The organism is Streptomyces zhihengii, assembly GCF_016919245.1.
In the GTDB taxonomy this organism is placed as follows: domain Bacteria; phylum Actinomycetota; class Actinomycetes; order Streptomycetales; family Streptomycetaceae; genus Streptomyces; species Streptomyces zhihengii.
On record NZ_JAFEJA010000001.1, the window covers coordinates 2,287,984 to 2,345,654 of the forward strand.

Annotated in this window: 45 protein-coding genes (2 of these 45 only partly in view); 14 read left to right on the forward strand and 31 right to left on the reverse strand. The window is 73.3% G+C overall.

Annotated elements, in window-relative coordinates; all coding sequences use genetic code 11:
* Together JE024_RS09310 and JE024_RS09315 are read left to right on the forward strand one after the other, a co-directional pair.
* Positions 1 to 1,132, forward strand: the 3' portion of a protein-coding gene (locus JE024_RS09310; protein ID WP_205373130.1) for a sensor histidine kinase. 620 nt of this gene lie to the left of the window's left edge; the window shows 1,132 of its 1,752 coding nt (coding positions 621-1,752); the start codon falls outside the window, past its left edge; it ends in the stop codon at positions 1,130 to 1,132.
* On the forward strand, positions 1,129 to 1,809 hold the full coding sequence (locus JE024_RS09315; RefSeq protein WP_205373131.1) for a response regulator: 681 nt from the start codon (positions 1,129 to 1,131) through the stop codon (positions 1,807 to 1,809). The genes JE024_RS09310 and JE024_RS09315 overlap by 4 nt, the downstream gene beginning before the upstream one ends.
* Before the next feature lie 37 nt (positions 1,810 to 1,846).
* On the opposite strand, the gene JE024_RS09320 is transcribed toward JE024_RS09315, so the two are convergent.
* From JE024_RS09320 to JE024_RS09330, 3 genes are all read right to left on the reverse strand, one after another.
* On the reverse strand, positions 1,847 to 3,472 hold the full coding sequence (locus JE024_RS09320) for a monocarboxylic acid transporter (RefSeq protein WP_205373132.1): 1,626 nt from the start codon (positions 3,470 to 3,472) through the stop codon (positions 1,847 to 1,849).
* Positions 3,469 to 3,939, reverse strand: coding sequence for a DUF485 domain-containing protein (locus JE024_RS09325; RefSeq protein WP_244882727.1), 471 nt, complete (start codon positions 3,937 to 3,939; stop codon positions 3,469 to 3,471). The genes JE024_RS09320 and JE024_RS09325 overlap by 4 nt, the downstream gene beginning before the upstream one ends.
* A gap of 129 nt (positions 3,940 to 4,068) precedes the next feature.
* Complete coding sequence (locus JE024_RS09330) at positions 4,069 to 6,195, reverse strand: DNA gyrase/topoisomerase IV subunit B (RefSeq protein WP_205373133.1); 2,127 nt, start codon at positions 6,193 to 6,195, stop codon at positions 4,069 to 4,071.
* Between the two features lie 433 nt (positions 6,196 to 6,628).
* On the opposite strand from JE024_RS09330, the gene JE024_RS09335 reads away from it, so the two are divergent.
* Positions 6,629 to 6,859: a DUF7455 domain-containing protein gene (locus JE024_RS09335; protein WP_205373134.1), complete on the forward strand. Its 231-nt coding sequence runs from the start codon at positions 6,629 to 6,631 to the stop codon at positions 6,857 to 6,859.
* Between the two features lie 123 nt (positions 6,860 to 6,982).
* Here JE024_RS09335 and JE024_RS09340 read toward each other — a convergent pair whose 3' ends face one another.
* The 6 genes from JE024_RS09340 to JE024_RS09365 all read right to left on the reverse strand — a co-directional run bounded on the left by JE024_RS09340 (position 6,983) and on the right by JE024_RS09365 (position 15,728).
* Positions 6,983 to 7,828 carry a serine protease gene (locus JE024_RS09340; RefSeq protein WP_205373135.1) on the reverse strand — a complete coding sequence of 282 codons (846 nt, stop codon included), beginning with the start codon at positions 7,826 to 7,828 and terminating at the stop codon, positions 6,983 to 6,985.
* A 165-nt stretch (positions 7,829 to 7,993) separates the two neighbouring features.
* Positions 7,994 to 9,547, reverse strand: a complete 1,554-nt coding sequence (locus tag JE024_RS09345) for an RNA polymerase sigma factor (RefSeq protein WP_205373136.1) — start codon at positions 9,545 to 9,547, stop codon at positions 7,994 to 7,996.
* Between the two features lie 336 nt (positions 9,548 to 9,883).
* Positions 9,884 to 10,771, reverse strand: coding sequence for a FadR/GntR family transcriptional regulator (locus JE024_RS09350; protein ID WP_205373137.1), 888 nt, complete (start codon positions 10,769 to 10,771; stop codon positions 9,884 to 9,886).
* 159 nt (positions 10,772 to 10,930) lie between these two features.
* Positions 10,931 to 12,949 (reverse strand): ATP-binding cassette domain-containing protein, encoded by a 2,019-nt coding sequence (locus JE024_RS09355; protein WP_372449785.1) that lies wholly within the window; start codon positions 12,947 to 12,949, stop codon positions 10,931 to 10,933.
* A 133-nt stretch (positions 12,950 to 13,082) separates the two neighbouring features.
* Positions 13,083 to 13,844: an NUDIX hydrolase gene (locus JE024_RS09360; protein ID WP_205373138.1), complete on the reverse strand. Its 762-nt coding sequence runs from the start codon at positions 13,842 to 13,844 to the stop codon at positions 13,083 to 13,085.
* A gap of 285 nt (positions 13,845 to 14,129) precedes the next feature.
* A complete protein-coding gene (locus JE024_RS09365) occupies positions 14,130 to 15,728 on the reverse strand; it encodes a DUF4192 domain-containing protein (RefSeq protein ID WP_205373139.1) in 1,599 nt (532 codons plus the stop codon).
* A gap of 110 nt (positions 15,729 to 15,838) precedes the next feature.
* On the opposite strand from JE024_RS09365, the gene JE024_RS09370 reads away from it, so the two are divergent.
* Both JE024_RS09370 and JE024_RS09375 read left to right on the forward strand, forming a co-directional pair.
* Positions 15,839 to 18,010, forward strand: coding sequence for a RecQ family ATP-dependent DNA helicase (locus tag JE024_RS09370; protein WP_205373140.1), 2,172 nt, complete (start codon positions 15,839 to 15,841; stop codon positions 18,008 to 18,010).
* Positions 18,011 to 18,324: 314 nt separating this feature from the next.
* Entirely contained in the window at positions 18,325 to 18,954 is a 630-nt protein-coding gene (locus tag JE024_RS09375) for a hypothetical protein (protein WP_205373141.1), read from the forward strand.
* A gap of 212 nt (positions 18,955 to 19,166) precedes the next feature.
* Here the strand turns inward: JE024_RS09375 and JE024_RS09380 are convergent, their stop codons facing one another.
* From JE024_RS09380 to JE024_RS09390, 3 genes are all read right to left on the reverse strand, one after another.
* Entirely contained in the window at positions 19,167 to 19,793 is a 627-nt protein-coding gene (locus tag JE024_RS09380) for a hypothetical protein (protein WP_205373142.1), read from the reverse strand.
* 83 nt (positions 19,794 to 19,876) lie between these two features.
* Positions 19,877 to 20,578 (reverse strand): ribonuclease HII, encoded by a 702-nt coding sequence (rnhB, locus tag JE024_RS09385; protein WP_205373143.1) that lies wholly within the window; start codon positions 20,576 to 20,578, stop codon positions 19,877 to 19,879.
* Positions 20,579 to 20,686: 108 nt separating this feature from the next.
* On the reverse strand, positions 20,687 to 21,313 hold the full coding sequence (locus JE024_RS09390; protein ID WP_205373144.1) for a TetR/AcrR family transcriptional regulator: 627 nt from the start codon (positions 21,311 to 21,313) through the stop codon (positions 20,687 to 20,689).
* 124 nt (positions 21,314 to 21,437) lie between these two features.
* On the opposite strand from JE024_RS09390, the gene JE024_RS09395 reads away from it, so the two are divergent.
* The gene (locus JE024_RS09395) at positions 21,438 to 22,994 is read left to right on the forward strand and encodes an MFS transporter (protein WP_205373145.1); all 1,557 of its coding nucleotides are present in this window, start codon (positions 21,438 to 21,440) and stop codon (positions 22,992 to 22,994) included.
* A gap of 79 nt (positions 22,995 to 23,073) precedes the next feature.
* Here the strand turns inward: JE024_RS09395 and JE024_RS09400 are convergent, their stop codons facing one another.
* The 3 genes from JE024_RS09400 to JE024_RS09410 all read right to left on the reverse strand — a co-directional run bounded on the left by JE024_RS09400 (position 23,074) and on the right by JE024_RS09410 (position 25,344).
* Complete coding sequence (locus JE024_RS09400) at positions 23,074 to 23,982, reverse strand: ADP-ribosylglycohydrolase family protein (protein WP_205373146.1); 909 nt, start codon at positions 23,980 to 23,982, stop codon at positions 23,074 to 23,076.
* A 12-nt stretch (positions 23,983 to 23,994) separates the two neighbouring features.
* On the reverse strand, positions 23,995 to 24,654 hold the full coding sequence (locus JE024_RS09405) for a histidine phosphatase family protein (RefSeq protein WP_205373147.1): 660 nt from the start codon (positions 24,652 to 24,654) through the stop codon (positions 23,995 to 23,997).
* 84 nt (positions 24,655 to 24,738) lie between these two features.
* Complete coding sequence (locus JE024_RS09410) at positions 24,739 to 25,344, reverse strand: YdbC family protein (RefSeq protein ID WP_205373148.1); 606 nt, start codon at positions 25,342 to 25,344, stop codon at positions 24,739 to 24,741.
* Positions 25,345 to 25,540: 196 nt separating this feature from the next.
* Between JE024_RS09410 and JE024_RS09415 the strand changes: the two genes are divergently transcribed.
* Complete coding sequence (locus JE024_RS09415) at positions 25,541 to 26,500, forward strand: DUF1152 domain-containing protein (protein ID WP_205373149.1); 960 nt, start codon at positions 25,541 to 25,543, stop codon at positions 26,498 to 26,500.
* A 68-nt stretch (positions 26,501 to 26,568) separates the two neighbouring features.
* Entirely contained in the window at positions 26,569 to 27,093 is a 525-nt protein-coding gene (locus tag JE024_RS09420) for a TerD family protein (RefSeq protein WP_205373150.1), read from the forward strand.
* Between the two features lie 100 nt (positions 27,094 to 27,193).
* Here JE024_RS09420 and JE024_RS09425 read toward each other — a convergent pair whose 3' ends face one another.
* Positions 27,194 to 30,076 carry a vitamin B12-dependent ribonucleotide reductase gene (locus JE024_RS09425; protein WP_205373151.1) on the reverse strand — a complete coding sequence of 961 codons (2,883 nt, stop codon included), beginning with the start codon at positions 30,074 to 30,076 and terminating at the stop codon, positions 27,194 to 27,196.
* Positions 30,077 to 30,248: 172 nt separating this feature from the next.
* Positions 30,249 to 30,761, reverse strand: coding sequence for a transcriptional regulator NrdR (nrdR, locus tag JE024_RS09430; protein WP_205373152.1), 513 nt, complete (start codon positions 30,759 to 30,761; stop codon positions 30,249 to 30,251).
* Positions 30,762 to 31,312: 551 nt separating this feature from the next.
* Here nrdR and lexA point away from each other — a divergent pair.
* A complete protein-coding gene (lexA, locus tag JE024_RS09435; protein ID WP_205373153.1) occupies positions 31,313 to 32,098 on the forward strand; it encodes a transcriptional repressor LexA in 786 nt (261 codons plus the stop codon).
* A 392-nt stretch (positions 32,099 to 32,490) separates the two neighbouring features.
* Here lexA and JE024_RS09440 read toward each other — a convergent pair whose 3' ends face one another.
* The 5 genes from JE024_RS09440 to JE024_RS09460 form a co-directional block, all read right to left on the reverse strand.
* Positions 32,491 to 34,461: an ATP-dependent DNA helicase gene (locus JE024_RS09440; protein WP_205373154.1), complete on the reverse strand. Its 1,971-nt coding sequence runs from the start codon at positions 34,459 to 34,461 to the stop codon at positions 32,491 to 32,493.
* Positions 34,462 to 34,514: 53 nt separating this feature from the next.
* Positions 34,515 to 36,377, reverse strand: a complete 1,863-nt coding sequence (locus JE024_RS09445) for an IucA/IucC family protein (protein WP_372449786.1) — start codon at positions 36,375 to 36,377, stop codon at positions 34,515 to 34,517.
* Between the two features lie 59 nt (positions 36,378 to 36,436).
* Positions 36,437 to 37,174, reverse strand: coding sequence for a GNAT family N-acetyltransferase (locus tag JE024_RS09450; RefSeq protein WP_205373155.1), 738 nt, complete (start codon positions 37,172 to 37,174; stop codon positions 36,437 to 36,439).
* Between the two features lie 31 nt (positions 37,175 to 37,205).
* A complete protein-coding gene (locus JE024_RS09455; protein WP_205373156.1) occupies positions 37,206 to 39,266 on the reverse strand; it encodes an IucA/IucC family protein in 2,061 nt (686 codons plus the stop codon).
* Between the two features lie 64 nt (positions 39,267 to 39,330).
* Positions 39,331 to 40,704: a diaminobutyrate--2-oxoglutarate transaminase family protein gene (locus tag JE024_RS09460; protein WP_205373157.1), complete on the reverse strand. Its 1,374-nt coding sequence runs from the start codon at positions 40,702 to 40,704 to the stop codon at positions 39,331 to 39,333.
* A 315-nt stretch (positions 40,705 to 41,019) separates the two neighbouring features.
* Between JE024_RS09460 and JE024_RS09465 the strand changes: the two genes are divergently transcribed.
* Both JE024_RS09465 and JE024_RS09470 read left to right on the forward strand, forming a co-directional pair.
* The gene (locus JE024_RS09465) at positions 41,020 to 42,195 is read left to right on the forward strand and encodes a trypsin-like serine peptidase (RefSeq protein ID WP_205373158.1); all 1,176 of its coding nucleotides are present in this window, start codon (positions 41,020 to 41,022) and stop codon (positions 42,193 to 42,195) included.
* A 426-nt stretch (positions 42,196 to 42,621) separates the two neighbouring features.
* The gene (locus JE024_RS09470; RefSeq protein WP_205373159.1) at positions 42,622 to 43,797 is read left to right on the forward strand and encodes a trypsin-like serine peptidase; all 1,176 of its coding nucleotides are present in this window, start codon (positions 42,622 to 42,624) and stop codon (positions 43,795 to 43,797) included.
* A 73-nt stretch (positions 43,798 to 43,870) separates the two neighbouring features.
* Here JE024_RS09470 and hflX read toward each other — a convergent pair whose 3' ends face one another.
* The 6 genes from hflX to miaA all read right to left on the reverse strand — a co-directional run bounded on the left by hflX (position 43,871) and on the right by miaA (position 51,791).
* Positions 43,871 to 45,361 (reverse strand): GTPase HflX, encoded by a 1,491-nt coding sequence (gene hflX, locus JE024_RS09475; protein WP_205373160.1) that lies wholly within the window; start codon positions 45,359 to 45,361, stop codon positions 43,871 to 43,873.
* A gap of 178 nt (positions 45,362 to 45,539) precedes the next feature.
* On the reverse strand, positions 45,540 to 47,003 hold the full coding sequence (locus JE024_RS09480; RefSeq protein WP_205373161.1) for a M1 family metallopeptidase: 1,464 nt from the start codon (positions 47,001 to 47,003) through the stop codon (positions 45,540 to 45,542).
* Positions 47,004 to 47,078: 75 nt separating this feature from the next.
* Positions 47,079 to 49,163, reverse strand: a complete 2,085-nt coding sequence (locus JE024_RS09485; protein ID WP_205373162.1) for a RelA/SpoT family protein — start codon at positions 49,161 to 49,163, stop codon at positions 47,079 to 47,081.
* 194 nt (positions 49,164 to 49,357) lie between these two features.
* Positions 49,358 to 50,254 (reverse strand): diaminopimelate epimerase, encoded by an 897-nt coding sequence (gene dapF, locus JE024_RS09490; protein ID WP_205373163.1) that lies wholly within the window; start codon positions 50,252 to 50,254, stop codon positions 49,358 to 49,360.
* A 52-nt stretch (positions 50,255 to 50,306) separates the two neighbouring features.
* Positions 50,307 to 50,747 carry a hypothetical protein gene (locus tag JE024_RS09495; RefSeq protein ID WP_205376467.1) on the reverse strand — a complete coding sequence of 147 codons (441 nt, stop codon included), beginning with the start codon at positions 50,745 to 50,747 and terminating at the stop codon, positions 50,307 to 50,309.
* A 105-nt stretch (positions 50,748 to 50,852) separates the two neighbouring features.
* On the reverse strand, positions 50,853 to 51,791 hold the full coding sequence (miaA, locus tag JE024_RS09500) for a tRNA (adenosine(37)-N6)-dimethylallyltransferase MiaA (RefSeq protein WP_205373164.1): 939 nt from the start codon (positions 51,789 to 51,791) through the stop codon (positions 50,853 to 50,855).
* A gap of 182 nt (positions 51,792 to 51,973) precedes the next feature.
* Here miaA and JE024_RS09505 point away from each other — a divergent pair, with 182 nt between their 5' ends.
* Together JE024_RS09505 and JE024_RS09510 are read left to right on the forward strand one after the other, a co-directional pair.
* Complete coding sequence (locus JE024_RS09505) at positions 51,974 to 52,267, forward strand: hypothetical protein (RefSeq protein WP_205373165.1); 294 nt, start codon at positions 51,974 to 51,976, stop codon at positions 52,265 to 52,267.
* A 45-nt stretch (positions 52,268 to 52,312) separates the two neighbouring features.
* Positions 52,313 to 52,573, forward strand: coding sequence for an antitoxin (locus JE024_RS09510; RefSeq protein WP_205373166.1), 261 nt, complete (start codon positions 52,313 to 52,315; stop codon positions 52,571 to 52,573).
* Between the two features lie 472 nt (positions 52,574 to 53,045).
* Here JE024_RS09510 and JE024_RS09515 read toward each other — a convergent pair whose 3' ends face one another.
* Positions 53,046 to 53,750 (reverse strand): class III extradiol dioxygenase subunit B-like domain-containing protein, encoded by a 705-nt coding sequence (locus JE024_RS09515; protein ID WP_205373167.1) that lies wholly within the window; start codon positions 53,748 to 53,750, stop codon positions 53,046 to 53,048.
* Positions 53,751 to 53,803: 53 nt separating this feature from the next.
* Entirely contained in the window at positions 53,804 to 55,294 is a 1,491-nt protein-coding gene (miaB, locus tag JE024_RS09520; RefSeq protein ID WP_205373168.1) for a tRNA (N6-isopentenyl adenosine(37)-C2)-methylthiotransferase MiaB, read from the reverse strand.
* 127 nt (positions 55,295 to 55,421) lie between these two features.
* Between miaB and JE024_RS09525 the strand changes: the two genes are divergently transcribed.
* Positions 55,422 to 56,420 carry a TAXI family TRAP transporter solute-binding subunit gene (locus tag JE024_RS09525; RefSeq protein WP_205373169.1) on the forward strand — a complete coding sequence of 333 codons (999 nt, stop codon included), beginning with the start codon at positions 55,422 to 55,424 and terminating at the stop codon, positions 56,418 to 56,420.
* Between the two features lie 152 nt (positions 56,421 to 56,572).
* On the opposite strand, the gene JE024_RS09530 is transcribed toward JE024_RS09525, so the two are convergent.
* Positions 56,573 to 57,671, reverse strand: the 3' portion of a protein-coding gene (locus tag JE024_RS09530) for a sensor histidine kinase (protein WP_205373170.1). Its footprint extends 293 nt past the window's final position; 1,099 of the gene's 1,392 nt are visible here — the last part of the coding sequence; its start codon lies beyond the right edge, outside the window; the stop codon is at positions 56,573 to 56,575.

Here is a 57,671-nt window from a genome sequence, read left to right on the forward strand (position 1 = left end):
GCTCCAGCGCCAGACCCACGACCTGGCCTTCTCCGACATCTCCGCGCTGCTGGCCGAGCGGGAGGCCATGCTCCACGGCATCCGGGAGGGCGTGGTGGCCCTCGACCGGGGCGGCCGGGTCAGGCTCCTGAACGACGAGGCCCAGCGTCTGCTGGCGGTCGGAACCGATGCTGTGGGCCGTCCGTTGGAGGAGGCGATGGGACCGGGGCGGACCACGGACGTGCTGGCCGGCCGGGTCACCGGGGACGACCTGCTGACCGTACGGGGCAGCCGGGTCCTGATCGCCAACCGCATGCCCACGGACGACGGCGGCGCCGTGGTGACCTTGCGCGACCGCACCGAGCTGGAGCAGCTCGGCAGGGAGCTCGACTCCACCCGCGGTCTCATCGACGCCCTGCGTGCGCAGGACCACGAGCACGCCAACCGGATGCACACCCTGCTGGGCCTGCTGGAACTGGAGATGTACGAGGACGCGATGGAGTACGTCACCGAGGTGGTGGGCGTGCACCGGGCCACGGCGGAGCAGGTCACGGAGAAGGTCCACGACCCGTTGCTCGCCGCGCTGCTGGTGGGCAAGGCGGCGGTGGCGGCGGAGCGCGGTGTGTCGCTGCGCATGGCGCCCTCCTCGCTGCTCCCCGACCGGCTGGTCGACCCGAGGGGGCTGGTGACGGTCGTCGGGAACCTCGTGGACAACGCGCTGGACGCGGCCGCCGGCACGCCGCGGGCGGCGGTGGAGGTCGCGCTGCGGGCGGACGGACGCACGGTCCGCATCCGGATCACCGACAGCGGGCCCGGCGTGCCGGAGGAGCGGCGGGAGCTGATCTTCGCCGAGGGCTGGTCCACCAAGGAACTGCCCACCCACGGCAAGCGGGGCCTGGGTCTCGCGCTGGTGCGGCGGTTCGCCGAGCGCCAGGGCGGCGGCGCGGTGGTCCGGGAGGCCCCGGCGGGAGGCGCGGAGTTCACCGTGGTCCTGCCGGAGGCCCTGACGGAGACGGCCGCGGCACCGGAGCGGTCGGCGCTGCCGGCGACGGCCCGGACAACGTCATCGGTACCGGCACCGGCACCGGCACCGGCACCGGCACCGCAGGAGTCGCCCTCGCCGGCGGCCGAGGAGAGCGGGCGGGCACGATGATCGACGTACTGGTCGTGGACGACGACACCCGGGTCGCGGAGATCAACGCCGCCTACGTCGGCAAGCTCCCCGGCTTCCGGGTCGTGGCCCGGGCGCACTCGGCGGCCGAGGCCCTCGCCCAGGTCGCCGGGACACCCGTCGACCTGATCCTGCTGGACCACTACCTGCCCGACGAGAACGGCCTCGCCGTCGTCCGCGAACTGCGCCGCCTGGGACTCCACACCGACGTGATCATGGTGACCGCGGCACGCGACGTGGCCACCGTGCAGGCCGCGATGCGCCACGGCGCGCTCCAGTACCTCGTCAAGCCGTTCACCTTCGCCGGACTGCGCGCCAAGCTGGAGGCGTACGCGGCCCTGCGGCGGACCCTCGACGGCGGCGGCGAGGCCGAACAGGCCGACGTGGACCGCATCTTCGGCACCCTGGCCGCCGGGACGGCCGCGCCGGAGCTGCCGAAGGGGCATTCGCCCACCACGGCCGGCGTGGTCCGCCAGGTGCTCCTCGCGGCCGAGGCGCCGCTGTCGGCGCAGGAGATCGCCGAGCACGCGGGGATCAGCCGCCAGACGGCGCAGCGCTATCTGAAGCTGCTGGAGAAGGCCGGCCGCGTCCGCCTGAGCCTGCGGTACGGCGAGACGGGGCGGCCGGAGCACCAGTACCTGTGGACCAGAAGCGCCTGACCTCGCCCCGGTCGGCCCTCTCCCGCCGGGTGTGGTGCTACACCGCACCGGCTCCCGTGAGCGCGCGCACCTCCGTCTCGGCGTGCCGGGCGTCGTCGGGCGGCTCCGGGGACGTCACCGTGCCGATCCAGCCCGCCAGGAAGCCCAGCGGGATCGACACCAGCCCCGGATTCTCCAGCGGGAAGACCTGGAAGTCGACGCCCGGGAAGAGCGCCTGCTCGCTCCCCGACACCACCGGTGACAGCACCACCAGCAGCACGGCCGGCACCAGGCCGCCGTAGACCGACCAGAGCGCGCCGCGGGTGGTGAAGCCCCGCCAGAACAGCGAGTAGAGCAGCACCGGCAGGTTGGCGGAGGCGGCGACGGCGAACGCGAGTCCCACCAGGAAGGCCACGTTCAGGTCGCGGGCGAGCAGTCCGAGCCCGATGGCCACCGCGCCGATGCCGACGGCGGCGAGCCGCGCGACGGCGACCTCTCCCAGCCGGCGCCGGGGCGGGCGCCCGTCACGGGCCCGGTCACGGCCGGGACGCCGCCGCAGCGAGGCCACCAGGTCATGGGCGACGGACGCGGACGACGCCAGCGTGATGCCCGCGACGACGGCGAGGATCGTCGCGAAGGCGATCGCGGCGACGACCGCGAACAACACCGTGCCCCCGGTCGACCCGGCTCCGCCGCCGAGGTCGAGGGCGAGCAGGGGGACGGCCGTGTTGCCCGCCGCGTTGGACTCGCGGACCTCGGCCGTGCCGACGACGGCGGCGGCGCCGAAGCCGAGCACGATCGTCATCAGGTAGAAGCTGCCGATGAGTCCGATCGACCAGACGACCGAGCGGCGGGCGGCCCGCGCGGTCGGCACGGTGTAGAAGCGCGACAGGATGTGCGGCAGTCCCGCCGTGCCGAGCACCAGTGCCAGGCCGAGGCTGATGAAGTCCAGGCGGGAGGTCCAGTCCCCGCCGTACCTCAGCCCCGGGGCCAGGAAGTCGCTTCCGTGGCCGCTGCGCTCGGCCGCGGAGGTGAGGAGGTGTCCGACGTCCCCGCCGAAGCGCACCAGCACGAGCACGGTCATGGCGATCGCCCCGGCCATCAGCAGCACGGCCTTCACGATCTGGATCCAGGTGGTGGCCCGCATCCCTCCCATCGACACGTAGATCACCATCAGGGCACCGACGCCGACGACGGTCCACGAGCGCGCGGCTTCGCTCGAACCGCCCAGCAGCAGCGCGACGAGGGACCCGGCTCCCACCATCTGCGCCACCAGATACAGAACGGACACGGTGACCGAGGAAGTTCCCGAGGCGATCCGCACCTTGCGTGCGCTCATCCGGGAGGCGACCACGTCGGCGAGGGTGAACCGGCCGCAGTTGCGCACCAGTTCCGCGACGAGGAACAGCACCACCAGCCAGGCCACCAGGAATCCGACGGAGTAGAGCATCCCGTCGTAGCCGAACAGGGCGATCAGACCGGAGATGCCGAGGAAGGACGCGGCCGACATGTAGTCGCCGGCGATGGCGAAGCCGTTCTCCATCGGGGAGAACAGCCGCCCTCCGGCGTAGAACTCCTCGGCGGAGCCGCGGCGGTTGCGGCCGACCCAGGTGGTGATGCCGAGGGTGACCGCGACGAAGGCGCTGAACAGGACGAGGGCGAGTGCCTGGTGGTCGCCGCTCACCGGCCGGCTCCGCGTGTCATCTCCTGGGTGTCCCAGCGCAGTTCCAGGGCGGCGCTGTCCCGGCGCAGCCGCGCGTGCCGGGCGTAGGCCCAGGTCAGGACGAAGGTGGTGAGGAACTGCGCGAGCCCGGCCACCATGGCCACGTTCAGCGCGCCGGCGACCGGCCGGGCCATCAGCCCGGGTGCCGCCGTCGCCGCCACGACATAGGCCAGGTACCAGAGCAGGAAGGCGAGCGTGGCGGGCACGACGAAGCGGCGGTAGCGGCGGCGCACCTCCTGGAAGGCGGGGCTGCGCTGCACCTGGAGGTAGATGTCGGCGGCGCTGGGCGCCGCGTCCTGCTCGTCCGGACCGGCGGCCGGGGCCGGGACGTGCCTGCGGCCGGTGTCGCCCCAGCCGGTGGCGGGGACGTCGGCCCACGGGTCCTCGAGCCGCACACCGGCGGCGTCCCGCCCTTCCTGCTTCTCCACGCTCAACTCTCCTTGTCAGCGAACCGTTTCGGTACGCACGCACAAGGATGGACAGAGCGGGAGCATCCCGGACTCTCTCCCCGGGGCTCTTCACCCCATCAGGTGATGAAGGGCCCCGGGGAGGGACGGTCAGGCGTCGATGCGCGACCGGTCGAGCGTGGCCGCCGAGCTGGTGATGAACTCCTTGCGGGGGGCGACCTCGTTGCCCATCAGGAGGTCGAAGACCTGCTCGGAGGACTCCAGGTCGCCGATGTTGATCCGGCGCAGGGTGCGGTGGCGCGGGTCCATCGTGGTCTCCGCGAGCTGATCGGCGTCCATCTCGCCGAGACCCTTGTAGCGCTGGATCGAGTCCTTGAAGCGGACACCCTTGCGCTGGTACTCCAGCAGGGTCTGGCGCAGCTCGTTGTCGGAGTACGTGTACACGTACTTGTCCTGGCCCTTCTTGGGCTGGACGAGCTCGATCCGGTGCAGCGGCGGCACGGCGGCGAAGACCCGGCCGGCCTCGACCATCGGCCGCATGTAGCGCTGGAAGAGCGTGAGCAGCAGGGTGCGGATGTGGGATCCGTCGACATCGGCGTCGGTCATCATGATGACCTTGCCGTAGCGGGCCGCGTCGATGTCGAAGGTGCGGCCCGAGCCGGCTCCTATGACCTGGATGATGGCCCCGCACTCGGCGTTCTTCAGCATGTCGGAGACGGACGACTTCTGGACGTTGAGGATCTTGCCGCGGATCGGCAGCAGCGCCTGGAACTCGCTGTTGCGGGCCAGCTTGGCGGTGCCCAGCGCCGAGTCGCCCTCGACGATGAACAGCTCGCTGCGCTCCACGTCGTCGCTGCGGCAGTCGGCGAGCTTCGCGGGGAGCGAGGAGGACTCCAGGGCCGTCTTGCGGCGCTGGGCGTCCTTGTGCTGACGGGCCGCGATGCGGGTGCGCGCGGCGGCCACGGCCTTCTCCAGCACGGCCCTGGCCTGCGCCTTGGCGTCCCGCCGGGTGGAGGTCAGGAACGCCTTGAGCTCCTTGGCGACCACGTTCGCGACGATCCGGTTGGCCGCCGAGGTGCCGAGGACCTCCTTGGTCTGCCCCTCGAACTGCGGCTCGGCCAGCCGGACCGTGACGACCGCCGTCAGGCCCTCCAGGGCGTCGTCCTTGACGATGTCGTCCTCGGCCACGCGCAGCAGCTTGGCGGAGCGGAGCACCTCGTTCATCGTCTTGGTCACGGAGCGTTCGAAGCCGGTGACATGGGTGCCGCCCTTGGGGGTGGCGATGATGTTCACGAACGACCTGAGGGTGGTGTCGTAGCCCGTGCCCCAGCGCATGGCGATGTCGACGGCGAGTTCCCGGGTGACCTCGGTGGGCGTCATGTGGCCGCGGTCATCGAGGACGGGGACGGTCTCCTTGAAGGTGCCCTGTCCGCTCAGCCGCAGCACGTCGCAGACGGCCTTGTCCTGCGCGAGGTACTCGCAGAATTCGCTGATGCCGCCGTCGAAGTGGAACGTTTCGACGCTCTTGCCCTCGCCGTCGCCGCCGGCCGGTCCGCGCTCGTCCCGGACGACGATGGTCAGGCCGGGCACCAGGAAGGCCGTCTGGCGGGCCCGCTGGTGGAGCGTGTCCAGGGAGAGCCGGGCGTCCTTGAGGAAGATCTGGCGGTCGGCCCAGTACCGCACACGGGTACCGGTGCGCGCCTTGGGCACGCGCTTGCCCTTGAGCAGCCCGCCGGACGGGTCGAAGGGGGCGTCGGGGCCGGACTCGGTGAAGATGCCGGGGACGCCGCGGCGGAAGCTGATCATGTGGGTGGCCGCGCTGCGGTCCACCTCGACGTCCAGCCGGGCCGAGAGGGCGTTGACCACCGAGGCGCCGACGCCGTGGAGGCCGCCGGAGGCCGCGTAGGAGCCGCCGCCGAACTTTCCGCCGGCGTGCAGCTTGGTCATCACAACCTCGACGCCGGAGAGGCCGGTCTTCGGCTCGACGTCGACGGGGATGCCCCGCCCGTTGTCCCGGACCTCGACTGAGCCGTCCTCGTGGAGGAGGACCTCGATGTGGTCGCAGTGGCCGCCGAGGGCTTCGTCGACGGAGTTGTCGATGATCTCCCACAGGCAGTGCATCAGGCCGCGGCTGTCGGTGGACCCGATGTACATGCCGGGTCGCTTGCGGACCGCTTCGAGGCCTTCCAGGACGAGCAGATGCCGCGCGGTGTAGTTGGAGCCGTCACGGTCTGCGGTCAGCAGCGCCGTGGATGGCACGGACGTTTCGGCGGTCACGCGGTTCGCTCCTCGCTGAATTTCAGATGGGGCCAAGTGGGGTAAGGGCCCGGGCGTCGGTCGCCGCACAGAGCGTACCGAGGCCTGGTAGAGCCGATGTAACGCCACCCACATGATTTCTCATGCTAGTCCAGCATCGCATGCGTGTTCGATCCCTCGATGGGGTGACGTGAACATCACGTTCCCTTCGAGGCATGAACCATTTAGGCTCCGGGCACGTCCTCATCAACAACCGGCAACCCAGCCGGGAGGGCCAAACGAGACAAGCAACGCGAAATCCGTAGAGCGAAGCAATACGGCTCATTCGCCGCCAACCGGCAACAGACAGCCACCTCGGGAAAAGTTTCGAGGAAAAGCCACGAGCGGGAACGTTTTCGGGCTGGTTGGATGTTGACCCTGGTACGACAGCTCGTCGAGCTAGAGAAGAGGCGACGTGACTACTGTTCTGACCCCCGCGAGCCCGCTGACGGCCGCTGACCGCTGCGACCGCTGCGGCGCCCAGGCATACCTGCGCGTTGTTCTGATCAGCGGCGGCGAACTGCTCTTCTGCGCCCACCACGGGCGCAAGTTCGAGCCGGAACTCAAGAAGATCGCCGCTGAGATACAGGACGAGACGGACCGGCTGACGGTTGTGCCGACCGGCACCGGCGAAGAGGATCGCTGACCCTCACCCGCGACGAGCCAAGGCCGGTCCCGGGACCGGCGACGGGCGGCCGCCCCTGCACACCAGGAGCGGCCGCCCGTTCTCGTACCGTCACCGCCCCGTGGGGGCGGCCCGGATCCGCGTTCAGTCCCCGCCGCCGGGCAGTACGCCCGGCACCGACGGCAGCACGGCGGAGACCCGGGTGTAGACGCCCGGGCCGTCCGGGCGCCCGCAGCCGCTCCCCCAGGAGACCAGGCCGATGAGACGCCCCCCGGCCACGAGCGGCCCTCCGCTGTCGCCCTGGCAGGCGTCGTGCCCGCCCGCGGTGTCACCGGCGCAGAGCATCGTGGCCGGCGTGTACCGCCCGTCCGCGCCGCCCGGATAGGCCGTGGCGCAGTTCTCGTCCGGGAGCACCGACACCCGTGCCGCCCGGAGCTTCGAGGCGTAACCGCCGGCCCCCGTGGTGTCACCCCAGCCGTAGACGACGGCCTCCGTGCCGGGCGTGTACGCCTCGTCCCCCGCCCGGGCGACGGGCAGCACCCGGGACGCCGGCAGAGCCTGGGAGAGGGTGAGCAGGGCCATGTCGGGGCTGTTCGCTTCGGGGTCGTACTCCGGCGGGATCCAGCTCGACCGCACGGCGACCTCCTGGCCGCCCTCGGCCTCCAGGTCGGCTCGGCCCGACACCACCCGCAGATCCCGCACCAGCCGCACATCCTTGCCCAGCACCGCCGGGCTGAGACAGTGGGCCGCCGTCATCACCGTGGTGGGCGAGACCACCACACCCCCGCAGAACTGACCGGCACGCGCTGCGCCGAACCGGTCACGGCTGGACAGGGCCACCACCCACGGACTGCTCTCCGCACTCACCTCGTAACCGCCGATGACGACGCTGTCGGCCGCCGCGGGCGCCGCCACCACCAGTGGGGACGCGATCACGGCTGCGATCAGGGCCGACAGTCGGGCCGGGCCTCGGACGCTGGGACGACGCATACGCACTCCTGACTCTGCGTGACTCGGTTGCACTCAGCGTCGTGCAGCGGACCGGGGCCCGCACCCGCGCGGCCCTCCACGGCACGCCGAAGGGCCCGGCCCCCTCACGGGGTCCGGGCCCTTCGGTGTCGTCACGGCGCCCCTGCGGGCGCGGTGCGCGGCGGCCTAGTCGAGGTAGTCGCGCAGCACCTGGGAACGCGACGGGTGGCGCAGCTTGGACATCGTCTTCGACTCGATCTGACGGATGCGCTCACGCGTCACGCCGTAGACCTTGCCGATCTCGTCCAGCGTCTTCGGCTGGCCGTCGGTGAGACCGAAGCGCATGGAGACCACGCCCGCCTCACGCTCGGACAGGGTGTCGAGCACCGAGTGGAGCTGCTCCTGGAGCAGGGTGAAGCTGACCGCGTCGGCCGGCACGACCGCCTCGGAGTCCTCGATGAGGTCACCGAACTCGCTGTCGCCGTCCTCGCCGAGCGGGGTGTGCAGCGAGATGGGCTCGCGGCCGTACTTCTGGACCTCGATGACCTTCTCCGGGGTCATGTCGAGCTCCTTGGCCAGCTCCTCCGGGGTGGGTTCGCGGCCCAGGTCCTGGAGCATCTGGCGCTGCACACGCGCGAGCTTGTTGATGACCTCGACCATGTGCACCGGGATACGGATGGTGCGGGCCTGGTCGGCCATGGCGCGGGTGATCGCCTGACGGATCCACCAGGTGGCGTACGTGGAGAACTTGTAGCCCTTGGTGTAGTCGAACTTCTCGACCGCGCGGATCAGACCGAGGTTGCCCTCCTGAATCAGGTCCAGGAAGAGCATGCCGCGGCCGGTGTAGCGCTTGGCCAGCGAGACGACCAGCCGGAGGTTGGCCTCCAGCAGGTGGTTCTTGGCCCGGCGGCCGTCCTCGGCGATGATCTCCAGCTCGCGCTTGAGCTTCGGCGCCAGCTTGTCGGCGCTCGCCAGCTTGTCCTCGGCGAACAGACCGGCCTCGATGCGCTTGGCGAGCTCGACCTCCTGCTCGGCGTTGAGCAGGGGGACCTTGCCGATCTGCTTCAGGTAGTCCTTGACCGGGTCGGCGGTGGCACCGGCGACGGCGACCTGCTGCGCGGGCGCGTCGTCCTCGTCGTCGTCGGAGAGGACGAAGCCCTTGCTCTCGCCTTCGGTCTCCTCCTCCTCGCCCTTGCCGCCGGGCTGGACGTCGTCGAGCAGCTCTTCGCCCTCGGCGAGCTCGTCGTCCTTCTTGCCCGCGGTCTTCTTCGCGGCGGTCTTCTTGGCGACGGTCTTCTTGACCGCGGTCTTCTTGGCCGCCGTCTTCTTGGCGGCGGCCTTCTTGGCAGGAGCGGCGGCCGCCGAGTCGTCCGCCGTGGCCTCGACGGTCTCGGCGGACGGCGCCGCGGTGGCGGCAACGGTCTTCGCCGTGGTCGTCTTGGCGGCGACGGTCTTGGTGGCGGTGCGCTTTGCCGGGCTCTTCGCTGCGACGCTCTTGCGGGCGCGCTTCGGCGACTCCGCTGCACTGACCATCAGCGTCACACCCTCTTCCTCGAGGATCTGGTTGAGGCTGCGCAGAACATTCTTCCACTGGGTTGGCGGAATCTGGTCAGCCTCGAAGGCCCGACGCACGTCATCGCCGGCGATCTGCCCATCAGCCTTTCCCCGCTCGATGAGCGCCATCACAGACTCGGACTCGGCGATCTCCGGCGGGAGCGTACGGGATGTGCTGGCCGACACGAACAACCTCTCGGAACGATGGAAACGGCTTCCGGCCCCGCCCATGATCGGGCCGGAGCCGACGACCACCGGGTCGCGGATGTACCGGTGGGCGCGGGCTGAACCTGGGAGCTGTCACAGCGCCGTCCCCGGCGGCTGTATTCCCTCTTCGGCTGTCACCTCTTAGGTCATCGCAGCGTCTCGAGGAGTGTTACGCCCAATTCGCGTGGCCCGAGTCACACCTCGTAGGGGGCAAGTCCGGACGTAACGCGACAGACCACGTACAGCGTGTCGCCGGATCCCCTGCGGAATCCGGCGACACGCCGCACGGACGCCTCTCCCGCGCGCCCGCCGCGGTCAGTGCTCGCGCGGTGCGGGGACGACGCGGTCCACGTCCGGATGCACCGTGAGGAGCTGCCGCATGGCGGATTCTGCCGCGTGCGGGTCGCCGGACGCGAGGGCGTCGGCGATCCGGGCGTGGTGCGCCACGGACGCCTCGGTCGGACGGTCACAGCCGGTGACGGGACCTCCGGACACCTGGAGTGCCGAACCGACGATCCCGGAGAGGTGCTCCAGCATGCGGTTGCCGGCGAGCTGGATGAGCAGCGAGTGAAATTCGGCATCGGCCCGGGAGAAGGTGAGGCCGTCACCCTGGGCGAGGGCATGGCCCATGATCTCGACCATGTCGCCCAGCCGCTGCTGCACCTCGTCGCGGCCGTGCCCTGCCGCGAGCCGGGCCGCGAGCGGCTCGATCGTCCAGCGCAGCTCGCTGAGCTCGCGGCGCTGGTCGTCGCGCTGCGGACCGAAGGCGCGCCATTCGATGATGTCGGGGTCGAGGAGGTTCCAGTCGCTGACCGGCCGGACCCGCGTACCGACATTCGGGCGGGCGCTCACCAGCCCCTTGGCCTCCAGCACGCGCAGCGACTCCCGCACGACGGTGCGCGAGACCTCGAAACGCTGGCCGATCTCCTCGGGGACCAGCGGCCGGTCGGCCCCGAGGTCACCGGAGACGATCATCTGTCCGAGCTGCTGGACGAGTTGGCCGTGCAGCCCGCGGCCGCGGCTGCCGGCCGTACGACGGGGCGCCCGCCCCAGGTCCGCGTCCGCGCCCTGCCACGCGGGGGGCGGGACGCGGTCGGCGCCCGGCGACTCCGCATAGGGGTATCGGTCGAGTTCGCCCGGGCCGGTCAGGCCGGACTCGGCGGGACGGGCGGCGGTCATCATGGTGTGCGCAAGGGTACTCACGCATCCTTTGTCGGCGCGGTTTCCGGACCCCTTGAGGTCTTTGGTGAAAAGCACACGAAAGGGTGATCAGCGCCCGCTCCCCCATTGACGCCTCATCGGAAGGAATCGGGCCCTTTCACTGAAGTTGTGGCCACCGCGCCACGATGCGGTCCCGGACGATCACCAAGTCGTCCTGCGCCGGAGCGCGATGAACAGATACGCGCAGATCAGAGCCGACAACGACAACACCATGGCGGCTCCGACCGGTTGGGCCACCAGCTCCAGGGCGCCGCGGATCCAGGGGTCCGCGCTCTCGGGAAGGCGGCCCTGCGCCACGGACCGAATTCGCCCGGGGAGACCGGCGATCGAACGGACGGCCGGTCCGAGCAGCGCGAACTCGACCAGCGGGGCGATCAGTACGGGGACGGCGAGCACGGCCGCCACCCCGGCGGCCGTGACCCGGAACACGGCCGCGGCGAGCAGCCCCGCCCAGGCGCAGCCGACGCACAGCCCCAGCCAACGGATGCCGAGGTCGGCCCAGTTCGCCCGCAAGGCGCCCAAGTCTGCGCCGTGGACGAGGCGCAGGACCTGGGCGTCGGCGACGACGGCGAGCACCGCCAGGGTCACCGCCGCCACTGCCGTCACGGCCAGTTTGGCCACCAGCAGTCCGGGACGCCGCGGGGAGACCCCGCGCACCGCCGTGAGCGCGGGGAAGCGGAACTCCTCTCCGAAGGACAGCGCGCCGATCAGACCGGCACCGAAGGCGGCGGGCGGCAGCGGAAGGAAGCCCGGCCAGGCCACCAGGACCGAGGGCCGGGGAGCGGCCCCGCCCCGGGCGAGCAGGACGCACAGCGCCAGCGACGAGGCCACGACCACCGCCGCGATCAGGGGCGCGGTGCGGACGCCGAGCAGCCGCCGCACCTCGTACCGCAGCGCTCGGCGCGGACTCCGCGACCTCCCCGGCCGCACCGCGGGCGCCTCGTCCGCGCCCCGGAGCGCGTCAACGGGGTCCGCCGGGGGCGCCGTGGCGGTCGCGGGGCGCGCCTGGGGAGCGGGGGCGTGGGGCGTCCGAGGGGCGGGGGCGTGGGGGTAGCCGGCCTGGGGTGCGGTCGCAGGGGGGGCGCCGCCGGGCTCAGGGGGCGCGATCCGGGGTGCGGACTCAGAGGCAGTGAGCCCGGGGGCGGCGGGGGCGGCAGCCGGCTCTGGAGGCGGGGTCGTCGTCGCCACGCGGGCCGGGGAGCCGGCGGACGCGGACTCGTGCGGCGGCACCGCCTCGCCGCCTGCCGCGCGCGGGTGCGGCGCCACCGCCGTGCCGGTGTCGCCGACCTCCTCGGTCAGCCGGTGGACGAGCACCCCGTGCCGGAAGGCCGTCTCGCCGATCTCCGGGCAGCTGCTCCCGTACACCGACAGCAGGCTGCTGCTCTCGCTCACCACCTCCACCGAGCGCCTGGCGGCGCGCGCCTCCCTGCGCACGGCGTCCGAGAGCCGCGCGGCATGGGGTGTGCGGACGCTGACGCGCGGCCGGAGTCTGGTGCGCGCGAACGCCTCCACGTCCTGGTCGGCGGCGACCCTTCCGCCGTCGACGGTGATCACATGATCGGCGAACCTGGCCGCCGCCTTCGGGTCGCGGGTCGCGCACAGGACGGTGCCGCCGGCAGTCGCGTGGTCCCTGATGCGCCCGAGGAGCCACGCGCCGTCACGTGCGGAGAGGTCCCGGCACGGCTCGTCGAAAATCAGGGTGTGCGGGTCGCCCAACAGCGCCGCGGCGAGGGCCAGTCGGCGGTCCATGCCCCGGGACAGCAGGCCCAGTCGCTCGTCCCGCAGGGCGCCGAGACCGACGGTGTCGAGCAGGTCGTCCGCGCGGGCTGCGGGCACTCCCACGGCGGCGCTCAGCATCCGCAGGTGCCCGCCCGCCGTGCGGGCGGGGTGTCCGGGCACCTCACCGAGGACCAGGCCCACCTCCCGCGCCGGGTCGGAGACGCGGTGGAGGGGGGTGCCGCGGAAGTAGGTCACGCCCCGGCCCGCGTCGAGCCCCGCGATCAGCCGGACCAGCGCCGTCTTCCCCGCGCCCCGCGCCCCGAGCAGGACGGTGACCTGGCCCGGCAGGCATTCGAACGAGATGTCGTCGACGGCCGGCCGGCCCTCGGCGCGGCGGACACTGGTCACTCCGACGGCCTGGAGCATCGCTTCTCTCGCCATCTTTCGCGGAAGGTGAGACCGCTCAGCGGCAGCACGGGTACCGCAGCAAGATAACGCGACATTTCCGACTTTTCGTGCATCGAATGCCGGTCGGGTGTGTGGGGTGCCGGGCGGGGGCGGGCGGCCGGGGCCGTCAGACCTCGGGGCGCAGCATCGGCGGGTTGAGCAGTGTCGCCCCGCCCGCCCTGAACAGCTGGGCCGGACGACCGCCCTGGCGGGTGGTGGTGCCGCCGGCGGGGACGAGGAAGCCGGGCGTCCCCGTCACCTTGCGGTGGAAGTTGCGGGGGTCGAGCGCCACACCCCACACCGCCTCGTACACGCGCCGCAGCTCCCCCACGGTGAACTCGGGCGGACAGAACGCCGTGGCCAGCGACGAGTACTCGATCTTGGAACGCGCCCGCTCCACCCCGTCCGCCAGGATCGTCGCGTGGTCGAAGGCGAGCGGCGCCTGCTCGCCCTCCTCCGCTCCGCCGGCGTCCCGCATCGCGAGCAGTTCCTCGACCGACGCCCAGCGCGCGCTGTTGGCGTCTCCTCCGGCGCGCGGTGCCGGGAGGTCGGGGGCGAGCACCAGGTGGGCGACGCTGACCACGCGCATCCGCGGATCGCGGCGGGGGTCGCCGTAGGTGGCGAGCTGCTCCAGGTGGGCGCCGTTTCCCGTCGGCAGCGCCGGGTCGTGTGCGCTCAGGCCGGTCTCCTCGGCGAGCTCGCGTCCCGCCGCGCCCGCGAGGTCCTCGTCGTCACGGACGAATCCTCCGGGCAGCGCCCACCGCCCCTGGAACGGCGGCTCCCCTCGTCGGACGACGAGCGCGCACAGCGCGTGCCGTCGCACGGTGAGCACGACCAGGTCGACGGTGACGGCGAAGGGCGGGAAGGCCGACGGGTCGTAGGGCGACATGCCGCGATCATAGTCGTCTGCCTGACGATAAAGACACCCTTCCTCGTGTGTTCGAGCGGTTCGCCCGAGCGCCGCCCGGCGGGCACGACGGGCCGCACGCCGCCCAGTTGCCACTCCGCGGCCGCTCGCGCCGCGCTCACGGGTGGCGCGGGCGGCGCGGAGTCACCTCTCCTGGGCCCGCGTGGCGCGCGGGCGGGCCGCGGGGACGGTGCCGGGCTCTCGCGGCGCGCTCACGAGCGTGCGGGGCGCCTCCGGACCCTCGCGGCGCGCGGGCGGGCCGCGGGATCACCTCCGGGCATGCGCGGCGCCGTCGGCGGTGCGCTCGCGGGGCGCCCGGCCCGGGTGCCGGCGCCCCGGGGTGCCGACGGCCGGGCGGCCGGTGCCACTCGCGATCCGGCGGGTGCGGCGGCGGAGACGCCTGGCGGAGGAACTGGACCTGCGTCCGGCGCCCGGGACGGGGCGGCCTCCTGGCAGGGTGCCCTCGCCCTGCCGGGGCTCCGCGCCCGAGGCCGCGCTCCCGCTCCCGCCCGGCCGCGGGAGCGGGGAGGCACCGGCCGGAGCCGCGCGGCGGCCGCGGCGGGTGCGGCGTGCGGACGGCCGGGGCAGCGGGCGCGGGGCGCCACCACGGGGCGGGCCTTCGCCCTCTGTGGCGCGGGCGCCTCGTGCGGCGGCCGCGCTCCCCGAGTCCGCCACGTCGCCCGGGGCCGCGGAGAGGTGCCGGGAGGTGTCGCCGGGGGCCGTGGGCCAGTCCTGGTCCTGGCGCAGACAGTGCCGCAGCGTCTCCGGGTCGATGCCCTCGTTGCAGGCCTGGTGCAGCAACTGGGCGAAGACGTAGCCCGGATCGGTGCGGAGGGCCAGCCCGAGGGCGACCCTGGCCGACGGCTCGTCGCCCGTCGCCCAGGAGACCCAGCCGGCCAGCGTCAGCGGGGCCGCCGCATGGGCCTGGTAGAGACCGGCGCACCGGCGGGCCAGGGCCCGCCACAGCCGCAGGGCGGGCGCGGCGTCGACGCCCTCCATCCATTGCGCCGCCCGGACCCGGGTCCGGCGGTCCTGGAGGCCGAGGATCAGCGCCGCGGCCTCGCGGGCAGAGATGACGCGGTCGTCCTCGGCATCGGCCGCGGCGGCGGAGACGCCGGCTCCCTCTCCGGGCGACGACCGCGCCAGGCGGTCCATGAGGCGGCGCGCGAGGTCCAGCGTCTCGACGGCGATGGCGCGCCGACCGCTCTCCTCCAGGGCCCGGGACAGGAGCGCCGCCCCCGCGTCGTCCAGCGCTCGGGTCTGGGCGGCGACGCCGGAGAAGGCCCGGGGCGCGAGGCGTGCCTCCATCTCCTTCTGGCTGCCGCGCACCCGTACGCCCGCGTAGGCGGCAGCGGCGGCCATGACCGAGGTGCCCGGGAGGGCGAGCGGCGTCCCTTCGGGCGGGCAGCAGCGGGCATCGGGGCAGCAGTAGGACCAGAAGCGGCCGTCCGAGACGCACAGGGCCTCCAGGACGGGGACGTCGAGCGCCCCGCAGGCGGTCCGCAGGCGCTGGGCGAGCGGCCGCAGCCGCTCCATGACCCGCTCGCCGCTCTCGCCGGGCTCCGGATCCCGGCAGAGGAAGACGACCATCCCGTCGGGGCGCTCCCCGCGCCGCTCGCTGCCGTGGACGAGACAGCCGGCGAGCTGCTCCGCGACCGGCGACCACTCCGCCGGGGACCGTGGGATGCCGAGCCTGACGCGGCCCCCGAACCGGCCGCGGCGGCCGTGCAGGGCGACGAGCACGATCGAGTCGCTGGGCTGGAAGCCCATCATGTACGGAAGGGCGTCGGCGAGTTCGGCGGGGCTGCGCAGGGTGATCTGCTGGGCGTCCGGACGGCCGCTGAGTGATTCACGGTGCTTGCTCATGGCATGACCGTCTCGCGTACTTCGCCCCGCCGCGACCCCCTGTGGATAACTTGTCCACAGGTAGCGGGTGCGGTTCGCGTGTTGTCGGTGCCATCGGGTTGCATGGGGGCATGACCAACGCAGACCGGGCGGAGCTCAGGGCCGCCGCCGACTCCGTCCTCGCCCGACTCGTGTCCGACACCACGGGCACCGCCCGCCTGCGCGAGGACCAGTGGCGGGCGATCGAGGCGCTCGTGGCCGACCGGCGGCGGGCCCTGGTCGTCCAGCGCACAGGCTGGGGCAAGTCCGCCGTGTACTTCGTCGCCACGTCGCTGCTGCGCGCCCAGGGCAGCGGCCCCACCGTGATCGTCTCCCCGCTGCTGGCCCTGATGCGCAACCAGGTGGAGGCCGCGGCGCGTGCGGGCATCCGCGCTCGGACGATCAACTCCTCCAACACCGAGGAGTGGGAGACGGTGCAGGCCGAGGTGGCCGCCGGGGAGGTGGACGTCCTCCTGGTGAGCCCCGAGCGGCTCAACAACCCCGACTTCCGCGACCAGGTACTGCCCAGTCTCGCGGCGGCCACCGGTCTGCTGGTGGTGGACGAGGCCCACTGCATCTCCGACTGGGGCCACGACTTCCGCCCCGACTACCGCAGGCTGCGCACGATGCTCGCGGACCTCCCCCGGGGCGTTCCCGTCCTCGCCACCACCGCGACGGCCAACGCCCGGGTGACGGCCGACGTCGCCGAGCAGCTCGGCACCGGCGCGGGCACCGACGCCCTCGTGCTCCGCGGGCCGCTCGACCGGGAGAGCCTCAGCCTGTCGGTGCTGCAACTGCCCGACGCCGCCCACCGGCTGGCCTGGCTCGCCGACCACCTCGGCGAGCTCCCCGGCTCGGGAATCATCTACACGCTCACCGTGGCGGCGGCCGAGGAGGTCACGGCGTATCTGCGTCAGTGCGGCCATGTGGTGGCGTCCTACACCGGCCGCACGGAGAACGCGGACCGGCAGCAGGCGGAGGACGACCTGATCGCCAACAGGGTGAAGGCACTTGTGGCGACGTCGGCGCTCGGCATGGGATTCGACAAGCCCGACCTCGGCTTCGTCGTGCATCTCGGCTCGCCCTCCTCCCCCATCGCCTACTACCAGCAGGTGGGCCGCGCGGGCCGTGGCGTGGAGCATGCCGAGGTGCTCCTGCTGCCGGGCAAGGAGGACGAGGCGATCTGGAAGTACTTCGCCTCGGTGGCGTTCCCGCCCGAGGAGATGGTGCGGCGCACCCTGGACGCCCTCGCCGCCGCGGACCGTCCGCTCTCGCTCCCGGCGCTGGAACCGCTGGTCGAGCTCCGCCGCACCCGCCTGGAGACCATGCTGAAGGTCCTCGACGTGGACGGCGCGGTGCACCGGGTGAAGGGCGGCTGGACGTCGACGGGCCGCCCCTGGACCTACGACGCGGAGCGCTACGCGTGGGTGGCCCGCCAGCGGGAGGCCGAGCAGCAGGCGATGCGCGACTACGCACGGTCCACCGGCTGCCGGATGGAGTTCCTGCGGCTCAGGCTGGACGACGACCAGGCCGCGCCCTGCGGCCGCTGCGACAACTGCGCGGGGGCGCGCTTCGGCGACAAGGTGTCGGCCGCGGCCCTGGACGCCGCCCGCGGGGAGCTCGGACGGCCGGGCGTGGACCTGGAGCCCCGCAAGATGTGGCCCACGGGGCTCACCGCCGTCGGCATCAACCTCAAGGGCCGTATCCCCGAGGGCGAACTGTCCTTCACCGGGCGGGCGCTGGGCAGGCTCTCCGACATCGGCTGGGGCAACCGGCTGCGGCCCATGGTCGACGCCCGGGCGGCCGACGGCCCGGTGCCGGACGACATGCTCGGTGCGGTCGTCACGGTCCTGTCGGACTGGGCGAAGGGGCCGGGCGGGTGGGCCTCGGGAGCGGCCGACGCCCCGCCCCGGCCGGCCGGTGTGGTCACCGTCGCCTCCCGCTCGCGGCCGGTGCTGGTCGGCTCCCTCGGCAGCCGGATCGCCGAGGTGGGCCGGATGCCGCTGCTGGGCTCCGTGGAGTACGCGCCCGAGCAGGCGGACCGTCACTTCTCCCGCACCAACAGCGCCCAGCGGGTCCGGGCGCTGCACGAGGCATTCGTCCTCCCCGAGGGCCTGGCCGACGCGGTGTCGCAGGCCGCCGGCCCCGTGCTGCTGGTCGACGACTACGCGGACAGCGGCTGGACGCTGGCGGTGGCGTCCCGGCTGCTGCTCAAGGCAGGCGCCAAGGGGGTGTTCCCGCTGGTGCTCGCCGTCCAGTCCTGATTTCTGACGGACCGTCAAAGGAGGTTGCCTGCACACTGCTACCGCCCGGTCGCCCAGGGTCCCAAAGGGGGCGTTCCGATCCGGCCAGAGTGCGACGGGAGGGAGTGAATGCGCGTCGAGTGGGCAGGGATATGAGCCACATATCAACCGATTCCCGTCGGTCCCGCCAAATTGCTCGTTGCCGCAGGGTCATGCGACAGGAAGAATTGAACTGCTCCCCGCTCGGGCCCGATCGGTCCTGATGGGCCCTGCTGCGGTGCGCCCTCACCCGACACCCCTGCCCGCTCTGTGGGCGCGTATGCGAAGGGAGGACCGTGACCTTCGGATTCGCTTCGTCCGCAGCCTCTTCGATCACCTCGTCGACAGGCTCCGCCAGCCGCCTTGCCCGCATGCTGGAGCCCGCCGAGTGGGCGGCGGCGGGGATCCCGCTGCTGCGCAACCCCCGCGAGGTGGTCAGTGGACTGCATGCCCGGCACAGTCCGGCGCCGGCGACCGCCGTCGTCGCCGTGCTCGACCACGAGGAGCGACTGGCCGCCAGCGCGTCGTTCTCCCGCCGCCCGGCTCCGGCGGACGGCTGGGACTTCCGCAACGCGCTGCTGGCCCACCTGCGCCGCGTCATCCCGCACGATCTGCGCCGCCGCACCCCGGTGCGGACCGCGGTACTGCTCTACTGCCGTGACGGCGACGAGCGCTGGACGGAGGAGGACGGCGCCTGGATGTGGGGGCTGCGCGACGCGTGCACGCTCCACGGGCTCCGCTGCGGCGCCTACATCACGCTGACGCGGGGCGGCTGGCAGGTGCTGGGCGAAGGGCGCGGAGGCAGGCAGCCCAGCTCGACGACGAGACCGGGCCGCCTGTCGGACGCGTCGTTCGACAGTGCGCCGGCGCTCCTGCGCACCGCGGGCGGGGCGTCCGAGGCCCTGCGGCGCACCGCCGCCCGCTGACCGCACCGGGCGAGCACCGGGCGCGGACGTCCGCGCCGTGCCCGCGCCCGCCCGGGACACCCACGGCCGGCCCGGCCCGCCGGCTGCCCTGCGGGGCAGCCGGTACGCGGCGAGCCCGCTCCGGCGGACGGAGCCGGACGCCGTGCAGGGGCCGGAGGCCGCGGGGCCGGACAGGAGCCGAACGCCGGGCGGGGCCGGAGGCCGGCCGGCAGTCAGACGCCGGCGCCGGCGCCGAGGACCGCGTCGATCCGCTGGGGATCGCCGCAGACGATCAGCAGCGTCGCCGCCTTGGCCAGCGCCGCGGGCAGCACCCGGGCCGCAGCCTCGTCGGAGCCGCCGTTGACGGCCACGACGACCACCGGACGGCCTGCCGCACGCTGCACGGCCACCCCGTCCGCGTAGAACACGTCGTCGCGGGCGACCTGCTGGGCCCAGTAGGCGGACTCGCCGAAGGAGAGTTCGTGGGCCGCCCACGGGTGCTGACCGCCGGTGGTGAGCACCAGCACCTCGCCGGGCGCACGGCCCGAGTCGAGCAGCAGGTCGACCGCCTCGTCGGCGGCGTCGAGGGCGCCGTCCTCCGGGGCGGGGATGAGCTGGATCTGCGGCGCGGAGGGCTTCTCCTCGCCGGGCCGCTGGGGCTTCCGTGCGGCGGGGGCGGGCCGCGGCGCGGAGGGTGCGGGCCGGGCCGGGCCGGGGCCCGGGTGTCCGGGACGCGGGGAGGCCGCGGAACGCGGACCGGGTACGGGACGGGGGGTCGGCGCGGTGCGGCCTGCGGCCGGAGTGACGCGGGGACCCTGGGCGCTCTCGTGAATCTGAGGCTCCTCGGGGATGAGAGGCATGAGTGGATGTCTATCAAATGCCGGTGCGCGGGGCACCGGCGGGTGGGCACACAAGTGCGAGTGGCTGCCGGGCGGCGTGCGGTTCAGAAGTCGAAGCCGAGCTGGCCCCCGCTTTCCAGTGCCGCCGCCTCCGGGGTGAGCCGGACCTTCTTCAGGTGCCGCCACCGCGGCAGCCCGTCGAGATACGCCCAGCTGAGCCGGTGGTGCGGGGTGGGCCCCAGCTCCGCGAGCGCCGCCTTGTGGACGGGCGAGGGGTACCCCGCGTTCTCGGCGAAGCCGAAGACGGAGAACTCGCCCTGCAGTTCGGCCATCATGGCGTCCCTGCGCACCTTGGCGATCACGGAGGCCGCCGCCACGGCCACGCAGGACTGGTCGCCCTTGATCACCGTGCGCACCTGCCACGGCACGCCGAGGTAGTCGTGCTTGCCGTCGAGGATGACCGCGTCGGGACGGACGGGCAGGGCGTCCAGCGCACGAACGGCGGCGAGCCGCAGCGCGGCCGTCATGCCGAGTTCGTCGATCTCCTCGGGTGAGGAGTGCCCGAGGGCGTACGCGGTGACCCAGGACTCCAGATGGTCCGCGAGTTCGGTGCGCCGCTTCGGGGTGATCAGCTTGGAGTCGGTGAGACCTGGGGGCGGGCGGCGCAGTCCGGTGATCGCCGCGCAGACGGTCACCGGTCCGGCCCAGGCCCCCCGGCCCACTTCGTCGACACCTGCGACGATCCTGGCTCCGGTGGTGGCCCGGATCGATCGCTCGACTGTGTGGGTGGGTGGTTCGTACGGCATGGCGCCAGCAAGGGTACGCCGCCGGGGACGGCGGGCGACACCCGGATTCCGTCACGACTTCGACAGCCCCGCGCCGGGCGGCGCACCCCGGCGGGCGGGAACGGGCCGTCAGCCGTCCGCGGTGCGCAGCAGGGGGACCATCACACGGTCCACCATCTCGGCGAGATCCTGGTCCGGCCATTCGCTTCCGCATACCTTGCTGCGGTACATCAGCAGCCCGGGGACCACGTCGAAGACCAGCTCGCAGACGGCGTCCGCCCGCACGTCGCCGCGCCGTACGCCGCGTTTCACCACGTCCCGGAAGAGCCGGGTGGACGGGTCGATCACCCGGCTCACGATGACGCCCTGGAAGCGCTCGGCGGAGGCGGCGTCGCATTCGTGAAGCACGGCCCGCAGGGCCAGCCCCGACCGGGAGAACATCGCGTCGCGCACGTCCCGGCACACCTGGTACAGGTCCTCCCGGATGCAGCCGCGGTCGGCGGCCTCGTCCAGCACGGGGATGCCGGCCTTGAGGGCGTCCACGACCAGGTCCTCCTTGGAGGGCCAGCGGCGGTACACGGCCGCCTTGCCGGTCTGGGCCGCGGCGGCGACCCCCTCCATGGTGAGGCCGCTCCAGCCCACGGTGCTCAGCTGCTCCAGGGCGGCTTCCAGAATGGCGCGCTCCAGCACGGGTCCGCGCCGGCGCAGCGGCGCCGGCGGGGGCTGCCCGGCAGGAGCCCAGCGCGAAGTGACCATGACCATCTCTCCGTTGGGGACTGCGGACGACAGTGAACGCTTGCGTTCACTGTCGGGGTTTCTCTACGGTTGACCGGCGAGAGTGAACGGATGCGTTCACTAACTTTCCTGTGGGGGATACGACGTGACTGCCTCTCAGTTAGCGGTGCAGGCCAGAAGTCCGGGAGCGGCCGGACGACCGGGACGACCAGGTGTCGCGCTCGCGGTGATCGCGACACTCCAGCTCATGGTGGTCCTCGATTCGACGATTGTGAATATCGCGCTCCCCCACATCCAGGGTGCGCTCGACTTCACCACCACCCAGCTCTCCTGGGTGATCAACGCCTACACCCTCACCTTCGGCGGCCTGCTGCTGCTCGGCGGCCGGGCGGGCGACATCCTCGGACGCCGCCGGGTCTTCGTCTCCGGTGTCGTGCTGTTCACCGTCGCCTCGCTGCTGTGCGGCATCGCCCAGGAGCCGTGGCAGATGCTCGCGGCCCGCGCGCTCCAGGGGGTCGGCGGCGCCATCGCCTCGCCGACCGCCCTCGCCCTGATCACGACCACCTTCGAGGAGGGCCCCGAGCGCAACCGCGCCTTCGGCATCTTCGCCGCGGTCTCGGCCAGCGGCGCCGCCATCGGTCTGCTGGCCGGCGGCATGCTGACCGAATGGCTCGACTGGCGCTGGGTGTTCTACGTGAACCTGCCGATCGGCGCCGCGATCGTCGTCCTCGCGCCGATGTTCATCAACGAGTCCGAGAAGGGCGCGGGCCGCTTCGACGTGCTGGGCGCGCTCACCTCGACGCTCGGCATGGCCTCGCTGGTCTACGGCTTCATCCGTGCCTCCGAGGCCGGCTGGCGGGACGGCCTCACCCTCGGCGCCTTCGGCGCGGCCGTCGTCCTGCTGGCCGGCTTCGTGCTGGTCGAGCGACGGGCGGCGGACCCCATCACCCCGCTGCGGATGTTCGCGGACCGCAACCGTTCCGGCACGTACCTGATCATGATGAGCCTCGCCGCGGCGATGTTCGGGATGTTCTTCTTCATCGTGCTCTTCGTCCAGAACGTGCTGGGCTACAGCCCGATCGCCTCCGGGCTGGCGTTCCTCCCGGTGACGGTGATGATCGTCGTCGCCTCCGGGCTCTCCTCCCTGCTGCTGCCCGTGCTCGGCCCGAAGCCGTTCCTGGTGACGGGCGCCGTGCTGACGGGGTCGGGGATGGCCTGGCTGACGTTGATGTCCCCCGACAGCTCCTACGCGGGCGGCATCCTCGGCCCGATGCTGCTCTTCGGGTTCGGCATGGGGCTGGTGTTCGTGACGGCGACGCTGACCGCGGTCTCGGGTGTGGCCGGGCACGAGTCGGGAGCGGCCTCCAGTCTGCTGAACGCGACCCAGATGGTCGGCGGCTCGCTGGGGCTGTCGATCCTCATGACGCTGTTCGGCACGGCCGGCCGCGAGGAGGCCGAACGGCAGCTCCCGTCGTTCCTGGCGGAGGCGACCCCCGCCCAGAAGGAGGCCTTCGCGACGACGGGCGAGCTGCCCGCCCCGTGGGGCCACCAGGTGCTGACGGAGGGCATCTCCACGGCCTTCTGGGCCGGCGTGGCCCTGGTGGCCGTCGCCGCCGTGACGGCCCTGGTCGTGATCCGGGTGCGCAGGAGCGACCTGGAGGCGCTGAGCGGCACGGCGGGCCCGGGCGGTCACGCCGGCTGACCTCCTCCGTGACGGGCCGTGCGGCCCGCCGCGGTACGGGCCGTGCGGGGGGCGGTCCGTACCGCGGCGGGTCCGGGGCTCAGGCGGCCGGGGCCCCGGGGAGCCAGTCCGGCAGTGCCTCGGTGCGCTCCAGCCACGCGGCGGGCGGGCGGCCCCCGGCGGCCGCCACCACACCGCAGGCGATCGCGCAGGTGGTGTCGACGTCGCCGCCGACCTGCGCGGTGGTCCAGAAGGTCTGCTCGAAGTCGCCGAGCGAGCGGGCCGCCGACCAGAGCGCGAACGGCACGGTGTCGTGGGCGCTGGTGCGCCGCCCGCTGCCGAGGACCGCGGCGACCGTGCCCGCGTCCCCGTAGTCGAGCATGTCCCGGGCCCGGCGCAGCCCGGCGCCCACCGCACTGCGGGGCACCAGGGCGACCACGCCGTCGAGCAGTTCCCCGGGGCCCGGTGTGCCCGCCGGGTTCGCGGCGAGCGCCGCCGCGGCGGCCACGGCCATCGCGCCCACGACCGCCTCGCGGTGCTGGTGGGTGGTGTAGGAGGAGATCTCGGCCTGGTGGGTCGCCTGCTCCGGGTCGTCCGCGTACCAGGCGCCGAGCGGCGCGATCCGCATCGCCGAGCCGTTGCCCCAGGACCCCTGGCCGTTGAAGAGTCCGGAGGCGAGCACCCGCCAGTCGTCCCCTTCCCGGACCAGGCGCAGCAGCCGGTTGACCGCCGGCCCGTAGCCGCGGTCGAAGTCGTGGTGCTCGGCGAACGACAGGGCGAGGGCGTCCTGGTCGACCCGGCCGTGGCGGGCGAGCACGGCCAGTACGGAGCAGGCCATCTCGGTGTCGTCGGTCCACTGCCACGGGGACGGCGGCAGTTCACGCCGTTTGAGCAGGGGATAGTGCGAAGGAACGAAGAACTGGGAGCCCAGTGCGTCTCCCACGGACAGTCCGCGCAGGCTGTCCAGGGCGCGTGCGAAGCGCCGCTCGGATGAGGAATCAGCGGTCATCTTCCCGCCACTCTAGCCGGTGGCCCCGTACGGCTCCGGGGTCCGCCACCGCTCGAAGGGCCGGTCCAGCGCGTAGCGGCCGTGGCTCTGGAGCTCCAGCACCCGCGTCTCACCGTTGTCCGGATTGGACAGCGACTCGAATTCGGCCACGGACCAGTGGAACCAGCGCATGCAGAACAGCCGCATGGTGAGTCCGTGGGTGACCAGCAGCACGTTCGGCGGGTGGTCGGGCGACTCGAAGGAGCGGTGCAGGCTCTCCAGGAACGCCCCGACCCGGTCGTAGACGTCCGCCCCGGACTCGCCCTGCGCGAAGCGGTAGAAGAAGTGCCCGTAGGCGTCCCGGTACGCCTTCTGCAGGCGTACGTCCTCGCGGTCCTGCCAGTTGCCCCAGTCCTGCTCCCGCAGCCGGGGCTCCTCGCGGACCCGTACCCGGTCCGGGGCGAGGCCGAAGGCGCGGAACGTCTGGTGGGTGCGGCGGTAGGGGGAGATGTAGACGCTGACCCGCTCGTCGCCGAAGAGTTCGCGCAGCCGGCCGCCGGTCTCCGCGGCCTGCTCCTGTCCCCGGCCGGTCAGCCGGAGCGCGTGGTCCGGCTCGCGTTCGTAGACCGTGTCGTCGGCGTTGCCCACCGATTCCCCGTGCCGGACAAGGACGATGCGTCGCGGTCGTGCCATACCCCGACCTTAGGGCCTCGCATCCGGATCACGCCGGGCGCACCCCTGCGCCGCGGTGTCCGCTCCCGCGGGCGGGCGCGCTGGTCAGACCGTCCAGGAGGGTTCGAGCTCCACCACGTCCCCGGCCAGGGCGGTGACATCGGCCTCCGTCTGGGCCCGCAGCAGCAGCCGCTCGATGCGTTCCGTGCGGTACTTGCCGTGCTCGCCCGCGGACGCCCACATCGACATGATCAGGAACTCGTTGCCCGGGGCCTCTCCGAACACCCCGCGCACCATTCCGGGAGAACCGGCCATCGCCGGGTTCCACACCTTCTCCTGCATCAGCGAGAAGTGCTCCACCCGTTCGTCGCGGACCCGGCAGTGCGCGACGCGCAGCACGTCCGCGTCGGTGAACCGGGGCTCGAAGCCGGTCTTCACGTCGAAGCGGTAGTCGAACAGCTTGGTCTGGATGTCCTTGTACGTGCCCGACTGCCCGGCGGCGAGCCGGTCGTGGGACCGGGCCATGAAGGAGTCGTAGAAGGGACGGCTCTCCCAGAACGCAACGACATGGGCGACATTCGGCCGTATCCGGCTCCAGCCGCCGCCCTGCCCGCGGAATCCCGGCTCACCCGGGAGCCCCGCCCACTTCCGCTGCCCCCGCTCGAAACCGCGTCGGTCGACGACGGTGCAGCGAATCCACTTGACCAGCACCGCGCCATCGTACGGCGCGGAACGTGGCGCCGGTCACTGTCCCGCGGGACCCGCCCCGGTGTGCGACGGTGCGCCGGGCATGCGCCAGGGGCACCGTGCGGACGCCCCACCGGTGTCCGGCACCCCGAGGCGCCGAAGCCGCCGGATCCGCCCGATCCGCTGTCCGCGCGGCCCGGCCGCCGGGACAATGATCTCCATGACGGCTCTGCACTCCCATCCGCTGTTCTCCCGGCTCGAGTCGGCCCGGCGCGTCCTGGTGGCGGGCGCCGGCGGCGGGTTCGACGTCTACGCGGGTCTGCCGGTGGCCCTGTCCCTGATGCACCAGGGCAAGGACGTCACCCTCGCCAATCTGACCTTCAGCGCCGTCGAGGGACTGCCGCTGGACGCGTGGCTCGCCCCGGACGTCGCCCGGGTGACTCCCGGGACCTCCCTCCACCAGAGCTACTTCCCCGAGCGCACCCTCGCCTCCTGGCTGGAACTGCACGGCTACCCGAGCACCGTCCACGCGTTCGCGCGGGTCGGTGTGCAGCCGCTGCGCGCCGCCTACCGCGCGCTGATCGAGGCGCACGACATCGAGGCCGTGGTGCTCGTCGACGGCGGCACCGACATCCTGATGCGCGGCGACGAGACGGGGCTGGGCACGCCGGAGGAGGACATGACGAGCGTCGCCGCCCTGGCCGGAATCGAGCTGCCGGAGCGCCTGGTGGTCTCCGTGGGGTTCGGCGTCGACGCCTACCACGGGGTCAGTCACGGCCTCGTGCTGGAGAACATCGCGGCGCTGGAGACCGAGGGTGCCTACCTGGGCGCGTTCTCGGTGTCCCGGACCACCCGGGAGGGCGCGCTGTTCCTCGACGCGGTGGCGCACGCCCAGGCGCACACGCCCGACCACCCCAGCATCGTCAACGGTTCGATCGCCGCGGCGGTGCGCGGGCTGTTCGGCGACATCCAGTTCACCACGCGTACCCGCGGCAGCGAGCTGTTCATCAACCCGCTGATGTCCCTGTGCTTCACCTTCGAACTGGAGGGGATAGCGCGCCGCTGCCTCTATCTGGACCGCATCGAGGACACCCATCTGATGCGCCAGGTCAGCAGCGCGATCGCGGAGTTCCGCGACGGGGTCGCCGCACCCCGGCCGCCTCGCCGCATCCCGCACTGAGCGGATACGGTCGACCTTCGAGCCTTCAACACACAAGGCGAGCAAGCCAGTTACGGGGAGGAGATCCGGTGAGCAGCAGCCTCAGCAAGGGCGTCCGGAAGGCCGAGGTGTCGCTGAAATGGGACCCGAGCCCGCTGGGCGAGGCGGCCCATGACCTCGATCTGGTCGCGGCGACGTACGAGGGGCAGGGCCCGGGCGGCGCGCCCGCCTACGCCGTGCACTTCGACAGCCGGTCGCCGGACGGGACGATCACCCTGACCCGCGACAGCAGGACCGGGCAGGGGTTCGGCGCCGACGAGGTCATGACGCTGGAGTTCGAGCGGCTGGCGCCCGTGTACCAGCGGGTCGTGGTCGGCGTGGTCATCCAGCAGGGTTCCGGGCGCCGCACGTTCGGCGACATACGGAACGTCTCGGCGCGGATCGCGGAGGGTTACACGGAGCTCGCGGCGACCGACTTCGCGGGCGTCGCCGGCAGCACCGCGGCGGTGCTGTGCGAGTTCCGCCGGGACGCGGCGGGAGCCTGGCAGCTGACCGGCGGGCCGCGTGGCTTCGACGCGGATCCGGAGTCGTTCCTCGGCCTGATGGGCGGCTGATCCGAGACCGGACCGCCCGCCCGTACGGACGCCGGAGGGCGGCGGAGCTGTTTCCCGTTCCGCCGCCCTCCGGGGGTTCACACCCTGACGGTGCCCGTGATCAGCTGCAGCCGCTGGTCGAGCCGCAGCCCTCGCAGATGTAGCAGGAGCCGGCCCGCTGCATCTTCGTCCCGCAGGAGAAGCAGAGCGGGGCGTCGGCGCTGATGCCGAGCTGCATCTCGACCAGTTCGGCCGAGGTGTGCGCCTGCTTCGGGGCCGGGACCTCGGCCACCGGGGCGGCGACGGCCTTCAGCTCCTGCTGGAGCGGCGCCGACTGGGCCAGGCCCTCCACGTCGAGCTCGTCCTCCGACGGCTCGTAGGAACCGGTCTCCAGGTGGCGCTGACGCTCCTCGGCCGAGTGGATGCCGAGCGCGGAGCGCGTCTCGAAGGGCAGGAAGTCCAGCGCCAGGCGGCGGAAGATGTAGTCGACGATCGACTGCGCCATCCGCACGTCCGGGTCGTCCGTCATACCGGCCGGCTCGAAGCGCATGTTGGTGAACTTCGAGACGTAGGTCTCCAGCGGCACGCCGTACTGGAGGCCGACCGACACGGCGATCGAGAAGGCGTCCATCATGCCCGCGAGGGTGGAGCCCTGCTTCGACATCTTCAGGAAGACCTCGCCGAGACCGTCGTCCGGGTAGGAGTTGGCGGTCATGTAGCCCTCGGCGCCGCCGACGGTGAAGGAGGTGGTGATCCCGGGGCGGCCCTTGGGGAGGCGCTTGCGGACCGGGCGGTACTCGACGACCTTCTCGACCGCGGACCGGATGGTCTCCTCGGCCTTGGCGGTCACCTCCGCCTTCTCCTTCTCCTTGGTCTTGGCGGAGAGCGGCTGGCCGACCTTGCAGTTGTCGCGGTAGATGGCGAGCGCCTTGACGCCCAGCTTCCACGCCTCGAAGTAGATCTCCTCGACCTCTTCGACGGTCGCCGACTCCGGCATGTTGACCGTCTTGGAGAGGGCGCCCGAGATCCAGGGCTGGATCGCGGCCATCATCCGGACGTGGCCCATCGCGGAGATGGAGCGCTCGCCCATGGCGCAGTCGAAGACCTCGTAGTGCTCGGTCTTCAGGCCGGGCGCGTCGATCACGTTCCCGTGCTCGGCGATGTGGGCGACGACGGCCTCGATCTGCTCCGGCTGGTAGCCGAGGCGGCGCAGCGCCTGCGGCACGGTGCCGTTGACGATCTGCATGGAGCCGCCGCCGACGAGCTTCTTGAACTTGACCAGCGCGAGGTCCGGCTCCAGGCCGGTGGTGTCGCAGGACATCGCCAGACCGATGGTGCCGGTCGGGGCGATGACGGACGCCTGGGCGTTGCGGAAGCCGTTCTTCTCGCCGAGGCGGATCACGTCCTGCCATGCCTCGGTGGCCGCGGCCCAGATCGGGGAGTCCAGGTCGTCCATGCGCACGGCCGCCGTGTTGGCGTCGGCGTGCTGCTTCATGACCCGCAGGTGCGGGGTCGCGTTGCGGGCGTAGCCGTCGTACGGGCCGACGACCGCGGCCAGCTCGGCGGAGCGCCGGTAGGAGGTGCCGGTCATCAGCGAGCTGATGGCACCGGCGAGCGCGCGGCCGCCGTCGGAGTCGTAGGCGTGGCCGGTCGCCATCAGCAGGGCGCCGAGGTTGGCGTAGCCGATGCCGAGCTGGCGGAAGGCGCGGGTGTTCTCGCCGATCTTCTGGGTCGGGAAGTCGGCGAAGCAGATGGAGATGTCCATCGCGGTGATGACCAGCTCGACGACCTTGGCGAAGCGCTCGACGTCGAAGGACTGGTTGCCCTTGCCGTCGTCCTTGAGGAACTTCATCAGGTTCAGCGAGGCCAGGTTGCACGAGGTGTTGTCCAGGTGCATGTACTCGCTGCACGGGTTCGAGCCGTTGATGCGGCCGGACTCGGGGCAGGTGTGCCAGTGGTTGATCGTGTCGTCGTACTGGATGCCCGGGTCGGCACACGCCCACGCCGCCTGCGCCATCTTGCGGAAGAGCGCCTTGGCGTCGACCTCCTCGATGATCTCGCCCGTCATCCGGGCGCGCAGGCCGAACTTCCCGCCGCTCTCGACGGCCTTCATGAACTCGTCGTTCACGCGGACCGAGTTGTTGGCGTTCTGGTACTGGACGGACGTGATGTCGTCGCCGCCCAGGTCCATGTCGAAGCCCGCGTCGCGCAGGGCGCGGATCTTCTCCTCTTCCTTCACCTTGGTCTCGATGAAGCCCTCGATGTCGGGGTGGTCGACGTCGAGGATGACCATCTTCGCCGCGCGGCGGGTGGCGCCGCCCGACTTGATCGTGCCCGCGGAGGCGTCCGCGCCCCGCATGAAGGAGACCGGCCCGGAGGCGTTGCCGCCGGAAGAGAGCAGTTCCTTGGAGGAGCGGATGCGGGACAGGTTCAGGCCGGCGCCGGAGCCGCCCTTGAAGATCATGCCCTCTTCCTTGTACCAGTCGAGGATCGACTCCATGGAGTCGTCGACGGACAGGATGAAGCAGGCGGAGACCTGCTGGGGCTGGGGCGTGCCGACGTTGAACCACACCGGGGAGTTGAAGCTGAAGATCTGGTGCAGCAGGGCGTAGGCGAGCTCGTGCTCGAAGATCTCGGCGTCGGCGGGCGAGGCGAAGTAGGCGTAGTCCTCGCCGGCCTTGCGGTAGGTCTTCACAATCCGGTCGATGAGCTGCCGCAGACCGGTCTCGCGCTGCGGCGTGCCGACCGCGCCGCGGAAGTACTTGCTGGTGACGATGTTGACCGCGTTCACCGACCAGAAGTCGGGGAACTCGACGCCACGCTGCTCGAAGTTCACCGAGCCGTCACGCCAGTTGGTCATGACGACGTCACGGCGCTCCCAGGCCACCTCGTCGTACGGATGCACTCCGGGGGTGGTGTGGATGCGCTCGACACGCAGGCCCTTGTTCGCCTTGGCTCCCTTGGTGCGGGACCCTCGTGCGGGGCCGCTCGTCGTCTCGGTCATGCCGCCTCCCATATACGGGCAAAAACGCCCTGATGTGCCCAGATCTTCCCGTGGCACGGTTTGTGTCTGTCGCCCCGGACGCCGCACGGCGGTGCCCCGGACAGGTATGTGTGCCGCCCCGGTCGGCCGGGGAGACTGCCTGGCAGTCTCCGACCCGGCCGGCCGCTGTCCCTCAGTCGGCGGCGGTGGCGGGGACGGGGACCTCGGCGGCCCCCGTGCTCCCGCGCTCGTTCCCAGGTGGCCGCCCCCCGCGGAGCTCCGCGATGGCGGCCTCGAAGTCCTCGAGCGAGTCGAACGCCCGGTAGACGGACGCGAACCGCAGGTACGCGACGAGGTCGAGTTCCTGCAGGGGGCCGAGTATGGCCAGACCCACGTCGTGGGTGGTCAGCTCGGCGCTGCCGGTGGCGCGCACCGCCTCCTCGACCCGCTGGCCGAGCTGGGCGAGGGCGTCCTCGGTGACCGGCCGCCCCTGGCACGCCTTGCGCACGCCGGAGATGACCTTGGTACGGCTGAAGGGCTCGGTGACGCCGCTGCGCTTGACGACCATGAGCGACGCGGTCTCCACCGTGGTGAAACGGCGGGAGCAGTCCGGGCACTGCCGGCGGCGTCGGATGGACGTGCCGTCGTCGGTCGTACGGCTGTCGACGACGCGGCTGTCGGGGTGCCTGCAGAAGGGACAGTGCATTGGTTCCCAACCCCTCCTTCACAGCATGGCGACATGGCCCCATCAGGCCCGCCGAGCCCCCCGAAGCAGCCACAAGCATAGGCGATGCCCGCAGCACCGAAGACCGGGGGACCACAACTTCTGGGCGGTCGGCACAATCCAACCACTAGATCTGGGGTTTGGCCGACCAAACACCCCCAGCGCGTGTCGCGCGGCGCGGCACCGGGCACACGGTGTGCGGCAGCGTTCCACGGAGCGCACACGGCGACCACGGACGGCCATGGACGAGCGCGGAGAGATACGACCCCGCGCACGGGCGGAGCCCGGTGCGCGTCCACGGCTCGGCGGGGACGGCGGAGCCGTCCGGCGCGGCCACCGTGACCGCCCACGGCGGCGAAGGCTACCGTAGTCGCCACGCGCCCACGGTGATCCCGGTAGGCCGTTCGCACATACACCCTGATGAGCGGGCACCTCAAGGAATCCGCACTTTTTCACTCGAACGTGTGTTTGGCGCAACCTTTCGAAAGCTACTACCGTTGTCCAGCTAGGGAGACCATTCGAGAGGGGCCGACGTGACCACCACCGCTGACAGTGCCGCCATCACTGCCCAGGACCGCTCCCAGAGCCGATACGAGCCGGTGCATGCCATGAATGACGCAGCCACGCCCCCGGAGGGCCCCCAGCCCACCCGCTCGCTGCCCGGCAGGCCCCCAGGGATCCGGGCCGACAGCTCCGGCCTCACGGACCGGCAGCGGCGCGTCATCGAGGTGATCCGCGACTCCGTGCAGCGCCGGGGATACCCGCCGTCGATGCGCGAGATCGGCCAGGCGGTCGGCCTGTCCAGCACCTCCTCCGTCGCCCACCAGCTCATGGCGCTGGAGCGCAAGGGCTTCCTGCGCAGGGACCCGCACCGCCCCCGGGCGTACGAGGTCCGCGGATCCGACCAGCCGAGCACCCAGCCCACGGACACCACCGGCAAGCCTGCGGCCTCCTATGTGCCGCTCGTCGGCCGTATCGCGGCCGGCGGCCCGATCCTCGCCGAGGAATCCGTCGAGGACGTCTTCCCCCTCCCCCGCCAGCTCGTCGGCGACGGCGAGCTGTTCGTGCTCAAGGTCGTCGGCGACTCGATGATCGAGGCGGCCATCTGCGACGGCGACTGGGTCACCGTCCGCCGCCAGCCCGTCGCGGAGAACGGCGACATCGTCGCCGCCATGCTGGACGGCGAGGCCACCGTGAAGCGCTTCAAGCGGGAGAACGGCCATGTCTGGCTGCTCCCGCACAACGCGGCCTACCAGCCCATCCCCGGTGACGAGGCCACGATCCTCGGCAAGGTGGTGGCGGTGCTCCGGCGGGTCTGACCACCCACCGGCCTCGACCGGACCCCGGGACCCACTGCGCCGGTCCCGGGGTCCTGACGTGTGCGCGCGAGCCCGGGCCGCCCCGAAGGCGGCCCGGGCTCGCCGGGCGTGGTCCGGTCTCGGTTGCCCGGCGCAGGCCGCCGACGGCTGCCGGACGTGGTCCGCTCTCGGGTGCCGGGCGTCGTCGGCCTTCCGGCGCCAGGCGCCGGCCGGCCCTAGGCCTTGTCTGACAAATGGCGCCGTCCGCCCGCAGGGCGGGGCGCGCGGCGTCCGGTGCGTGCAATCGCAAGGCGGAGGATCACCCTCGTACTGGGCGTACTCGGATGACTCCGACAACGCGGCGAGTGTGCGTGCCGGGCGTCGCGCGCCAGGCGGGATTTGTCAGACACGGCCTAGACGCCCGCCGCCTTCGACGCCGCGTCGATCGCGGCCAGCGACCGCCGGGCCTGGTTGCGGTCGGTGGTGTACCAGAAGTCCGGCAGCGAGGCCCGCAGATAGCTGCCGTACCGCGCGTTGGCCAGCCGAGGGTCGAGCACCGCGACGACGCCGCGGTCCCCCGTGGCCCGCACCAGCCGTCCGGCGCCCTGGGCCATCAGCAGCGCCGCGTGCGTCGCCGCGACGGCCATGAAGCCGTTGCCGCCGGCCTCCTCCACGGCCTTCTGCCGCGCGCTCATCAGCGGGTCGTCGGGCCGCGGGAACGGAATGCGGTCCATGACCACGAGCTGGCAGCTCGGCCCCGGCACGTCCACGCCCTGCCACAGCGACAAGGTGCCGAACAGGCAGGTCTGCGGATCGGCGGCGAAATTCTTGATCAGCTCGCCGAGCGTCTCCTCGCCCTGGAGCAGGATCGGATTGTCCAGCCGCCCCCGCAGCTCCTCCGCCGCCGCCTGCGCCGCCCGCATCGACGAGAACAGCCCGAGGGTGCGGCCGCCGGCGGCCTCCACCAGCTCGGCCAGTTCGTCCATCATGTCGCCGCGCGAGCCCTCCCGGCCCGGCGTCGCCAGATGGCGGGCCACATAGAGGATGCCCTGCTTCGGGTAGTCGAACGGGGAACCGACGTCCAGCCCCTTCCACTGGGGCACGTCCTCTCCCCCGGTGCCCTCGGGGGCCAGCCCGAGGGAGGCGCCGACACCGTTGAAGTCGCCGCCGAGCTTCAGGGTCGCGGAGGTGAGCACCACCGACCGCTCGGTGAAGAGCTTCTCCCGCAGCAGCCCGGACACCGACAGCGGCGCCACCCGCAGCGAGGCCCCGAAGCGGTCGTGGCGCTCGTACCAGACGACGTCGTACTCGGAGCCATGGGTGATCCGCTCCGCCACGGCGTGGATGCTCTCCACCGACGCCAGCGCCTGCTTGCGCACGGCGTCCTCGTCCTGGACCGACTTGTCGCGGGTGGAGCCCATCGCGGAGATCACCGTACGGGCGGCGTCGCGCAGCGCCATCAGCGCGTAGCCGAGGTCCTCGGGGACGGTCTCCAGGCGGCCCGGCAGGGCCAGCTCCATGACGCGTTCGAACCCCTCGGAAGCGGTCTGGAGGGCGTCCGCGGCCTTCTCGTTGACCAGCTTCGCGGCACGGCGGACCGCGCGGTTGACCTGGCCCGGGGTGAGCTCGCCCGTGGCGACGCCCGTCACCCGGGAGACCAGCTCATGGGCCTCGTCGACGATCAGCACCTCGTGCTGGGGCAGCACCGGAGCGCCCTCGATCGCGTCGATCGCGAGCAGGGCGTGGTTGGTGACCACGACGTCCGCGAGCTTGGCGCGCTCACGGGCCATCTCCGCGAAGCACTCCGCCCCGTAGGCGCACTTGGAGGCGCCGAGGCACTCCCGGGAGGAGACCGAGACCTGGCTCCAGGCGCGGTCCGAGACGCCCGGGGTCAGGTCGTCGCGGTCGCCGGTCTCGGTCTCGTCGGCCCAGTCGCGCATCCGCAGCAGGTCCTGGCCGAGCTTGCTCGTCGGGGCGGCGGCCTCGAACTGGTCGAAGAGGCCCTCCTCCTCGTCCTGCGGAGCGCCCTCGTGCAGCCGGTGGAGGCACAGGTAGTTCGACCGGCCCTTGAGCATGGCGAACTCGGGGCGCCGTCGCAGCAGCGGGTGCAGGGCGTCCACCGTGCGCGGCAGGTCGCGCTCGACGAGCTGGCGCTGGAGCGCCAGGGTGGCCGTGGCGACCACCACCCGCTCGCCGTGCGCCAGGGCCGGCACCAGGTAGCCGAGCGACTTGCCGGTGCCGGTGCCGGCCTGCACCAGGAGGTGGGAGCTGTCGTCGATGACTCCGGCAACGGCCTCGGCCATGCTGGCCTGTCCGGGCCGTTCCACACCGCCCACGGCGGTGACGGCGGCGTGCAGGAGCTCGGGGAGGGATGGCTTCGTCATAGCGCGCCCAGCCTACGGGTCGCCACTGACAGCACGATCACTTCGCGCCGTCCTCACGGTGCCGCCAGCGGATTGGGCACCGTGCCGTGGACGGCCGCGTGGGGCCGGTGCGGGCGGTCGCGGTAGCCGTCGAGGTGGAGGCGGTTGCGGTTGAGACAGAGCCGGTCGATGCGTTCCGTGAGCAGGTCGAACAGTTCGTAGCGCTCCTTCAGGTCGGGGAAGAGCGCCTGGTGGCGCAGGATCTCCTCCCTGACCAGGGCGAAGAACTGCTCCTCGGGGACGCCGAGCTGGTCCTCGGCGAGCGGGGCGAGGTAGCGGAAGACGCCCACGAAGAGCCCGGAGTGGATGAACTGGGTGAGGAAGGCGGGCTCCTCCGTCAGCAGCACCCCGCGCACCTCGGCCGGCATGGTGTCGTGCTCGGGCAGCGGCCGGGCGCTGATGTTCACGTCGTCGACGAAGTCCTTGATCGCCAGCCGCACCGGGACGTCGTGCTCGTCGTAGACCACGATGGCGTTCTCTCCGTGCGGGGAGAAGACCGTCCCGTAGCGGTAGAGGAAGCGCAGCAGCGGCGGCAGCAGCGCCGCGAACAGCCGCCGGAGCCAGACGGCGGGCGCCAGGCCCGAACGCTCCACCAGCTCGGCGACGAAGGCGCGGCCCGCCGGGTCGGTGTGCAGCAGCGAGGCGAGGGTGCGCGCCCGCTCCCCGGGGTCGAGACGGGGGACGAGGGGCTCGCGCCAGATGGCTCCCAGCAGCTCCTTGTACTGGTACGGGACGTCGTCGAGCCGGTCGTACAGCGGATGCTCGACCGTCACCGATGCGACCTCGCCGAGCAGGATCACCCGGCACTCGTCGCGCAGGAAGGCGTCCGCGTCGCGCAGGCCCTGCACCCAGGCGGTGACCGCGGGGGCGGCGAGCGTGCGCTCGGTCGGCAGCCCGCGCCAGACCAGGGTGTTGAGGACGGACAGCGGCAGCTTGACGGTGTGCCGTTCGGGCCGGCCGGTGTTCACGAAGGTGCGCACCGACTGCTGCGGCAGGCGCAGGTCCCCGTCGGTGGGCAGCGGCACGATCTCCCGGCGGGCGACGGCGGGCGCGTAGAGCGGGAGCAGCACCTCGTCCCACTGCCAGGGGTGCACCGGCAGGAGCAGATAGGCGGACGGGTCCAGGCCCTGCTCGCGCAGCGCCGCGTCGAACCGGGCGCGGGTGGCGTCGTCGAGTTCCCGGGCGTACAGGTCCGGCGGCAGCGCGAGGGCGGGGACGCCCCGGTAGGCGGCGAGGCGGGTGCTGACCGCGATCCAGGGCAGGGCGGCGGGGCGGCGGGACTCCGGGGCCCAGCGCGCGGTGTCGGACGCGGAGAAGCCGATGCGGCCCTTGTTCAGGACGATCCACGGGTGTCCGGTCTGGTGGCCCTCCAGTTCGGCGTAGCCGAGTCCGGCCAGCTCGGCGGCGGTGAGGGCGGTGTGGTCGAGCGCGGTGTCGGCGGTGAGGGTGACGGAGAGCTCGCGCAGCAGGTGGCCGAGGGTGGCGCCGTCGATGCCGAGCGTCTCGCGGGCCCGGGAGAGGAAGGCCAGCGGGTCGGTGAAGGGCCGCCCGTCCCAGGCGACGGAGTCCGCCTCGACGCGCCAGCTCCCGTAGGCGCCCCGGCGGGCCCGGAAGGTGAGGCGGCCGGCGTCGCCGAGGCCGAGGACGTACGGGGCGGCGGCCGCGGCCCCGCCGGGGCCCGCGGGACCGGCGGTGTCGTCGTCGGGGCGCGGGGTGAGGATCTCCTCGTACGCGAACTCGCCGATCATCTTGGCCAGCAGCCGGCTCCCGGCGCGTTCCCAGTTCCGCGCGGTCAGCCCGGGCGGAGTGCCGAGCACGGTGGGCGGCGGGGCGCCGGGCGCGGTGGTGGCGTCACGACGGGCGGGGGTCTTCGGCACGGGGACTCCTCGGGTGGGTCCGATGCGGGGCGGACGGTGGAGGGAACGCGGCGGCACGGTCACAGCACCCCGCGCAGCGCGCGCTCCCGGATCATGAGCGCGGCCCGCTTCCCGGGCAGGGCGACCTCGGCGGAGAAGCGGAACCCGGCGGCCAGGAAGGCGGACACGGAGGGGGTGTTGCGCACATCGGGTTCGGCGACGACCCGTGCGCAGCGCGGGCGGAGATCCAGCACGAGGTCGGCGACGGCCCGCAGGAGCACGGACCCGACCCCCCGCCCGCGGTCCCGGGAGCCGCCGATCAGGACGTGCACGCCGGTGTCGTGCGGACGCGCCGGGTAGTGCCGGGCCAGTGGATCGAGGTCGGCCCGGTAGATCTCGAAGTAGCTCATCGCGGTGCCGTCGAGGACGCCCAGGCAGGGCGTGCTGTGGCCGGTGGCGAGCTGCTCGCGCAGATGGGCGAGGGTCACGGACTCGGGGCCCGCGAGCTCCCAGTAGGCCGCCACGGCCGGGTCGTTCATCCAGCCGGCCAGCAGGCCGAGGTCCCGTTCCGGGACGACGGGCACCAGCCGCAGGTCACCGGCGGAGGTGGCGACGGGCCCCCAGGGGGATGCACCGGCCGCGGGCGGCACCCCGCCGGGAGCCACGGCGTCACCGGCGGCGGGCCCCCAGGGGGATGCACCGGCCGCGGGCGGCACCCCGCCGGGAGCCACGGCGTCACCGGCGGCGGGCTCGTCGGGCCGGGGGCCGCCGGAGTGCGCGGCGGCGCCGTCGGCGCCGCGCGCTGCGGGTATGGGCACGGGGGTGGTCTCCTCTCGTCGGCCGCGCCGCTCAGGAGTGGAGCGGGTTGGCGAGGGCGACGTAGACGGACTGGGTGTCGACGGGGCCGACGAGTTCGTCGAGGCCCCGCAGCCGGGTCAGCAGGTTCGCCTTGGAGCGGAGCACGTCCGCGTCGAGGAGCCGGCCGGGCAGCGGGGAGCCCAGGGCCGTGTGGGCCGCGAGGAAACGGCGCAGGGCGGCGAGGAGCACCCGCTCGTCGGCGAGGCCCTGGGAACCGAACGCGCCGACGAGACCGAGGATGTTGTTGATCCCGAGGTAGTAGGCGAAGCGCTCGTCCGTGACGGCGTCGGAGACGAAGGTGTCGCTGGCGGTGCCGATGCCGGGCAGCCTGCGGTCGAGCGCCTCGCGGTGCGACTCGCGGAAGTAGTAGCCCTGGTTGTCCCGGTAGCGCCCGCCGGCCGGCCAGCCCTGCGCGTCGAGGAGGACCAGCGTGTTCTGCTGGTGGGCCTCCAGGGCGATGCCCGCGGTGGCGTCGAGCCACAGCACCGGCAGCACGACCTTGTCGAGGTAGCGCAGGAACCACTCGGCGGACACGGCCGCGCGGGGGCGGCCGGTGCGGGCGGCGAGGGTGTCGACGACGTCGGCGAGCCGCGAGTACGTCCCCTCCCGGCCCGGCATGGGGCGGGGCGAGGTGAGGGCGGCGACGCAGACCGCGTCGTCGCCGGGACCGAAGGGGTTGTGGCGCAGCACGACGTCGAGGCCGGCGACGGGGCCGCCGCCGGGGGCGTCGGCCCCGAGCCAGGCCGGGTCGCGGACGATGTCGAACCCGGGGTGGACGGCGCGCCACCGGTCGCCGAGCCCGGTGCGCAGCAGCCGGTGCACCTCGACGCCGCGGTGCAGCTCCTTGCGGAGGTTCTCCCGGCGGGAGTTGGTGATCCGCACACCGAGCGAGAGCTTGAGCATCACCGGCGCACCGGGCCGGTGGACGGTGCGGACGGAGGAGGTGGGGTACCAGTCCTCGCCGTGCGCCCCCAGGTCGTGCAGCAGTCCGGCGTCGAGGAGGGCGGCCACGGCGGGGCGGTGCGCCAGGTCGCGCGCCTGCCAGGGGTGGAGCGGGAGGGCGGCGCACCCCTCGGGGACGGCGAGGCCCCCGGCGAGCCGGGCGGTGAGCCGCTCGGCGGGGAGCGGGCGGCCCTGCTCGGTCCAGGCGGAGTCGGTGGCGAGGACGGAGCGGTCGACGGCCATCCAGTGGAGGGCGAACGCGCCGTGCAGCTCCGGCGAGTAGCGCCGCACCTCGGACTCCGAGAGGCCCTCCCGGCTCTTCGGCGCGGGGTGCAGGGGGTGGCCGAGGAGCAGCGACTGCTCGGCGGCGAGGAAGTGGTCGGCGTGGGCGGGCGGCGCCGGGCGGCGGCGGCGCTCGGCGAGGAAGAGCGCGGTGTGCCGCACCGAGTCGGCGACGCGCCCCACGAGGTCGGCGCCCTCGGCCTGACCGGCCTCCCGGCCGAGCAGGGCGGCGACGGTGACCGCGTCGGCGGTGCCGGCCCCGCGCGGGCTGCCCTCCAGGACGGGGGGCCCGAAGCGGTGCCATCCGGCGGCGGACCAGTGGCGGACGGGGACGCGCAGCGCGGTGCCGCTGGCGTCGAGGGGGATGCGCAGGGTGTCGCCTGCGGGGGCGGGGATGCCGCGCTCCCGTACCCAGCAGCGCACCAGGTTCTCGCAGGCCGCGCCGTCCGCCGCCCGGTAGGGGTCCGGGTCGTCGAGATGGTCCCCGGCGGCCGTGGCGGGACGGGGGCCGGTGCTCTCCGCGGCGGGGTCCACGGCCGCCGGGCGGGGAGCCTCGGGCACGGGGGCCGTCACGCCGGGAGCCTCGGGCACAGGCCCGGTCACCGGTTCCGGACGGGGGGCCTCCGCGGCGGGGTCCACGGCCGCAGGCCCCCTGCCGGGTGCGTCGCCCGGCCCCCTGCCGGGTGCGTCGTCGAGGCCGCCGCCCGACTGGCGGGGCACCGTCGGCGCCTCGCACGCGAGCGGGCCGCCCGTCGTGCCTCGGTCGTGGGGCGCGGCGGCGGGGCGGCCGTGGGCCTCGGGCACTTCGGGGGCGGGGGTGGGATTCACGGGGCTTCCTCGGGGGGTGGGCCGGGGGGCGGCGGAAGGCGGTGACGGGCGCGGACGGGGTGGCTCAGCGGGGCGGGGCCGCCCCGGCCCCGGCGGTGCGCTCCGCTGCGGCGAGGGCGTCGGCGAAGCGGTCGAGGACGGCGGCGGCCTGCTCGTCGGTGAGGGTCAGCGGGGGCAGCAGCCGCACCACGGACGACTCCCGGCCGCCCAGTTCGACGATGAGCCCGCGCTCCAGGCAGGCCCGGCGGACGGCGACGGCGAGGCGGGGGGCCGGGGGCGGCACCGGCAGGTCGGGCGACTGGGACGCGGGGTCGACCAGTTCGACGCCGATCATCAGCCCCCGGCCGCGGACGTCGCCGATGCAGGCGTGCGCGGCGGCGAGTCCCTGGAGGCTCGCGAGCATCCGGGCGCCGAGGCTCGCGGCGCGCTCGGCGAGGCCGTTCTCGCGGACGTAGGCCAGAGTGGCGGCGCCCGCGGCCATGGCGAGCTGGTTGCCGCGGAACGTTCCGGCGTGGGCGCCGGGCTGCCAGGCGTCGAGCCCGGAGCGGTAGACGATCACGGCGAGCGGGAGGGAGCCGCCGATCGCCTTCGACATGACCATCACGTCGGGCACCACGCCGCTGTGCTCGACGGCCCAGAACCTGCCGGTGCGCCCGACGCCCGTCTGCACCTCGTCGGCGATCAGCGGGATGGAGCGGTCGGCGGTCAGGACGCGCATCCGCCGAAGCCAGTCGTCGGGCGCCGGGATCACCCCGCCCTCGCCCTGCACCGGCTCCAGGATCATGCCCGCCGGTGCGGGGACGCCGCCCCGGGGGTCGTCGAGGAGGTTCTCGGTCCACCGGGCGGCCAGTTCGGCGCCGCGGCCCCCGCCGGCCCCGAACGGGCAGCGGTAGTCGTACGGGTAGGGCAGCCGGGTCACCCCCCGGACGCCGGTGGCGCCGCCGGAGACGTCGAGGGCGCCGGCCGTCATGCCGTGGTAGGCGCCGGTGAAGGCGAGCATGCCCTGCCGGCCGGTCGCGGTGCGCACCAGCTTGAGGGCGGCCTCGACGGCGTCGGTGCCCGCCGGGCCGCAGAACTGGATCCGGGCGTCGTCGGCGAACCGCGGCGGCAGCGTGGCGAACAGCTCCGTGGTGAAGGCGTCCTTGACGGGTGTGGCCAGGTCGAGGACATGCAGCGGTGCGCCCGACGCGAGGACCTTCTTGATGGCCTCCAGGACGACCGGGTGGTTGTGCCCGAGGGCCAGGGTGCCCGCGCCGGACAGGCAGTCGAGGTAGCGGCGGCCGTCGGCGCCCTCGATCGTGAGGCCCCGGGCGCGTACGGGCACGATCGGCAGCGAGCGCGCGTAGGTGCGGGCCGCGGACTCGCGGAGCGACTGCCGGTGCAGGATCCCCTCGTGCGCGGTGGTCGGTGCCGTCGGGGCTGGTTCGGTCACGGCCAAGGCTGTCGGTCCTCCCGCTGGTGCGCCTGCTGGTCTCCCCCGGGCCCCGGCCCGCCGCGCCAACCCGGGGGCGGGCGGCGGCCGTTGTCCCGCTGGTACCAACGACGCGGGGCGCGGCGGATCACGGGGTGACGGGAAGATCCTTGGCGCGGCGGAACCGCGGACCTGCTGCACGCCGTCCCCAACGGCACCGGCATAGTGGGGGCCGCACCCGGTCACCGGGTGGTGCCGGAGACGGCACGCGACACCGACATGTACGACACGCTGCGACGTTCCCGACGAAGCGCGGCACCGAAGTCCCAGGGGGATCACGAGATGCGACCCATTCGCCCGACGCTCGCGGCGGCATCGCTGGCCGCCGTGCTGGCGCTCACCGCCACCGCGTGCGGTCCGACGGAGGACAGCGCGGGCGACAAGCCGAGCGCTCCGGCCAGCCAGTCCACGGACGGCGCAATCACCATTCCGGACGATCTGAAGGACCGGCTCAAGGAGCACGGGATCGACCTGGACAAGTGGCGGGACGGGGAGTGGAAGAACTGGGACCGCGACAAGTGGCTGCGCGAGGCGCAGGACTTCGTCAACCCGATCATCGAGGACCTGTGGAACCCGGACCGGATGCGGGACGCCGAGAAGCCGCCGGCCGAGCCGGTCGCGCCGGACATCTCCGGTGACGAGGGTGTCACCGACCCGACGCCCGCGCCGGTGGACGCGGCCGCGGTGAAGGCGCCGTACCACTCCAGCGCGGCGGAGGCCGGGAAGGTCTTCTTCGACGGCCCGCAGGGCTCGATGGTCTGCTCGGCGACCGTGGTGAAGGACCCGGCCAACCCGGGCAAGTCCAACATGGTCTGGACGGCCGGCCACTGCGTCCACGCGGGCAAGAGCGGCGGCTGGTACCGCAACATCGCCTTCGTCCCCGCGTACAACGACGGCGCCAAGCCGACGGCCGACCTGGAGAACGCGCCCAAGGAGCAGATCGCTCCGCACGGCGTGTGGTGGGGCGACTGGGCGCAGACCTCCGAGCAGTGGATCTCGCAGGGTGCCGCGACCGGCGGCCAGGGTGCTCCGTACGACTTCGCCGTCATCCATGTCACGCCCGAGAAGGGCGGCAGCGGCAAGTCCCTGGAGGAGACGGTCGGCGCCGCGCTGCCCGTCGACTTCAACGCCCCGGCCGTGCCGGAGATCGCGACCATGACGGCGACCGGCTACCCGGCCGCGCCGCCGTACGACGGCCAGAAGATGTTCCAGTGCGCCGACAAGCCGGGCCGTCTGTCGCTCAAGGCCGAGCAGCCGACCATGTACCGCATCGGCTGCACGATGACCGGCGGTTCGTCCGGCGGCGGCTGGGTGGCCGCGGGTGCGGACGGCAAGCCCGCGCTGGTCTCGAACACCTCCATCGGCCCGGTGACGGCCGGCTGGCTCGCGGGTCCGCGGCTCGGCAAGGAGGCCAAGGGCATCTACGACGCGGTCAGCAAGAAGTTCGCCGGCCGGTGAGCCGGTGACGCGCACGCCGCGTCCCGACCGGGAGGGCGTCCGGCCACGCCGGGCGCCCTCCGGCACGTGAACACCGGAATCCACGCGGCACATGAACAGCGGCACGTGAACACCGGGGATCCACGCGGCACATGAACACCGGGGATCCGCGCGGCACATGAACACCAGCGGTCGCCGCGGCACATGAGGCCGCCGGAGACCCCGGGCACGTGAACGAGCCGGGCGCCCCCGGCTCGTGAAGACGCCGGGCGCCCGTGAAGACTCCGTGCAGTGACGCCGTCCGCGGCCCTCCGAGCCGCTCCGGCGTGACACGATCATGGCAAGCTGCCCCGGGCGCCGCACCCGTTCGCACGGTGCCCCGCCGTCCCGTCGAGGACCGCGGCCCGGCGCAGCCTTCGCACAACGCATTCCAGGGGGAAGATTTCCATGCGATCCATACGCCCGTTGCTCACCGCCGCCGCCTTGGCGTCGGCCCTCGTCCTGACGGCGACCGCCTGCGGACCGGGTGAGGACGAGGCCGGCGGCGAGCCGTCCGCCTCGGCCTCCGCCGGCCAGGACGGCGCCGGCAAGGGGGCCCTCCCCGCCGACCTGGCCGACCGCCTCAAGGAGCGCGGCATCGACCTGGACAAGTGGCGGGACGGCGAGTGGAAGAACTGGGACCGCGACACGTGGCTCCGTGAGGCCAAGGACTTCGTCAACCCGGTGATCGAGGGCCTGTGGAAGCCCGAGCGGATGACGACGGCCTCGGCGCCGACCCGGACGCTCGCCGCCGGCGACATCACCGGCGACCAGGACGTGACCGACCCCGAACCGCGCCCGGTCCGGGCGGTTCCGGAGAAGAAGCCGTACCACCGCAACGCCGCTCCGGTCGGCAAGGTCTTCTTCGACTCGCCCAAGGGCTCCATGGTCTGCTCGGCGACCGTGGTGAAGGACCCGGCCAACCCGGGCAAGTCCAACATGGTCTGGACGGCCGGCCACTGCGTCCACGCGGGCAGGGACGGCGGCTGGTACCGCAACATCGCCTTCGTCCCGGCGTACAACGACACCGGCAAGTCCCCGGCCGCGCTGGAGAACGCGCAGCCGCACGAGGTCGCCCCGTACGGCGTGTACTGGGCGGACTGGGTGGCCACGTCGGGCGGGTGGATCGACCAGGGCGGCCCGACGGGCGGCACCGGGGCCGCGTACGACTACGCCGTCATGCACGTGAAGCCGGAGCGCGGGACCAAGTCGCTGGAGGAGACGGTGGGCGCGGCGCTCGACGTCGACTTCGCCGCCCCCGAGGCACGGAGCATCGGCACCATCGGCGCCTGGGGCTACCCGGCGGCGCCGCCGTACGACGGCGCGATCATGCACAAGTGCCTCGACACGGCGAGCCGGCTGTCCATCGCACCGGGCACGCCGACGATGTGGCGCATCGGCTGCACCATGACCGGCGGGTCCTCCGGTGGCGGCTGGTTCGTGCAGCAGCCGGGCGGCAAGACGGTGCTGGTGTCCAACACGTCGATCGGCCCGGTCACCTCGGGCTGGCTGGCGGGGCCCCGGCTGGACCGTGACGCCGAGCAGGTGTTCACGATGATGAGCGAGAAGTTCGCCGGACGCTGACGCCGCGCGCACGCACGAGGGCCCGCCCCCTTCGAAGGGGGCGGGCCCTCGTGCGTGTCCGGCGCGGACGCCGTCAGTGCGCCGCGGGTGTGCAGGACGCCAGCGCGGACGCCAGCTCCTCGTGCACCAGCGCCTTGAGCAGGGTGCCCTCCGTGGTGTGCTCCTCGGAGATCACCTCGCCCTCCGCGTGGACGCGGGAGACGAGTCCGCCCTGGGTGTACGGGACGAGTGCCTCGATCTCCACCTCGGGCCGCGGCAGCTCGGCGTCGATCAGCTCCAGGAGCCGGGCGATGCCCGCGCCGGTGCGCGCCGAGACGGCGATCGCGCGGCGCTCGATCCGCAGCAGCCGCTGGAGGACCAGCGGGTCGGCCGCGTCGGCCTTGTTGATCACCACGATCTCGGGCACGTCGACCGCGCCCACGTCGCGGATGACCTCGCGCACGGCCGCGAGCTGCTCCTCCGGAGCCGGGTGCGCGCCGTCCACCACGTGGAGGATCAGGTCGGCGTCGCCGACCTCCTCCATGGTGGAGCGGAACGCCTCGACCAGGTGGTGCGGCAGGTGCCGGACGAATCCGACGGTGTCGGCCAGCGTGTAGAGGCGGCCGCCCGGGGTCTCGGCCCGCCGCACGGTCGGGTCCAGGGTGGCGAACAGGGCGTTCTCCACCAGGACACCGGCTCCGGTGAGGCGGTTGAGCAGGGACGACTTGCCCGCGTTGGTGTATCCGGCGATGGCGACCGAGGGGACCTTGTTGCGCCGGCGTTCCTGGCGCTTGATCTCGCGGCCCGTCTTCATCTCCGCGATCTCCCGGCGCATCTTCGCCATCTTCTCGCGGATCCGGCGCCGGTCCGTCTCGATCTTGGTCTCACCGGGACCACGGGTGGCCATGCCGCCACCGCCGCCGCCGCCCATCTGACGGGACAGCGACTGACCCCAGCCGCGCAGCCGCGGCAGCATGTACTGCATCTGCGCGAGCGCGACCTGCGCCTTGCCCTCACGGGACTTGGCGTGCTGGGCGAAGATGTCGAGGATCAGGGCGGTCCGGTCGACCACCTTCACCTTGACGACGTCCTCGAGGTGGATGAGCTGGCCCGGGCTGAGCTCACCGTCGCAGACGACGGTGTCGGCGCCGGACTCCAGGACGATGTCCCGCAGTTCCTGCGCCTTGCCCGAACCGATGTAGGTGGCCGGGTCCGGCTTGTCGCGCCGCTGGACGACGCCGTCGAGCACCATGGCTCCGGCCGTCTCGGCGAGCGCGGCGAGCTCCGCGAGGCTGTTCTCCGCGTCCTGCACGGTGCCCGAGGTCCAGACACCGACGAGCACCACACGCTCCAGGCGGAGCTGCCGGTACTCGACCTCGGTGACGTCCTCGAGCTCGGTGGAGAGGCCCGCCACACGCCGCAGCGCCGCACGCTCGGAGCGGTCGAGCTGCTCGCCGTCCCGCTCCGTGTCGATCTCGTGGCTCCAGGCGACGTCCTCTTCCATCAGGGCATCGGCCCGAAGGCTGTCGGTGCGCGTGTCCGCGAAGCTCTGCTCGGCCTGGGAAGGGGATGAAGAGGAGGTCATTGGATCCTTGTCGTCGATGGGGTGAAGCGGTGGGGGTCCACAGGCAGTGTTCCCCTTGTTCCACAGGTCACAACGTGCGGCGGGACGGGAAGATTCCCCCGGATCGCCGGGGCGGCCCCGTGGGCGCCGCCGACCGGACGATGGTCGCACGCGCCCTGCGGGGCCGTCACGCGGGTTTTCACCCCGCCCCGCGGGCTCCGGGCGCCTCGCTGCGCCAGTCCGGGTGGCCCGGCATCGGGGGTGTCTTGGTGCCGTGCAGCCAGCCGTCGAAGAAGGCGTCGAGGTCACGCCCCGCGACGCGGGAGGCGAGGGCGGTGAAGTCCGCCGTGCCCGCGGTGCCGTCCTTGTGGACGGCCACCCACTCGCGTTCCAGCCGCTCGAAGGCGCTCGCGCCGATCGTCTGGCGCAGCGCGTACAGCACCAGGGCGCTGCCGTCGTAGACCACGGGCCGGAAGAGGCTCAGCTTCTCGCCGGGCGCGGGCAGCGCCGGCGCGGCGGGCGGTCCGCCGGCGGCGCGCCAGCCGTCGGAGAGGCGGTACGCCTGGCGCATCCGGTCGACGAGGGGCTGACCGGCCCGCTCCTCGGCGTACAGGGCCTCGTACCAGGTGGCGTGGCCCTCGTTCAGCCACAGGTCGGACCAGGTGCGGGGCGAGACGCTGTTGCCGAACCACTGGTGGGCGAGCTCGTGCACCATGACCGAGTCCACGTACCAGTCGGGGTAGGCGGAGTCCGTGAACAGCGAGCGCTCGAACAGCGACAGGGTCTGGGTCTCCAGCTCGAAGCCGGTGTCGGCGTCGGCCACGAGCACGCCGTAGGTGTCGAAGGGGTACCGGCCGACCTTGCGTTCCATCCACTGCACCTGGCCGGGGGTCTTCGCCAGCCAGGGCTCCAGCGCGGCGCGGTCCGCGGCCGGCACCACGTCGCGGATCGGCAGACCGTGCGGGCCCCGGCGCTCGACGACGGCGGACCGGCCGATGGCGACCTGGGCGAGCTCGGTGGCCATCGGCTGCCCCGTGCGGTAGACCCACGCGGTTTCCGTGCCCTGGACGGTGCGGGACACCCGGCGGCCGTTGGCGACGACGGTGGTGTCCTTCGGGGCGCTCACCCGGAAGGTGAAGTACGCCTTGTCGGCGGGGTGGTCGTTGCAGGGGAAGACGCGGTGCGCCGCGTCCGCCTGGTTGGCCATGACGAGGCCGTCGCCGGTGCGCACCCAGCCGCCGGCGGACGCGGGCCCGCGCGGGTCGCTGGTGTGGTCGACGGTGATCCGCATCCGGGAGCCGGCCGCCGGGGCCTCGGCGGGCTCCACCACGAGGTCCTCGCCCGCGCTCGCGAACTCGGCGGGCCGGCCGTTCACACGCACGGAGCGGACGGTGCCGTGGGTGAAGTCCAGGTTGACGCGCTCCAGCCGCCGGCCGGCCACGGCGTCGATGGTGGTGACGGCGTCCAGCGGACGGTCGTTGGCGCCCCGGTAGGCGAGGGCGATGTCGTACGCGATGACGTCGTAGCCGGGGTTGCCCAGCTCGGGGAAGAGACGGTCGCCGATCCCGAGGGCCGTCGGCTCGGGCAGCGTCGCGGCCACGAGGGTGGCCGACACGGCGGCGAGCAGGACGGCACGCGGACGGCGCCGGGGAGTGTGCAGCATGTGCTACCGCTACCAGCGCGCCCGGTCGCGGCCGCCGGGCACGCGCCGGGAGCCGCGCGGCCCACCCGAAAGAGATCAGCCGCTTCCCGCCGGATGCTGTGTCCGGCTGACGTCGAACACCCCGGGGACGTCGCGCATGGCGCGCATCAGGGCGGGAAGTCCGGCGGCGTCCGGGAGTTGGAGCGTGTAGGTGTGCCGTACCCGCTGCTGGGTGGGCGGCTCCACGGTCGCCGACACCACGGCGGCGCCCTCGGCGGCGATCGCCTCGGTGAGGTCGGCCAGCAGCCGCGGCCGGCCGAACGACTCGGCGACGAGGGTGACCCGGCACTCGGGTGCGTCGCCCCAGCGCACCTCGACCGGCACCCGCCCCGCGCCCTCCATCCGCGCCACGGCGGGACACTCGCGCCGGTGCACGGTGACGGCCCCGCCGCGGACGGGGATCCCCGTCACGGTGTCGGGCGGCACCGGCGTGCAGCAGCCGGCGAGCCGCACGGTGGCCCCGGGCCGGTCGACGACCGCGTTGGCCGACGCCGGCCTGTCGGCGGTGCGCTGCCTGGGGCGGCGGGGGGCGGCGTCCTGGGCGCCCGCGCCCTCGGGGTGGGCGTCGAGCCAGCCGGTGATCGCGATCCGCGCGGCGGGCGTGCGGACGTGGTCGAGCCAGTCGGCGGACGGGCCGGACGCGGCGTCCTGCGCGAGCAGCACATGCACCGTGTCGCCGTCCCCCAGCTGGGTGCTCAGTGTGGCGAGCCGCCCGTTGACACGGGCGCCGATACAGGTGTGCGCCCGCTCGCCGTACTGGGCGTAGGCCGCGTCCACGCAACTGGCTCCGGCCGGCAGGCCGAGCGCGCGGCCGTCGGCGCGGAAGACGGTGATCTCCCTGTCCTGCGCGAGGTCGGCCCGCAGCGAGGTCCAGAAGGTGTCCGGATCGGGGGTGGACTGCTGCCACTCCAGCAGCCGCGAGAGCCAGCCCGGCCTGGTCGGGTCGGCGCGCTCGCCGTCCTCCGGCGGTTCGGCGCCCTCGGTCGCCGCCGGGTACGGGTTGCCGAGGGCGACCACGCCCGCCTCGGCCACCTTGTGCATCTGATGGGTGCGGATGAGGACTTCGGCCACGGCACCGTCGGGGCCCGCCACGGCGGTGTGCAGCGACTGGTACAGGTTGAACTTGGGGGCGGCGATGAAGTCCTTGAACTCGGAGATCACCGGGGTGAAGCAGGTGTGCAGCTCACCGAGGACGGCGTAGCAGTCGGCGTCGTCGCCGACCAGGACGAGCAGCCGCCCGAAGTCGGTGCTGCGCAGTTCGGCGCGTTTGAGGCAGACCCGGTGGACGGAGACGAAGTGCCGCGGCCTGATGAGCACTTCGGCGCTGATGCCGGCCTCCCGGAGCACCTTGCGGAACTCCTCGGCGATGGCCTCCAGCGCGGTGCAGGCGCCCGCATTATCGGCGATCAGTGCGCGGGTGCGCTCGTACTCCCCGGGGTGGAGGATGGCGAAGACCAGGTCCTCCAGCTCGGTCTTGAGCGCCTGTACGCCCAGCCGTTCGGCGAGCGGGATGAGGACGTCCCGGGTGACCTTGGCGATACGCGCCTGTTTCTCGGGGCGCATCACCCCGAGGGTGCGCATGTTGTGCAGCCGGTCGGCGAGTTTGATCGACATCACGCGGACGTCGTTGCCGGTGGCGACGAGCATCTTGCGGAAGGTCTCCGGCTCGGCGGCGGCCCCGTAGTCGACCTTCTCCAGCTTGGTGACGCCGTCGACGATGTAGGCGACCTCGGCGCCGAACTCCGTCCTGACCTGATCGAGCGTCACCTCGGTGTCCTCGACGGTGTCGTGGAGCACGGAGGCGATCAAGGTGGTGGTCTCGGCGCCCAGTTCGGCGAGGATCAGCGTCACGGCGAGCGGGTGGGTGATGTACGGCTCGCCGCTCTTGCGGAACTGGCCCCGGTGGGACGACTCCGCGAGCACGTACGCCCGGTGCAGTTCGGCGAGCCGGGCGTCGGGGTGGTGGGCCCGGTGGGCGTCGACGACATGACCGATCGCGTCGGGCAGCCGGTCACGTCCGGCCGGGCCCATCAGTGCGGCGCGGCCCAGCCTGCGGAGGTCGATCCTCGGGCGGCCGCGCCGGCGGCTGTGGGCACCTGGATTGGCGGCCTCTGCACTCATGGGGCACCTCCGGCGGCTTCGACCGGCGGTGGGGAAGGATCGGGTCACGCCTCCCGGGCCGGTGCTTGATGCTACCGACCCCACCACGCGGTGAAGTCCCGCTCTCGCCCAGCGTGAAACGGATCACCCATTCGAGCGAAGCGCGGCGCGTCCCCGTTCGGGCCGCGGCCGCGCTCCGATGCGAACGCGGGCCCCTACGACTGGGGTTCGAGCAGCGCGGGTTCGATGCGGCCCTCGGCGACGATGACCGCGGGGCCGGACATCTCCACGACCCCGTCCGGGCGCTCGGTGATGACCAGTCTGCCGCCGGGCACGTCCACGGTGTAGGAGACCGGGACGCCCGTCACGGCCGGGTCGGCGCCGTCCCTGCGGGCCGCCGCCACGGCGACCGCGCAGGCGCCGGTGCCGCAGGACCGGGTCTCGCCGGATCCGCGCTCGTGGACCCGCATGGCGACGTGCCGCTCGCCCCGGTCGGCGACGAACTCCACGTTCACCCCGCGCGGGTAGACGGTGGCGGGGGCGTAGCCGGGCTCCTCGTACAGGGTGCCCGCGTGGTCCAGGTCCTCGACGAAGGCGACGGCGTGCGGGTTGCCCATGTCGACGTTGGTCGCGGGCCAGCTCCGGGCGCCGACGGTGACGCGCACGCCGTCCGCGGGGAGCACGGCGCGCCCCATGACGACCGTGACGTCGCCCTCCTCGGATCCCTGTCCGGGCTTGGCGATGTGGACGTTCTTGACGCCGCCGCGGGTGGCGACCGCGATCTCGCCGGCCTCGGCGTGGCCGGCGCGCTGGAGGTAGCGGGCGAAGACCCGGACGCCGTTGCCGCACATCTCGGCGACGGAGCCGTCGGAGTTGCGGTAGTCCATGAACCACTCGGCCTCGCCGGCCATGTGCCGGGCGTCCGGGTGGGCGGCGGAGCGCACGACGTGCAGCACCCCGTCGGCGCCGATGCCGGCCCGGCGGTCGCACAGCCGGGCGACGGCCGCCACGGACAGCTCGACGGCGTTGTCCGGGTCGGGGACGATCACGAAGTCGTTCTCGGTGCCGTGGCCCTTGAGGAAGGCGACGCCCGAGGTCTGCGCAGTGGTCACACGCCCATCGTACGAGGTCGCCGGTATCGCGACCGGCGCGGTGCGGCCCGCCTCAGCGCAGCCGGGCGACCCGCCAGACCGCGAGGGCGACGAGCACGGCCGCCACACCCACGTAGAGGACGACGACCCGCCAGTCGGGGCGCTCGCCCGAGCCACGGCCGGGCAGCCCGGGCCAGGTGTGGCCGACTCGGCTGGCGGCCATGACGCCCCAGCCCGCGGCGCAGCAGCTGATCAGCAGGCCGAGCATGGCGACGACGGCGCCGCCGTCACCGCTGCCGAAGGCGAGCGGGAAGGCGAACATCAGCGAACCGAGTGCGGCGAGTCCCACGATGGGGGCGAGCTGCCAGATCCGCAGGCGCCGCTGCGGGCGGAGCTCGACCTCGACCTCGTCCGCGAGCATGCTCTGCTCGTCGGGACCGTCCGGGGTCAGCGCGGGAGCGGCTTCGTCCGCGTCCCGGTGTTCCCGTTCGGTGTCGCGAGGGCCGGCCTCCATCGCCACGTGCCCTCCCCACTCGGACTCAACAGTCGATCGATGCTCGATGATGGCACGCTCCCGAGGCCGAAATGACGGCCGGAGCATCCCGATGCCATGACGTGATCAGGCTGTGACCGCTCGTTCGATCAACGACAGCGCGCGGCGCGGAAGTTCCGCCCGGTCCTCGGCGGCGCCGCTCAGCCAGCACACCCGAGGGTCGCGCCGGAACCAGGAGTCCTGGCGGCGCGCGAACCGCTTCGTGGTGCGCACGGTGTCCTCGCGCGCCTGCTGGTCGGAGCACTCCCCGGCGAGCGCGGCGAGCACCTGCTGGTAGCCGAGCGCACGCGAGGCGGTGCGTCCCTCGCGCAGTCCGGCGGCCTCCAGCGCGCGGACCTCGTCGACGAGTCCCGCCTCCCACATCCGGTCCACCCGGTCGGCGATACGGGTGTCGAGTTCGGGGCGTCCGACGTCCACACCGATCTGCACGGTGTCGTAGACGGAGTCGTGGCCGGGGAGGTTGGCGGTGAAGGGCCGGCCGGTGATCTCGATGACCTCCAGGGCCCTGACGATGCGGCGCCCGTTGCCGGGCAGGATGGCGCGGCCGGCCTCGGGGTCGGCGGCGGCGAGGCGGGCGTGCAGGGCGCCGGGGCCGTCGGCCTCCAGCTCCTCCTCCAGGCGGGCGCGCACGGCGGGATCGGTGCCGGGGAACTCCAGGGCGTCGATCGCGCCGCGGACGTACAGCCCGGATCCGCCGACCAGCACGGGGGTGCGTCCCTCGGCGAGCAGCCGGTCGATCTCGGCGCGCGCGAGGCGCTGGTACTCGGCGACGCTCGCGGCCTCGGTGACGTCCCAGATGTCCAGCAGCCGGTGGGGGACGCCGTCGCGCTCCTCGACCGTCAGCTTGGCGGTGCCGATGTCCATCCCCCGGTAGAGCTGCATGGAGTCGGCGTTGACGACTTCGCCGTCCAGCTGCTGGGCGAGGAAAACACCCAGATCGGACTTTCCGGCCGCGGTGGGGCCGACGACGGCGATGACCCGCGGTGCGGGAGCTGCACTTCTCACCGCCCCAGTCTCGCAAACCTCCCGGCGCGAACCCGAACGAGCGAGGTGACGGGCCGTGTCCGGGTTCGTTGCCTGTTGCGAGGTCGCCCGCGTCCTGCCGCCGATGGCGGGCGCCGGCTCCTGAGGGGGGCGTTCCGGGGCGGTGTGCGGCACCACCCCGCCGAGTACGCTATGGAGGAGAAATGGGCGTTTTTTCATGGTTCCGCAGCAAGCCCGCGGCACCCGTCGAGGCGCCGGAGCAGGAGGACCCCGCCGCCGCGGCGGCCGTCCCCCCGTCCGGCGCCGCATCCGGCTCCGAGGCCGGGGAACCGGCCGCGACGGCCGGCGGCGACGGCCCGGCGGAGCCGGCACCGGCCGCCGGGACGGACGCTGCGTCCGCCGCACCGGCCGAAGCCGACGCCGGCGCGGAGATCCCGCGCCAGCAGGCGCCGTCCCAGGCGGCGGACAGTGGGACCGGCGAAGGCGTCCGCGCGTAACGAGCTGGTGCCCGACCCCCACCGGGCTCGGAGAGAAGGTGCGTCATGGGCTTCCTGGACACCGTGAAGGCCAGGCTCGCGCCGGCCGGGGAGAAGGTCGCCGACCTCGCCCGGCAGCACGAGGGCAGGATCGGGCACGGACTGGACAAGGCCGCGAGGTCGGTCGACCACCGGACCAAGGGCAAGTACAGCGAACGGATCGAGACGGGCGCGGGCAAGGCCAAGGAGGCCCTCGGCCGCATCGCCCACCCCAAGGACGACGGCGGCGAGGGCGGCACGCCTCCCCCGCCGCCGCCCGCCTCCTGACCACCGGCCCCGTGCGGGCACCGGTGCCGAATCCGGCCCGGTGCGCGTGAGTGTCGCGAAGCGGCCTGCTCCGCGGCACTCACGCGCACCGGGCCGACGGCCGTACGAGGACCCCCGAGGGGGCCGGGCGGTGTTCGGGTGCCCGGGCGCCGGAGCGCCCGGGGCCGGGCGGCGTCGGGGTGACCTGACGCCGGAGAGCCGGGGCCGGGCGGAGTGCCGGTGGCCCGGTGCCGGGCCGCGTTCCGGGGCCTGAGGCTGTTGGCACGGGACCGGCCCTGTTCCGGGGTGGCCTGACGCCGGAGAGCCGGTGCCCCGGGGCCGGGCCGCGCCGGGCGGCTCTCGGCTGCCCCGGTGCCGGGCCGCGTTCCGGTGGCCTGACGCCGGAGAGCCGGGGCCGGGCCCCGTTCCGGTACCCCGGCGTCGGAGCGCCCGGGGCCGGGCGGCGGCCCGTGGGCGCGCGGGAGGTCCGGGATCAGGACCAGGCGGCCACCATGTACCCCACGCCGTACGGCGCGTCCTCGAACAGCAGGCGCCCGTCCATGCCGCGGTCCTCCGCCGCGCCCGCGAGCACCTGCCAGGGCGCGCGGCCCGCGGCCTTCAGCTCCCGTGCGAGCGCCTCGTCCAGGGCGCCCAGCGCCCCGGTGTCGGCGGCGCCGAGTGCCCGGGCGGCCTCCTGGTCGAAGGCGGCGGCGCGCTCGTCGAGGTAGCCGGGGGCCTTGAGGGTCCGGCAGGCGCTGCCGTCGCCCATCACCAGCAGGGCGACCCGCCCGGCCCGTGCGGCCAGGGCCCGGCCCGCGTCGGCGCAGTCGGCGGCCGTGCGGGTGTCCGCGACCGCCAGGCCCTCGACCGGGCAGGCCGACCAGTGCGCGTGGTCCAGCAGCCAGGCGGCCACGGCGAGCGAGGGTGGCAGTTCGGGGCCGGCGCGGCCTTCGCCGAGCCGTACCCGGGTGTCGACGCCGAAGCCCCGGAAGGACCCGCCGCTGCCGGGCGGGTACGTGCCGGCGGCTTCGGCTTCCGAGGGCCCGACCACCAGCAGGAGATCGGGCCGGGCCGCGGCGAGCAGCCCCACGGCGTCGGCGCACGCGTCGCGGGCGGCGTCCAGCTCGGGGGCGGCACCGGCCGCGACCTCGGGCACGAGCAGCGGAGGACAGGGGCACACGGCGGCGGCGACAAGCATGATCGCCAGCCTAGGGCCTATCCGTACCGTCCGGGCCGGGCCGGGGCCGGGTGTCAGTCGCAGCCGCAGCCGGGGGCGGCGGCCGCGGGCAGCGGGGCGGGGGCGCCGATGCCGGGCAGGCCCAGCATCACACCGGCGGGCTTGACGGCCTCGGCGGCGTTCCGCTTCTCCCACGCGTCGCCGGACCGGGTGCGCCGGACGGCCTGCACGGCGCCCTCGGCGAGCAGATGGTGCGGGGCGGCGTAGGTGATCTCGACCGTGACCACGTCACCGGGGCGGACCCCGGCGTCGGGCCTGGTGAAGTGGACGAGCCGGTTGTCGGGGGCGCGGCCGGAGAGGCGGTGGGTGGCGCCGTCCTTGCGGCCCTCGCCCTCGGCGACCATGACCTCCAGGGTGCGGCCGACCTGCTTCTTGTTCTCCTCCCAGGAGATCTCCTCCTGGAGCGCGACCAGGCGCATGTAGCGGTCCTGGACGACCTCCTTCGGGATCTGGCCGTCCATGGTCGCCGCGGGGGTGCCGGGGCGCTTGGAGTACTGGAAGGTGAAGGCGTTCGCGAAGCGGGCCTCGCGGACGGTGTGCATCGTCTGCTCGAAGTCCTCCTCGGTCTCGCCGGGGAAGCCCACGATGATGTCCGTCGAGATGGCGGCGTGCGGGATCGCGGCGCGCACCTTCTCGATGATCCCGAGGAAACGCTCCTGCCGGTAGGAGCGCCGCATCGCCTTCAGCACGGTGTCCGAGCCGGACTGGAGCGGCATGTGGAGCTGCGGCATCACGTTCGGCGTCTCGGCCATGGCCGCGATCACGTCGTCGGTGAAGTCCCGCGGGTGCGGCGAGGTGAAGCGGACCCGCTCCAGGCCCTCGATCGCGCCGCAGGCGCGCAGCAGCTTGCTGAACGCCTCCCGGTCGCCGATGTCGGAGCCGTAGGCGTTGACGTTCTGGCCGAGGAGGGTGATCTCCGAGACGCCCTCGGCGACCAGCGCCTCGATCTCGGCGAGGATGTCGCCGGGCCGGCGGTCCTTCTCCTTGCCGCGCAGGGCGGGGACGATGCAGAAGGTGCAGGTGTTGTTGCAGCCGACCGAGATCGACACCCACGCCGCGTACGCGGACTCGCGGCGGGTGGGCAGCGTCGAGGGGAACGCCTCCAGCGACTCGGCGATCTCGACCTGCGCCTCCTCCTGCACGCGGGCGCGTTCGAGGAGCACGGGAAGCTTGCCGATGTTGTGCGTGCCGAACACGACGTCGACCCAGGGCGCCCTGGTGACGATCGTGTCGCGGTCCTTCTGCGCGAGGCAGCCGCCGACGGCGATCTGCATCCCCGGGCGCCGCGTCTTCATGGGCGCGAGGCGGCCGAGATTGCCGTACAGCTTGTTGTCGGCGTTCTCCCGCACCGCGCAGGTGTTGAAGACGACGACATCCGCGTCGCCGTCGGCACCCTCGGGCGCGCGCACGTAACCGGCGTCCTCCAGCAGGCCGGAGAGGCGCTCGGAGTCGTGGACGTTCATCTGGCACCCGTAGGTGCGCACCTCGTAGGTTTTGGCACTCATCGCGCCCACCAGGGTACGGGGTCGACACGCCGTCCCGCGCCGGGCCGGGGGCCTCCCGCGGGGCCGGCGGGGCGCCCGCCGGGGACGGGCCTGGCCAGCACGGCGGGTGACCTGGCAGGATCGCGCCATGTTCCCGGGCACCTTGCGCACCAGCCGCCGCCGGGCCCTCGCGGCCGCGGCGGCCCTCCTGGTCGTCCTGGGGCTGCTGGCATGGTGGCTGGTTCCGTTCGGCCGCACCTCGCCCAGCGGGGAGCTGACCTTCAGCACGGGATCGCGCAGCGGCGTCTACCAGCGGTACGGGGTGCTGCTGGAGAAGGCGCTCGCCGAGAGCATGCCCGACGTCGACATAGAGCTGCGGACGAGCGAGGGATCGCAGCAGAACCTCGCGCGCCTGGCCGCCGGTGAGGCGGACTTCACCATCGCCACCGCGGACGCCGTCGCCACCTACAAGCGGGACGGACTGCCGGGCGCGGAGCGGCTGCGCGGCTGCGCCCGGCTCTACGACGACTACGTCCACCTCATCGTGCCCCGGAGCTCGCCGGTGAAGTCGGTGGCCGACCTGCGCGGCAAGGTGGTGGGCGTCGGCCAGCCCGGATCGGGTGTCCGGCTGGTCGCCGACCGGCTGATGACGGCAGCGGGGCTCGACCCGCGGCACGACATCACCCCCGTCCCCGCGGGCATCGACTCGATGCCGGGACGGCTGGAGAGCGGCGGTCTCGACGCCTTCTTCTGGTCCGGCGGCCTGCCCACCAACACGGTGCGCGAGCTCTCGGAGCGGTTCGAGATCCGGCTGGTCCCGCTGGAGCCCGAGCTCGTCGGCAAGCTGCACGCCACCGGCGGCTCCACCAGCTACTACCGCTCCGCGGTGATGCCGGCCGACGCCTACCTCAAGGCGCAGGGCGGTGTGCCGGTGCCGACGGTGGCCGTCGCCAATCTGCTGGTCACCACCGACCGCGCCGATCCCGCGCTGACCGAGGGCTTCACCCGGGCCGTGATCGACAGCCGCGACCGGATCGGCAAGACGGTGCACCCCGCCCAGCTCGTGGACCTGCGCACGGCCGTCTACACCGAGCCGCTCCCGCTGCACGAGGGCGCGCGCCGCTACTACCGCTCCGCGAAGCCCTGAGGGCTGTCCCGCATTCCCCGGACCGGCCGGGGAGGCCGGTGCGCTCCTGCCCGGTCCCGTCCGCGAAGCCGTCGGATTCCCGCCCTGCCCGGCCGCCAGGGCCGTCGCGCTCCCGCCCGGGAAGGCCGTCGTCCCCCGGCCCGCCCCGCGGCTCAGGTGCCGGGGTTGCGGGGCACCGTGACGGTCACCTTCAGCCCGTGCGGCTCGTTGGCGGCGTAGCCGATCGATCCGCCGCCGGCCGTGAGCAGGGCCCGGGAGATCGACAGCCCGAGCCCCGACCCCCTGACGTTCTGATGGCGCCCGCTGCGCCAGAAGCGGTCGCCGATGCGGGCCAGCTCGTCGTCGGTGAGGCCGGGCCCGTGGTCGGCGACGACGACGCAGGCGGTGTCGCCGGACGCCCCCGCCTCGACGGTGACCGTCTCGCCGCGCGGGGTGAACTTGAGCGCGTTGTCGATCACCGCGTCCAGCGCGCTGGAGAGCGCGATGGGGTCCGCCCAGGCGGTCACCGCACCGGTGTCGCCGGTGAGCCGCACCCCCTTCTCCTCGGCCAGCGGCCGCCAGGCGCCGACCCGCTCGGCGGCGAGCGCGCCGATGTCCGTCAGCCGCAGATCGGCGGAGGCGTGCTCCGCGAGCGCCAGGTCGAGCAGGTCGTCGAGGACCTGGGCGAGGCGCTTGCCCTCGGTGCGCACCGAGGCGATCTCCGCGTTGCCCTCGGGCAGTTCGAGCGCGAGCAGCTCGATCCGCAGCAGCAGCGCGGCCAGCGGGTTGCGCAGTTGGTGGGAGGCGTCGGCGACGAAGGCCCGCTGCTGCTCCAGCACCTCTTCGACGTTGTCGGCCATCTCGTTGAACGAGCGGGCCAGACGGCGCAGTTCGGGCGGGCCGCCGGCCGCGGCGACCCGGGAGTTCATCCGGCCCGTGGCGATGTCGTGGGTGGCCGCGTCGAGGACGCGCACCGGCTTGAGCACCCAGCCGGTGAGGCGGAACGCCGCCCCGACGGCGACCAGCATGGCCGCGGCCTCGCCGGCCGCGATCAGCAGCCAGCCCCGCAGCACCTCCGAGCGGAGCTGCCCGGTGGGCGAGTCGGTGAAGACGACCGCGACGACGTCCCCGTCGCGCACCACGGGCGAGGCGACGACCAGACGGCGGTTGCCCTGCCAGGGCCAGACCTGCGGCGGGTCCTCGCTGCGGCGGCCGGTGAGCGCCTCTTCGAACGCCGCGAGCCCCTCGCCCTCCGAGGGGATGCTCCACTCC

Bases quoted from the DNA above. Each gene is read 5' to 3' on its own strand.
- JE024_RS09315 (WP_205373131.1), top strand. From the start codon at position 1,129: ATGATCGACGTACTGGTCGTGGACGACGACACCCGGGTCGCGGAGATC.
- JE024_RS09340 (WP_205373135.1), bottom strand. From the start codon at position 7,828: ATGCGTCGTCCCAGCGTCCGAGGCCCGGCCCGACTGTCGGCCCTGATC.
- JE024_RS09355 (WP_372449785.1), bottom strand. From the start codon at position 12,949: ATGGCGAGAGAAGCGATGCTCCAGGCCGTCGGAGTGACCAGTGTCCGC.
- JE024_RS09360 (WP_205373138.1), bottom strand. From the start codon at position 13,844: ATGTCGCCCTACGACCCGTCGGCCTTCCCGCCCTTCGCCGTCACCGTC.
- JE024_RS09365 (WP_205373139.1), bottom strand. From the start codon at position 15,728: ATGAGCAAGCACCGTGAATCACTCAGCGGCCGTCCGGACGCCCAGCAG.
- JE024_RS09370 (WP_205373140.1), top strand. From the start codon at position 15,839: ATGACCAACGCAGACCGGGCGGAGCTCAGGGCCGCCGCCGACTCCGTC.
- JE024_RS09380 (WP_205373142.1), bottom strand. From the start codon at position 19,793: ATGCCTCTCATCCCCGAGGAGCCTCAGATTCACGAGAGCGCCCAGGGT.
- rnhB (WP_205373143.1), bottom strand. From the start codon at position 20,578: ATGCCGTACGAACCACCCACCCACACAGTCGAGCGATCGATCCGGGCC.
- JE024_RS09390 (WP_205373144.1), bottom strand. From the start codon at position 21,313: ATGGTCACTTCGCGCTGGGCTCCTGCCGGGCAGCCCCCGCCGGCGCCG.
- JE024_RS09400 (WP_205373146.1), bottom strand. From the start codon at position 23,982: ATGACCGCTGATTCCTCATCCGAGCGGCGCTTCGCACGCGCCCTGGAC.
- JE024_RS09405 (WP_205373147.1), bottom strand. From the start codon at position 24,654: ATGGCACGACCGCGACGCATCGTCCTTGTCCGGCACGGGGAATCGGTG.
- JE024_RS09415 (WP_205373149.1), top strand. From the start codon at position 25,541: ATGACGGCTCTGCACTCCCATCCGCTGTTCTCCCGGCTCGAGTCGGCC.
- JE024_RS09425 (WP_205373151.1), bottom strand. From the start codon at position 30,076: ATGACCGAGACGACGAGCGGCCCCGCACGAGGGTCCCGCACCAAGGGA.
- nrdR (WP_205373152.1), bottom strand. From the start codon at position 30,761: ATGCACTGTCCCTTCTGCAGGCACCCCGACAGCCGCGTCGTCGACAGC.
- JE024_RS09440 (WP_205373154.1), bottom strand. From the start codon at position 34,461: ATGACGAAGCCATCCCTCCCCGAGCTCCTGCACGCCGCCGTCACCGCC.
- JE024_RS09465 (WP_205373158.1), top strand. From the start codon at position 41,020: ATGCGACCCATTCGCCCGACGCTCGCGGCGGCATCGCTGGCCGCCGTG.
- JE024_RS09470 (WP_205373159.1), top strand. From the start codon at position 42,622: ATGCGATCCATACGCCCGTTGCTCACCGCCGCCGCCTTGGCGTCGGCC.
- hflX (WP_205373160.1), bottom strand. From the start codon at position 45,361: ATGACCTCCTCTTCATCCCCTTCCCAGGCCGAGCAGAGCTTCGCGGAC.
- JE024_RS09480 (WP_205373161.1), bottom strand. From the start codon at position 47,003: ATGCTGCACACTCCCCGGCGCCGTCCGCGTGCCGTCCTGCTCGCCGCC.
- JE024_RS09485 (WP_205373162.1), bottom strand. From the start codon at position 49,163: ATGAGTGCAGAGGCCGCCAATCCAGGTGCCCACAGCCGCCGGCGCGGC.
- JE024_RS09495 (WP_205376467.1), bottom strand. From the start codon at position 50,747: ATGGAGGCCGGCCCTCGCGACACCGAACGGGAACACCGGGACGCGGAC.
- JE024_RS09505 (WP_205373165.1), top strand. From the start codon at position 51,974: ATGGGCGTTTTTTCATGGTTCCGCAGCAAGCCCGCGGCACCCGTCGAG.
- JE024_RS09510 (WP_205373166.1), top strand. From the start codon at position 52,313: ATGGGCTTCCTGGACACCGTGAAGGCCAGGCTCGCGCCGGCCGGGGAG.
- JE024_RS09515 (WP_205373167.1), bottom strand. From the start codon at position 53,750: ATGCTTGTCGCCGCCGCCGTGTGCCCCTGTCCTCCGCTGCTCGTGCCC.
- miaB (WP_205373168.1), bottom strand. From the start codon at position 55,294: ATGAGTGCCAAAACCTACGAGGTGCGCACCTACGGGTGCCAGATGAAC.
- JE024_RS09525 (WP_205373169.1), top strand. From the start codon at position 55,422: ATGTTCCCGGGCACCTTGCGCACCAGCCGCCGCCGGGCCCTCGCGGCC.